We start from the raw sequence: 57671 nt of genomic DNA, 5'->3' as shown, positions 1-57671 counted from the left end.
CGGTGGTGTCCGGGCCGCGCTGGACGCCGTCGAGGCGGCGACCGCGGCCAACGGCCCCCGCGACCGCCGCGCGGTCGTCGCCCACGCCGAGCTGATCGACCCCGCCGACCTGCCCCGCTTCGCCGAACTGGGCGTGATCGCCAACCTTCAGCCGCTGTGGGCCCAGTGCGACCCCCTGATGACCGAGCTCATCCTGCCGAGGATCGGCCCGGAGCGCGGCCGGCGGCAGTACCAGATCGCCTCGCTGGTCGCGTCCGGCGCCCGCCTGTCGTTCGGCAGCGACTGGCCGGTCACCGCCCATGAACCACTGCGGGGCATCGCCACCGCGGTCACCCGCCAGACGCCCGAGGGGACTCCCGAGGGCGGCTGGCTCCCCGAGGAGCGGATCGACATCACGACCGCCCTCGCCGCCTACTCCGCCGGCTGCGCCCACCAGGCGTTCGAGGAGAAGGAATGGGGCCTGTTGCGCCCCGGCATGCGCGCCGACCTGGTGCATCTCGCCGCCGACCCAGCCGGGGTCCCGCCCGCCGACCTCGCGCGGCTGCCCGTGCTGGGCACCTGGCTCGCCGGCCGTCGCACCCACGACGGCGGCACTCCGGACCACGCGTTCGCCGCCCGGCGATAGACGTACGTCACAGGTCTCCGGGCGCGCCCCCACCGGACGCGCTCGGACATACTCGGACGCACATCGTCGTCACGGACCGGCCCCGCGTGCCCGGGACATCCCGCTCCCTTCCACCCCAGGCACCACGACGCATCACGCGGAGACCTCCATGACCGAGCCCCTCGTCCCCACCGCTCCCCAGCAGCCCCCGCAGGCCACCGGCCCCGACGCGAGCCCGCAGCTGCGGCGCGGCGCACTCGGCCTCACCGACATCGTCTTCTTCGTGGTGGCGGCCGCCGCCCCGCTCACCGTGATGGCCGGTATCGCCCCGCTCGCGATCCTCTTCGGCGGCATCGGCGCCCCGGCCGCCTACCTGGCCGTCGGCGTGCTGCTGTGCCTGTTCGCGGCCGGCTTCACCGCGATGACGCCGTACATCCGCAACGCGGGCGCCTTCTACTCCTACATAGCCCGGGGTCTGGGCCGTCCGGCCGGGCTCGGCGCGGCGCTGCTCGCGGTGTTCTCCTACAACGCCCTGCAGATCGGCACGTTCGGGGCGTTCGGCTTCTTCGCCGCGGGCACCGCGAACGACCTGCTCGGCATCGACCTGCCCTGGCCGGTGTACGCCCTCGCCGGAGTCGCCGTCGTCTGGTTCCTCGGCTTCCGCTCCATCCACCTCGGTGCCAAGGTGCTGGCCGCGCTGCTGATCGCCGAGACCGCGATCCTCGTACTGCTGGCCGGGGCGGTCCTCGTGCAGGGCGGCGCGAGCGGTCTGAGCCCGGACTCCTTCGCCCCGTCCCATGTCTTCACCTCGCAGATGAGCGCCCCGCTCGGTCTGGCCGTCGCCGCCTTCATCGGCTTCGAGGCCACCGCCATCTACCGCGAGGAGGCCCGCGACCCCGACCGCACCGTGCCCCGCGCCACCTACCTCGCCGTCGGCTTCCTCGGCCTCTTCTACACCTTCGTCGTCTGGATCATCGTGCAGGCGTTCGGTGACGACCAGGCCGTCGGGGCCGCGGCGCGGAACCCGGCCGAGATGTTCTTCACCGCCATGACCCGCTACGTCGGCGGCTGGGCCACCGACCTCCAGCGCGTCCTGATCGTCACCAGCCTGCTCGCCTCGCTGCTCGCCTTCCACAACGCCATCACCCGCTACGTCTACGCCCTCTCCACCGAACGCACCCTGCCCGCCGTTCTGGGCCGCGTCCATCCCCGGCACGGCTCGCCCTGGATCGCCGGTATCGCGCAGTCGCTGCTGGCCGCAGCGGTCGTCACCGTGTTCGCCGCGATCGGCGCCGACCCGTACAACCAGTTCCTGCTCTGGGTGAACACCCCCGGTGTCGTCGGCATCCTCGCCCTGGAGACGCTGGCCGCCTTCGCGGTGGTCGCCTTCTTCCGCCGCACCCCCGCCACGAACGGCGAGAGCCGCCTGCGTACGCTCGTCGCCCCCGCCGTCGCCGGACTCCTGCTCACCGTGACCACGGGGCTGGTCTGCACGCGCCTGGATCTGTTCACCGCCGCGAGCCCCGCCGTCAACTGGACGCTGGTCGCCCTCACTCCGGCCGTCTTCCTGGCCGGAGTGGTCCTCGCCGCCCGGATGCGCCGGACACGGCCCGACGTCTACGCCGGGCTCGCCACGACGGACGTCGAGGTCTGACCCGCAGGTCCGGTGCCGGGCCGCGCAGGAACTCTCCGCCCCACAGTGAACGCACAGCGCGGGTTCCTCCTCTTGCAGGGCGACACGCCCCAACTGAGAGGAATCCGCCTTGCCTTCACGTCCGCGGAAACGCACGCACCCCGCCGGGCCAGTGGTCCTCGCGCTCGCCGCGGCGGGGTCCGTACTGGCGGGGCCCGCCGCCCCCGCCTCCGCCGCGCCTCCGTCCGCCGGCGCCGATCTGCGCGCCGACGTGAACCGCGACGGCCGCGTCGACACCACCGGCAGCACCGACACGACCGGTGAGGACTCCTGGACCATCGGGCGCGGAGCGGTCCACCTGCCCAACATCGACGACGACAGCAAGCGGTGCCCGGTCACCGGCCCCGGCGGCGCCCCCCTGTCCGACGCCCGGCTGGCCGCGTGCAACGACGCCGCCGACACCAAGGTCAACGGCACCGCGGACGCCGCCGACCTCGCCCGGGTCCGCTCCGTGCCGCTGCCCGGCCTCCCGGCGGACGCCAAGGGCAGCCTTCAGGTCACCGCGGGAGCCAGATACACGCACGTCTTCCTCAAGCGTTCCGGCAAGTGGGTCCTGGTGACGCCCTGGACCCGGCTGACCGCCGCCGAACTGCGCTCCGGCGTGGAACTCGGCGTCGAGGCCACCGATGTCATCCGGAACACCGCCAAGTGGGACGGCCGGGCGGCGGTCCGCCTGACGGTGACGTCCGCCCAGGGGACCACCTCCGACTCGGTCACCCTGCGCGTCGCCCCGCTCCTGACACACCATCACCTCCAGAACACCCAGGAGGTGATGGTCACCAAGATCCTGGGCGAGGGCCCGTACAGCCGTCTTCAGCAGAAGTTCGTCCAGGAGCTGGGGAAGGAGGTCAAGAACGCCGGTATCACCAAGCCCCTGGTCACCTTCGAGGCGTACGGGGACCCCTGGACCCAGGACTTCGTCGAACCGGCCTACGTCAGCATGACCGGGCCGGGCGGCCACCGGCAGGTGATGCGGGTGATGCTGCGCTCCGCCCAGCCGGACCGGGACGCGGGCCGTGAGCTGTTCGAGAAGATACGCGGCCAGAACACCGGCGTCGTCCAGGTCACCGACAACGCGGAACCCGACGACTGGTCGCTCAACTCCATGGGGAACCTGGAGACCATCCCGCCGTACACGCACAACGGCCGCTCGTTCCCGGCCGGACGGGTCATCATGGGCGAGCGCAAGGACAGCGGGGCGCGCCCGTCGAAGGTGATGCGCACGCTGCTCACCTCGCAGGGCCTCCAGGATCCGCTGCTGCTGGACACCTCCTGGCTGGGCGTCGGCCACGTCGACGAGTTCGTGCAGTTCCTGCCCGCCGACACCCCGCGCGGCTGGCGGATCGGTGTCGCCGACCCGGAGGCCGGGCTGCGGCTGCTGCGCGACGCCCAACGCGACGGCCACGGCAGGACGAAGATGTTCTCCGTCCCGGGCTTCAACGGCGCTCCCGCGCCGAAGGAGACCATCGACCAGGCCCTCGCCTCCCGGCACCTGGTGGCCGACAACGAGATGGCGGCCAAGCGCATCGCGGCCAACCTGAACATCCTCAAGCGCGAGACGGGCGTCACCGACGACGAGATCGTCCGGGTGCCCGCCCTGTACACCCGTGAGGCGGAGGCACTGACGGACAGCGGACAGGACATCCCCGTACCGCGTCTGACCCGCATGGGCGCCGGCTCCCCCCTCGTGGACGTCCTCGAGGAGCACGGCCAGCAGAAGTGGCTCGCGCGGAACCCGGCCGCCGGGCGTGCGGCGGCTCCTGCGACGGTGACGACCAGCGCGTACGTCCCCGGAGCCGTCAACGGCATCCTCCTGGGCCGTGACCGCTACCTCGCCCCGCGCCAGTGGGGGCCCGTCATCGCCGGCAAGGACGTCTTCACGGAGGCGGTCACCGCCGCCTACACGCGGGTCGGCATGAAGGTGTCGTACATCGACGACTGGTACACGTACCACCTCGGCATGGGCGAGGTGCACTGCGGCACCAACACCCTGCGGGACGCGTCGTCGACGTGGTGGCAGCTGCCCGCCCGGTGAGCTGAGCGGGAGCGAGTGACTCCCCGAGCGGCCGGACCATCCGTCGTCCCACGGCTGGTCCGGCCGCATCACCAGCCCCGCTTCAGGCACGGCGCCGGGGGTGAACCGCCCCACACGCGTCATTCAGTATTTTGACATAGGTTTCTTGTCATAGGTAACTTGGCGGGGTGACCGGAACCAGTGAGGCTCGCAGAAGCCAAGGCGTCGACCAGGTGGCCGCAGGCCTCGTGGCGTGCCTCCCCGTACTGAACCGGCACCTCAAGCAGAGCATCGACCGGCACCTGCCCTACCCCAACCTGCCCGAGCGGCAGTTGGCCCTGCTTCAGTACGTCGCCGAGCACGACGGCGCCACCGTCCACGAGGCCGCCGAGGCGCTGCGGATGGTGCCGAACAACGTCAGCGCCCTGGTCACCCGCCTCACCGAAGCGGGCCTGCTCGAGCGGCGTCAGGACGACACCGACAAGCGCGTGGCGCACTTGCGTGTCACCGCCACGGCGCGTCAGCGCATCGGCGAGGTGGAGAACTTCGCGGCGGCGCAGCTCGCGTCCGCGCTGCGCACCCTCACCGAAGGCGACCGCGCCGCCCTCGGCTCGGCGCTCGGCGCCCTCGAAGCTCTCACCCGGCGCCTGCGCGACCACTCCGCCTGACCGGTCGCGCTCCCCGTACGCCTACTGCCCCCGCCGCCACTGCGCCGGGGCCGGCTGTGCTGCTCCCATACGCGGCTCCCCCCCCCACATGTCCACGCGCCCCAGACGCGCGCCTCACGTCCCAGAGGACAGCTCACACATGTCTGTCACCGCTGTCTCCACAGCGCCCCCTCCCGGCTCCGACCCCCGCGGCCGCGGCCGCCGCGCCAACCCCTGGCTGACGCTGATCGCCGTCGGTCTCGGCCTGTTCATGGTCGGCCTCGACGGCTCCGTCGTGTCGATCGCCAACGCCGAGATCGCCCGCGACCTGAACGCCTCCACCGCCGAACTGCAGTGGGTCACCAACTCCTACCTGCTCGCCCTCGCCGCCGCCCTGATCCTCGGCGGCAAGCTCGGCGACCGCCTCGGCCGCCGTACGGTCTACCTCGTCGGCGTCGTCGGATTCACCGTCGCGTCCGTCGCGATCGGCCTCGCCGGCTCGATCGAGGGCGTCATCGCCTTCCGGGCCGTACAGGGCCTCTTCGGCGCGATGCTGATGCCCAACACCCTCGCGTTGCTGCGCGCCGTGTTCCCGCCGAAGAAGTTCGGCATGGCGGTCGGCATCTGGGCGATGATCTCGTCCGTCTCCACCGCGCTCGGCCCGATCGTCGGCGGACTGCTCGTCGAGCATGTCAACTGGGAGTCCGTCTTCTACATCAACGCCCCCATCGGCGTCATCGCCCTCGTCTTCGGCCTCGTGGTGCTGCCGCAGTCCAGGAACGAGGCCGCCGCGAGTGAGAAGTTCGACGTGCCCGGCGTCATGCTGCTCGCGCTCGGGCTGCTCGCTGTCGTCTTCGGCGTCGTCAAGGGTGAGACGTGGGGCTGGACTTCGGCCGGAACGCTCGGCGCGATCGTCGGCGGTGTCGTCGTCCTGGTCCTCTTCGGCTGGTACGAGACCCGCGTCGCGCACCCCCTCCTCCCCATGCGGCTGTTCCGCAACCCGGCCCTGACCATCGGTACGCTCGTCACCGCGCTGAACTTCTTCGTCCTGCTCGGCGCGATCTTCTTCGTGATGCTGTACCTGCAGAACGTACGCGGCTTCACGCCCGTCGAGTCCGGTGTGCGCACCCTGCCGCTCAGCCTCGCCTCCATGCTGGCCTCGCCGCTCGGCGCGAAGCTCACCGAGAGGTTCGGCCCGCGCCTGACCATGCCGCTGGGGATGGTGTTGCAGGCCGGCGCCGCGTTCACGATGCTCGCGTGGAGCGCCGACTCGTCGTACGCCGTCCTGTGGCCGCCGTTCATCGCGCTCGGCCTCGGCGTCGGCATCGTGATGTCCGCGTCCTCCGACGCGATCGTCGGCAACGCCCCCGTCAAGGACGGCGGCATCGCGGGCGGTCTCCAGGCCACCTCGCTCCAGGTCGGTGGCGCGCTCGGCACATCGGTGCTCGTCTCCCTCATCAGCGGCCGCGTCGGCTCCACACTCACCGACTCACTGACCGACGCCGGCGTGCCCCACTCGGCAGCCGCCCGCCTGGAGGAGGCGAAGGACGCGGTCGCGATGGGTGTCGCCCCGGTCTCCGACGCGATGCCCGCACAGCTCAGGGCGGCCGTGGTGGAGGGCAGCCACACCGCCTTCATGAACGGCGTCCACACCGCCGTCCTGGTCACCGGCATCCTCGCCCTCGTGGGCGCGGCCCTCGCGGCGTTCGGCCTCCGAGGCCGGGAGGACGAGACCGACGAGACCGACGAGACCGCCGAGACCGACGAGGGGGTGCCTGGCCCGGCCGCCGCCCCGCCCGCCACACGCACTTCGCCCGTCCCGGCGGCGACCGCGGGTGCCGCTCCCCCGGTCCGGTCCTCCGGCGGCATCCCGGTCAGCGGGCACGTCATCGGCGCCGGGTCGACACCCGTGCCGCAGGCAGCCGTCACCCTGATCTCGCTGGGCGGGCGGCAGGTGGGCCGCGTGGTGGCCCACCCGGACGGTTCGTACACCGTGGACGCGCCGGGCGCGGGCAGCTACGTACTCATCGCCTCCGCCGAGGGCTACCAGCCGCAGGCCTCCACGGTGGTGGTCGGCGACGAACCGGTCTCGTACGACATCCCGCTCTCCGGCACCAGCGGCCTGGTCGGCACGGTCAGGTCGGCCGGCCGCGAGGAGCCGGTCGTCGGCGCCATGGTGGTCGCGGCCGACGTGCGCGGTGACGTGCTCGCCGCCGGACTGACCGACACGGACGGCACCTTCAGCTTCGCCGAGCTGGTTCCCGGCCCCCTGACCCTCGCGGTGACCGCGGCCGGCTACCGGCCGGTCGCGCTGCCCGTCGAGATCGCCGCGCGGGGCGTCACCAGGACCGAGGTGGAACTGTTCGCCGGCCTGCGGGTGCAGGGCGTGGTCCAAGCCGCGGGCCGGCCGTTGAACGACGCGCGGGTGACGCTCATCGACGCGGCCGGCAACGTGGTGGCCGGCGCGACCACCGGTGAGGACGGTGGCTATGCCTTCACCGACCTGGACAGCGGCGAGTACACGGTCATGGCGGCCGGCCATCCGCCGAAGGCCACCCACCTGACCGTGCACGGCTCGGGTGTGGAGAGCCACGACATCGAGCTTTCCCACCCGGGCGAGTGACGGTCCCCGGGCCGGAGGCGTCCACAGCGGACGGGTGCCCGGCCTGGCGGTGAGGAGACCCGGGCCCGGTGGTCGGTGACGGCAGGGCATCCGCTCCGAGCACCCGGCGAAGGGTCGAACGCGCGAGGACGCGACACGGCCCGCCCGTGGGGTGGCCCAAGACGCCGCCGGAGGCATCCGGCGGCGTCTGCCCGTGGCCGGGACTGCCCTGAGCCACGGGGGTGAGCCACAGCCCGCGCGCCTTCCTCGTCCGGCCCGCCCGACCGGCAGGACGCCTGCCCCTCAGCGGGACGCCTAGCGCGAGCGGACTGACACCTCACGCGGCGTCGAGCGCGTGATCGCCGACACGGAAGGGCTGATCACGGAGCTGCGGGTGCTCGGCCTGGAGAGCCACGGCGCCTGACCGGCCCGGCCCCACGCCCACCGTGACCCTGCCGGCGGCGGTCTCCGTGACCAGTCGCATGCGCGCGCTCGTGCGTGCCCTCCCGAAGGCGTCGCCCACCTGCCACTGACCGGTACCCCCGCACGCGTGGAGCCGGCCGTCGCCCACCGCGCCGACCGCTCCGAGCCGCAGTTGGCACGCACCGTGGGGATCTGCCGGGCGGTGTTCCGGGAGGGCGTCGAGTCCGGGCCGACGGCTCGGCAGCAGACGTTGTTCGTTCAACGGCCACTGCCGTGTCCTCGCAGGCCGAGTCCGTACAGCATGGCCGCTGACGACGTTCCCGGGCCCTGGGCGCACGCGCCCCGGCTCGGAGATCGGCGAAGCCGCCGTACGACAGGGAGGAAGCCATGGCCAGCCCGGAAAGGACTGCCCAGGTCGGGCCCGAGGCCTCGTACTGCCCCTGCCCGCCGTACGGCCCGACCGTCAGGCGTCCGCAGTCCCCGCCGGTTCGTCTGCGCCGGTCCTGAGGGAATGCGCGGAGACTCGGCGTGACTGCGACGCACACGCGGTTCGGCCGCGACCGCCGGTATGGGCACCGTCCTCGTCCTGTCGCCCTGGAGCGACATTCCTGGGCGAGCGGGTCGCGCGACGCGGGGTCCGGCACGCCGACCGGCACCCGGAGATCAGCCGCACCCAGAGGACGCGGCGACGCCCAGGACGGCCACCGTGCCGGTCGGGCGGCAGGCCTACGCGACGATCTTCGCGACCGCATCGCGCGCCTGCTGCGCGATGCGGTCGTCCGTGACGTCGTCCGCCCCGCCCACGCCGATCGCCCCGATGACCTCCCCGTCGGCCGTCACGATCGGCACACCGCCGGCGACCGGCAGAAGGTCGGCATCGACCAGGTGGGGAGGCGCCACCCTCATCTGGGGGGACGCCGCGAAGGCCGCGAACTTGGCGGTCGGAACACCGCTCACGGCCGAGGTGTAGGCCTTGCGTCGCGCGGTCTCCACACCGAGAAGGCCGACGCCGTCGTCGCTGAGGAGGACCTTGGTGACGCCACTGCGGTTGACCACGACGGCGCACACCTGGTGCCCCTCGGCCCTCCCCGCTTCCAGAGCGGCAAGCGCGGCGCCGTGCGCGATCTCGTAGCTGAGCGGCTCTCGCATGGAGCGGTTCCTTCCCTGGTCGACTCCACCGACCGTCTTCCGTGGAGTCCGCTCAGTATGTCGCCAACCGAAGTAAATGTGAAGGGGGGATCACATTCACATTCCTGGGCCCGGAGGTCGCTGCGCCGGCACGCCGAGCAGATACAGACAGGCGACGTCCACCAGCTCGTCCGTCAGCTGACGCCACGTCAGCGACCGGTCGGACTCGAACAGTTCGCCGTAGAGCACACGGTTCTGGCAGGTCCCGTAGATCAAGCGATAGACGACATCCAGGCGCAGCTCCGGCTCCGGCGCGTCGACCATCGGGAGGATCGGCTCCAGGAACCGCCGGAAGACGTGGTCGGCGTCGATGGCGGCCTCGGACCCGACCCGGGCCACCGCGGGATCGGTGGCACCCGCGGCCAGGAAGACGCGCATCAGGCGCTCGTGCGCTTGATAGGTCTCCGTGAGTCCGGCGACCGCCGAGGCGACCAGCGCGGTCGGCTCCGTGCGTTGCGGAGCGAAGCGGCGAAGGATGTCGGCGCGAAAACGGTCGATCATGTCGCGTTGCAGAGCCGCGACCAGACGGTCCTTGTCGCCGAACCGTCGGTAGACACTGCCCACGGAGACACCCGCCCGGGAAGCGACGGCCGCGACCGTGAGCGCTTCGGTGCCGCCCTCTTCGAGAAGGGCGGTGCCCGCCTCCAGGATCCGCCGCCGGGTCAGCCTGCTGCGCGCCTGCCGCGCCGGCGGCAGATCGAGCGACGGCTCGGTGCTCATCACCTCAGCGTATACGCCGCCGGCACGCGCCCCGGCAGCTCACGCACGCGGGCCGTCGGGCCGCGAACCGCGGTGCGTCCGGCCGGAGTCCCACTCGACCAGGCCTCGGGCCGGTCGACCACTTCACCGCCCAGAGCGCCTCTACGGCGCCCCTCCAGAGCGCCCGGACGTGACCCTTGACGCGTCCGGAGCCGTAATGCGAATGTGAATTAACAATCCTATTCGAGGGACGCACATGGCGGTGCCCTCGCAGGTGATCCCCCACAGTCCTGCACGCACCACCGGCTGTGTGCCCGAGCCGCACCGGAGACAGCACCATGACCACCACTTCAGACGTCGACACCGGCACGGCCTACGGCCGCCCGAAGCCCTCTTACAACGCCCGTCTGCGCGAGGTCGGGCCCGGTACGCCCATGGGCGAGGCCCTGCGTCGCTACTGGCACCCGGTCGCCAGCTCGGAGACGCTCGTCGCCGGCGCCCTGCCGCAGAAGACCCGCGTCCTGGGCGAGGACCTGGTCGTGTTCCGCGACGGGCAGGGCAGGCCCGGTGTCGTGATCGAGCGCTGCGCCCACCGCGGCGCCAGCCTGTACTACGGCCGCGTCGAGGACGACGGCATCCGCTGCTGCTACCACGGCTGGAAGTTCGACGTGCAGGGCCACTGCATCGAGCAGGCGTGCGAGCCGGGCCTCGGGCGCAGGCGCGACGCCGCCCGTCAGCCCTGGTACCCCGTCGCGGAGCGCTACGGCCTGGTCTTCGTCTACATGGGCCCGCCCGAGCTCAAACCCGAACTCCCCCGCTACGACGCGCTGGAGGACCCCGCGGAGGACGAGAAGTACTTCGCCAGCTGGCCGGTCCCCCACGCCGCGGTCCTCGGCATGCCGGCGGACTTCAGCTGGCTCAACATCTACGAGAACTCCGCCGACCCCACGCACGTCACCTGGCTGCACTCCACGCACAGCGGTTACCAGATGCTGGGCACCGGCACCTTCGGCTACCCGGAGAACTTCTTCGACCCGGCCACCATCGCCGAACGCCTGACGTACGAGCGCACCGACCACGGCGTGAAGTACACCCAGCGGTTCGAGGTCGAGGGCGAGGACGGCGAGGTCACCGAGTACGGCTTCGCGGTCGAGCAGCACCTTCCCAACGTCTTCGGCCTTCCCGACTACGTGAAGATGGCCCCCGACCAGCGCCCGGACCAGTTGCTGTGGGTCGTCCCCTCCGACGACACCAGCCACCGGCTCTTCTTCTCGATCCGCACGAACGACCCCGAGCGCATGGTCCGCTTCGTCATCGGCATCACGCAGAACGGCAAGCAGAACCACGAGCTGACCGACGAGGAGCGCCACCGGTTCCCCGGTGACACGGAGGCCCAGGGCTCGCAGGGAGCGATCACCCTGGACTCCGAGGAGACCCTGGCCACCGGAGACCGCGGCGTCGTCATGCTGCGTCGGATGCTCCTGGCGATGGCCGACGACGTCGAGTCCGGGCGGGACCCGATCAACATCATCCGTGACGCGTCCGAGGTCCACCGCACCCAGTCCGGCCTGTTCACCATCGGCAAACGCCCGACGGACGACAACGCCGACGCCCCGGCCGCCGCCGGCATCTGAGCGGGAACCATGAGCAACGAGTGGCTCGACACCATCGTGGTCGCCCGACGCGAGGCGACCGCCCGGATCGTGGTGCTCGACCTGGTCAGTCCCGACGGCACCGAACTCCCGGAGTTCGCCGCCGGCGCCCATGTCGACGTACTCGTGGACGACGCCGCCGGGCTGGTCCGCCAGTACTCCCTGTGCGGGCCCCCGCACGACCGCGCCCGCTACCGGCTGGCGGTACTGGCCGAGACGGCGTCGCGCGGCGGCTCGCTGGGCATGCACCGGCTCCGCGAGGGCGACCGGCTGCGGATCTCACGTCCGCGCAACAGGTTCGGAGTCTCGGACCGGGCGCGTCGCCATCTGCTGGTGGCCGGCGGTATCGGTGTCACTCCCCTGTTGGCCATGGCGCACGCGCTGCACGTCACGGGCGCGGAGTACGAGTTCCACTACTGCGCCCGAAGCCGCGCGGACGCGGCGTTCCTCGATGAGCTGGAACGCGACCCCCGCGTCCGGCTCCACTTCGACGACGGACAGGACGACCAGCGATTGAGCGTCGCCGACGACCTCGGCCCGCCCGACCCCGACACGGCGATCTACGTCTGCGGGCCCGGCGGCTTCATGGACTTCGTGATCTCCTCCGCGCGCGGAGCCGGATGGCCTGCCGAAGCGATCCACAAGGAGCGCTTCGCGCCCGTGCGGGACGCCGACGCGCACACGGCCGGCGGGTCCTTCACCGTGCGGCTCGCCAAGTCCGGGGGCGAGTACGAGATCAAGGAGGGCGAGAGCGTCCTCGACGTCCTGCTCGCGGGCGGCGTCGACGCCCCCTACTCCTGTCGGCTGGGAATCTGCGGCGAGTGCATCGTGCGCGTACTCGCCGGAGAGCCGGACCACCGCGACGACATCCTGACCGACCACGAGCGCGCCGACGGCATGTTCACCACGTGCTCATCACGAGCACACTCACCGATTCTGGAGCTGGACCTGTGACCACCACATCCACCGCAACCGCCGAGACCATCCAGGCGATCGAGCAGGCGGAGGCCGCCTGGCTCGTGGCTCTCACCCAGGGCGAGGAAGCGATGAACGCCCTCATGCTCGATGACAGCCGGGCCGTCCACGGCCCGGTCGGGAAGATCGACGCCGGGAAGGACTTCGTCCACTTCACCTGGACCCGCCGCCGCATGGTCTTCGCGAAGGCCGAGGAGCTCAGCATCACGGTGCGGGGCAACACCGCGATCACCACGTGCCTCCAGGAGATGCACATCGTCTTCGACGAGAACCTCCCGCCCTTCCCGGTCCAGGAGGCGGTGACGCGGGTCTGGGAGGAGACCCCGGAGGGCTGGCGCCTGGCGCACTCGCACCAGGCCAAGCGCATGCCCCCGGTCTGAGGCAGGCCCGGAGGGCCGACCGCCCTGAACCCTCATGCGGCTTGTTCGATGAACGGACATGAGGGTTCAGGGCGGGGCGTCGACCGCACAGAGTTCGGCACAGACGGTTCGTGCGGCAATCGCCGCTGTCGTGGAAGTGGGACAACACATGTCAGCTACAGAGATCGAGGCGCCCGCGTCCGGCGCGGTCCGGACCAGTGACCTCCTCATCGCGGGCGAGCACGTCGCGGCCAGGGACGGCCGCTACTTCGAGACGACCGAGGCCCTGACCGGTGAACCGATCGCTCGGGTCGCCGCGGCCTCCGCCGAGGACGTCAACCTCGCGGTGGACGCGGCCGCGGCCGCCCTTCCGGAGTGGTCGGGCCTTCCGCCCGCCGCGCGACGGGCGATTCTGGAGCGTGCGGCCGTCCTGCTCGGCGAGCGCACCGACGAGATCGTCGCCACGATGAGCCGCGAGATGGGCGCCACGCTCCCCTGGTGCGGCTTCAACGTGCACGTCGCGAAGGGCATGTTCGTCGAGGCGGCGGCCCAGGCCTACTCGGCCGTCGGCGAGGTCATCCCGTCGGACGTGCCCGGCCTCACCGCCCTCGGTGTGCGTCAGCCGGTCGGCGTCGTCGTCGGCATCGCCCCCTGGAACGCACCCCTGATCCTCGGCGTACGCGCCATCGTGTGGCCGCTGGTGTGGGGCAACACCGTGGTGCTGAAGTCCTCCGAGCAGACGCCTCTCACCCAGGCCGCCATCGTCCAGGTGCTGCACGACGCCGGGGTGCCCGCCGGAGCGGTCAACCTCATCAGCAACGCGCCCGAGGACGGTCCGGCCGTCGTCGAGGCTCTCGTCGCCCACCCCGCCGTGACGCGCGTGAACTTCACCGGTTCCAGCCGGGTCGGCCGCATCATCGGCGAACTCGGCGGCCGGCACCTGACCCGCGTGGTCCTCGAGCTCGGCGGCAAGGCGCCCTTCCTGGTGCTTCCCGACGCGGATCTGGAGGAGGCCGCCGCCGCGGCCAACTTCGGCGCCTTCATGAACCAGGGCGAGATCTGCATGTCGACCGAGCGCGTCATCGTCGACCGGACGGTTGCCGACGAGCTGTCCACCCGGCTGGCCGAGCGTGCCGCCAAGCTGGTCGTGGGCCCCCCGAGCGACCCCGCCTCACAGATCGGTCCGCTGGTCCACGCCGCGGCCCGCGACCACGTGGTCGAGTTGATCGAGGACGCCCGCGCCAAGGGCGCCCAGGTCCTGACCGGCGGCACGGCCGACGGCCTGTTCGTGCAGCCGACCGTGCTGCGCGGTGTCACGCCGGACATGCGCGTCTACCGCGAGGAGTCCTTCGGCCCGGTGGTCTCGATCATCGAGGTGGATTCCACGGACGAAGCCGTCGCGGTCGCCAACGACACCGAGTACGGGCTCTCCGCCGCGGTCTTCGGCAAGGACGCCGCCGCCGCGCTCGACGTGGCCCGCCGGATCAAGTCCGGCATCTGCCACATCAACGGCGCCACCGTGCACGACGAGCCCCAGATGCCCTTCGGCGGCGTCGGCGCCAGCGGCTGGGGCCGGTTCGGCTCCCGGGCCGCGCTGGAGGAGTTCACCGAGTTGCGCTGGATCACCATCCAGTCGGGATCCCGCCACTACCCCATCTGAGGACGCGAGTGAGGTCGTACGGCGCACGCGACACGGCGTGCGCCGGGCCCGAGGCCCCCGGCCGCAAGTGCCCCGGGGCGGCGGCTCGCACCCCGTAGTACGAGACCAGAGCGGAGATCGAACCATGTCGCAGACCGACACCGACCGCCACGAGATCCGGCAGCTCGTCGAGAACTGGGCGCTGTGGCGCGATGCCGGGGACTGGGGCCGCTTCGCCACGGTCTGGCATCCGCGTGACGGCTGGATGAGCGCCACCTGGTTCCAGGGAAGCGCCGACGACTTCATCAAGGCCAGTCGTGAGGGCTTCGAGAACGGGGTCAGCATCCTGCACTTCCTCGGTGGCCACACCGCGGACATCGTCGGCGACCGGGCCGTCGCCCAGACGAAGATGACCATCAACCAGCGCGCGAGCATCGACGGCGTCGAGGTCGACGTCGTGTGCACCGGCCGCTTCTACGACTTCCTCGCCCGCCACGAGGGACACTGGACCCTTGTACGCCGGCAGCCGATCTACGAGAAGGACCGGCTCGACGTCGTGGACCCCGCTGCCTCACTCAGGTTGGACCCCGAGCTGCTGAACCGGTTCCCGACCGGCTACCGACACCTGGCCTACCTGCAGACCAAAGCGGGTTTCACGGTGAAGCAGGGACTTCCCGGCCTCACCGGCACAGCGGTCGAGCAGCTCTACGGCGAAGGCAAGCAATGGCTGACGGAGGCCTGATGAAGTTCACCCACGAGACCCTTCCCCAGCGCGTGGTGTTCGCGGCCGGGGAGTCGCCCGCCGCCGTGGCGGCGGAGGTCGAGGCACTCGGCCGTTCCAAGGTCATGCTGATCGCGTCGGACCGCGAGAGGGAGCTGGCCGACCCCATCGCCAAGGAGCTCCCCGTTGTGCTGCGTCACGAGGAGGTCGTGATGCACGTGCCGGTCGAGGTCGCGCGACGAGCCCGCCGGGCGGCGGTCGACGCGGGCGCGGACATCCTGGTCAGCGTCGGCGGCGGCTCGACCACGGGGCTGGCCAAGGCGGTGGCGTTGACCACCGGGCTGCCGATCGTCGCGGTCCCCACCACGTACGCCGGCTCGGAGGCGACCAACGTGTGGGGCCTGACCGAGGGCGAGACCAAGACCACCGGTGTGGACGACAAGGTGCTGCCCGCGTCGGTCGTCTACGACGCCGGTCTGCTGACCACGCTGCCCGGCGGGATGACCGTGGCCAGCGGCCTGAACGCGATGGCGCACTGCGTGGACTCGATGTGGGGGCCACGTGCCGACCCGATCGACCGGGCGCTGGCGCAGGAGGGCATCCGCGCACTGGCGACCGGCCTGCCTGCGGTGGCCGAGGACTCGACCGGCGTCGAGGGCATCGAGCAGACGCTGTACGGCGCCTACCTCGCCGCTGTCTCGTTCGCCTCGGCCGGCTCCGGGATGCACCACAAGATCTGCCACGTCCTCGGCGGCATGTTCAACCTCCCGCACGCACAGACCCACGCGGTCGTGCTGCCCTACGTGCTGGCCTTCAACGCCCCGCACGCCCCCGAGGCGGAGGCGCGGATCGCCCAGGCCTTCGGCACGGTCTTCCGCACCCGGTCGGCGAGCGCCGGCCTGGCCGCCCTGCGCCAGGCGCTGGACGCGCCGAGGGCGCTGCGCGACTACGGCATGCCCGAGGACGGCATCGCCAAAGCGCTGGGGCCGATCATCAAGGCGATACCGGCCAACAACCCCACCCCCGTCACCTACGCGAACCTGACCGGGCTGCTGCAGGCGGCGTGGGCCGGCGACCCGATCAGCTGAAGGAGGCCGTCATGGCTACCTACGTCAACCCCGGCTCGGCCCAGGCCGGTGCCCAAGGCGCCATCCACCGCGAGGTGTCGCCCGAACAGCAGGCGGTCGAGCAGCGGCTCGTCGACACCGTCGTGGCCTCCTTCGACGCCTGCCAGGACCCGCGGCTGCGGGAACTCATGGTCTCCCTGGTCAAGCACCTGCACTCCTTCATCCGCGAGGTCCGGCTGACCGAGGAGGAATGGGGGACGGCGATCGACTTCCTCACCAAGGCCGGCCACATCACCGACGAGGTCCGGCAGGAGTTCATCCTGCTGTCCGACACCCTCGGCGCGAGCATGCAGACCATCAACGTCAACAACCAGGCCTACAAGGGCGCCACCGAGGCCACCGTCTTCGGGCCGTTCTTCGTCGAGGACTCCCCGGCGATCGAACTCGGCGACGACCTGGCCTTCGGTGCCCCCGGCGAGCCCTGCTGGGTCGAGGGCACCGTCACCGACACCGACGGCACCCCGCTCGCCGGCGCGCGGATCGAGGTCTGGGAGGCCGACGAGGACGGGCTGTACGACGTGCAGTACGAGGCCGGCAGGCGCGCCGGCCGGGCGCACCTCTTCTCCGCGGCCGACGGCGGCTACCGCTTCTGGGGCCTCACCCCGACGCCGTACCCCATCCCGAACGACGGGCCCGTCGGCAAGATGCTCGACGCGGTCGGCCGCTCACCGCTGCGCGCCAGTCATCTGCACTTCATGGTGTCCCACGAAGGGGCGCGCACGCTGGTGACCCATATCTTCCCCGAGGGCGACCCCATCGGCCGCAAGGACACCGTCTTCGGCGTGAAGGACTCCCTGATCAAGCGCTTCGAGCGGCAGCCCGTCGGCACGCCGACGCCCGACGGCCGCGTCATCGACAGCACCTGGAGCCGGGTGCGCTTCGACATCGTCCTCGCCCCCAAGGGCGTGTGACCTGCCTGCCGTGTCGACCGGGCAGACAGGCAGGTCGTCATCACCCGCCGGGACGGCCGCAGGCACGCCGGCTCGCGGCACGCCCACGCGCTATCGGCGCTTGCTCCGCCGGGGGTGAGCAGGCCGTCCACCACCAGTGCGGCCAGGGCCTCCGCCCTGGCCAGGCGCTCCGCCGGCGACAGGTGCTCGGCGCGGTGGATTCGGCTGATGCTCGATCACCCACCTGTGACGCGGAGGAAGAGGTCGGCCCGTGTCGCGGGCACCGGTGCGCCGGAGGTGATGCCCGCTTCGCCGAACGAGTCGACGGCCACCCAGTACTCCGCTCCCGCGTTGAGTACCCGAGGCAGCGGGGCCGCGACCGGAACAGGCGACCGGTCGCGGCCCCGCGCCGTTGTACCCGATGGCCTCGGGCGCGGCGTCCCACTCGACCCTGGCGGTGCGCTCGTCCACGCGGACGGCTCGGGCACGGACCGGGGGCGGCACCGGCACCCTTCCCGAAGACCCGTACGCCGCTGACGGCGAAGACGCCGTCGAACGGCAGGCGGCCACGGTCACCCGGACGTAGCGGGTCCGCTGCAGAACGTGCGTTCCGCCGGCGTCGGCTGGTCTTCGTTCAAGGAGTTCTGCGCCGTTCGGTGCTGATCAGTCCTGGGCGAGCGGGTCACAGGTGTTGCCGCGTCGCGCGTCGCCGACGTTGTTCGGCCGGGTCCGCGACCGGCGCGGCCAGCAGCAGCCGTTGGGTGTAGGGGTGTTCGGGGGTGGTGGTGACTTCGCCGGCCGGTCCGGTCTCGACGATGTCTCCCCGGTGGATGACGCTCACGCGGTGGCTGATGTGCCGGACGACCGCGAGGTCGTGGGAGATGAACAGGTAGGCGACGCCGGTGCGCCGCTGGATGTCGATGAGCAGATCGAGGACGCGGGCCTGGGTGGTGAGGTCGAGCGCGGAGACCGGTTCGTCGCAGACGATGAGCCGAGGGGCGGGCGCGAGGGCGCGGGCGATCGCGACGCGCTGGCGCTGGCCGCCGCTGAACTCCCGCGGCAGGCGTTGCGAGGCGTCCTTGGGCAGTCCCACCTGGTCGAGCAGCTCCGCCACCCGGTGCCGGGCCTCCCCCGCCGCGACGCCCTGCACGACCAGCGGTTCGCTGAGGATGTCGCCGATGGTGAGGGACGGGTTGAGGGAGGAGTACGGGTCCTGGAAGATCACCTGGATGTCCCGGGCCAGGGCGCGGCGCTCCTTGCGTCCCGCACGGGTGATGTCGTGGTCCTGGAAGCGGACGGTGCCGCCGCTGGGCGCGACCAGGCCGAGCACACAGCGGCCGATGGTCGTCTTGCCGGAGCCCGACTCGCCGACGACGCCCAGGGTCTCGCCCTGTCCCAGGGCGAGCGACACGCCGTGCAGGACCTCGTGGGGACGGGCTCGGAACCCCCGTCCGGGGTAGGTGACGCGCAGGTCGCTCACCTCCAGCAGCGTGGTCATCGGGTCTCCGTTTCGAGTACGTCCGCGGGGGTGGCCGGCGGGTCCGCGCGCAGGGTGGTCTCGTCGAGGATCGAGTCCAGGAGGCTGCGCGTGTACGGGTGCTTCGGCGCGGCGAACAGCTCTTCCGTCGCGCCGGTCTCGACGACCGTGCCCTCCCGCATGACGGCCACGCGGCCGCAACTGTCGGCGACCACGCCGAAGTTGTGGGTCACGAGCAGCACGGCCATGTTCAGGTCCTTCTGGAGGTCGCGCAGCAGGTCGAGGATCTCGGCCTGGACGGTGACGTCGAGGGCGGTGGTCGGTTCGTCGGCGATGAGCAGCAGGGGCTCGCCGGCGACCGCGCCGGCGATGAGGACGCGCTGTGCCATGCCGCCGGAGATCTGGTGCGGGTAGGAGCGGAAGGTGCGTTCGGGGTCGGGGATGCCGACCCTGGCGAGGAGCGCCAGGACCCGGTCGCGGGCCTCGCTCCTGGACAGGGACGTCGCCGCGCGCAGGCCCTCGACGAGCTGGGCGCCCACCGTGCAGGACGGGTCCAGGTTGGACATGGGTTCCTGGGGGACGTAGGCGATGGACGTCCCTCGTACCGCCCGCAGTTCGCGTTCGCTCAGGCCGAGCAGCTCGCGGCCGTCGAGCCGGATCGAGCCGCGCGTGACGACCGCCTCGGCGGGCAGCACGCCGAGTGCGGCGAACGCGGTCTGGGTCTTGCCGCTGCCGGACTCGCCGACCAGGCCGAGGGTCTCCCCCGCCGACACGCTCAGGGTGACGCCGCTGACCACCTCCTTCAGCTCACCGGTCGGGGTCGGGTAGGCGATCGCCAGGTCCTCGACGGTGAGCAGTGCGGTGACGGCGGCTTCCTCCACGGGCGGCGGCCGGTACCCGGTGGCGGTCACGATCCGGACCGGCTGGGGGCGCCCGCCCTCCAGGGCGTCCCGCAGCGCGTTTCCCAGGAGTACGAGAGAAGCGGTGATGACGCCGAGCACGAGGCTCGGCCACAGGAACTGAAGCGGCTCCTCGTACAGGTTGGTGAAGCCCTCGGAGATCATCGCGCCGAAGCTGGGCACGGTGTTCGAGCCCACGCCCAGGAAGGCCAGGCCCGACTGGACGGCGATGGCGGACCCGGCGAGGAACGCGGTGGCGATGATCACCGGGCCGCGCACCACGGTGAACACGTGCCGGCGCAGGATGCGCCGGTCGGGGAGGCCGGAGACCCGGGCGGCGTCGACGTAGAGCTCGTTCTTCACGCCGAGGACGAGATTGCGTACGAGGCGGTAGATGCCGGGTGAGAGCAGGACGCCGAAGACGACCATGGTGGCCCGGTAGTCGCCCTTGGTGACCGGCATCAGGATGATGAGCAGGAGCAGCCCGGGGAACGTCATGATCAGGCTGAAGAGCCATTCGGTGACGTCACGCACCCGCCGCCCGAAGTAACCGCCGACGAGCCCGGACGTGACCCCGATCGCGAGGGCGATGCTCGCGCCGATGAGCGCGGCGACCACGCTGGTGTTGATGGAGTACAGGAGCCTGGCGTAGATGTCGCGGCCGCTCTTGTCCCCGCCGAGCAGGTAGCCGTGGTCGCCGATGCCGGCGTTGACGGCGTCCAGGTTCGCCTGGTCGGCACTGTGGTCGGTGAGGACGGGCGCGAGGAGCCCGAGCAGGACGATGACGGTCAGCAGGCCCGCGCTGACGACGGCCTGCGGGTCGGTGATCAGGCGCCGCAGGGCCGGCCTGCGGCGCGCATCCGTGGTCGCTGTGGTCAACGGACCGTCCTCGCCTTCGGGTTGAGCCAGCCGCCCAGCAGGTCGACTACGAGGTTGACGGCCACGACGAGCAGCACGCCGAAGAGGCTGATGCCCATGATGATCGGCACGTCGCCCTGCAGTGAGGCGTTGAACGCGTACTGGCCGAAGCCGGGCAGCGCGAAGATCTGCTCGATGATCAGGGCCCCGCCGAGCATCTGGATGAACTCCAGGGACAGCACCGTGAGGGCCGGTCCGGCGGCGTTGCGCAGGGCGTGGCGCAGCACGATGGAGCGGGTGGGGATGCCCCGGGTGCGCAGGGTGCGGACGTAGTCCTTGCGCAGTTCGCCGATCATGGCCCCGCGGATCTGCGAGGTCAGGCTGGCGACCCCGCCCATCATCAGGGCGACCACGGGGATGGCTATGGAGCTCGCCCAGCGGCTGGGGCTCTCGCCGAAGTCCGTGTATCCGGTGGCCGGGAACACGTGCAGCTTGATGGCGAACACGTAGACCAGCGCGATCGCGACGAGCAGGCTCGGTACGAGGTAGCCGATCATCGCGGCGCCCTGCGCGAACCGGTCGACCATTCCGCCGCGGGAGGCGGCGGCCACCCCGAGGGCGACGCTGATGACCGAGGTGGCGATCAGCGCGACCACGACGATCGACAGGGTGACGCCGAGCCGGGCGGTGATGGCGGAGCGGACCGGCTCGCTGGTGAAGTAGGAGGCGCCGAGGTCGCCGCGGACGGCGTGCGCGAGCCAGTCGGCGTACTGGACCGCGACCGGACGGTCGAGGCCCATCTGTGCCTTCTGGGCCGCGATCTGCTGCGGGGTGGCGCCGTTGCCGAGGACGCTGCCGGCCACGTCGTCGAAGGACGTGCTGAGCAGCAGGAACGTGATCACGGTCACCAGGACCGCGAGCACGAGGCCCGCGGTCAGGCGACGCAGCACATAGAGCGTCATGAGTGGCGGCTCACCCTCCGGACCGCGACGAGCCGGCCACGCCGAACTGGCGGATGGTGGCCATCGTGGAGGAGCCGTCGCCGAGGTAGGTGATGCCCTTCTTGGTGGCCCAGTCGGTGCCGAGGTAGAAGACGGGTGCCAGCCAGGCGTTCTCGACGCCGAACTCGTTGATCTCCCGGTAGATTCCGGCGGCCTTGGCCGGGTCGAGTTCCTTGGACGCCTGGTCGAGGAGCCCGGTCAGCTTCGGGTCGGTGGAGCGGAAGACGTTGCGGAAGCCGGTCGGGGTGTAGAAGCTGCGGGTCATGATCGCGTCGGAGGCGAGACCCTCCACCAGGAGGAACATCGGGTACTTGCCCGACGCGACGGCGGAGGTGGTCTGCTGGGCGGGCACCGGCTCCCAGGTCACCTTGACGCCGATGTCGGCGAGCGCCTGGGTGAAGAGCGGCTCGAAGCTCTTGGTGAAGACGAGGCTCGGCATGGTGACCGAGAAGCCGTTCGGGTATCCGGCCTCGGCGAGCAGCTTCTTGGCCCCGGCGACGTCATAGGGGTACGCCTTGTTGAGCGCCTCGTCGTAGGCCCCGCCCTTGGGGTTGAACACCTGGTCGGTGGCCTTGCCGGAGCCGCGCAGCACCTGGGTGACCATCTTCTGCCGGTCGAAGGCCATGTTGATGGCCTTGCGCACGCGCAGGTCGCCGAGTGGCTTCAGCTTGCTGCCCGCGCGGTCGCCGAGGACGAGGAAGGCGCCGGCGGTCGCCTGCACGTGGGTGATGTCGAAGCCGGCCGCCCTGATCGCGGAGATCTGGGAGACGTCGACGGTGCCGGCGTTGGTCTCGCCCGCCTTGAGGGCGTTGGCCGACGCGGTCGGGTCGGTGATCACACGGATCTTGACCGTCTTGAACGGGTACGCCTTCTTGTTCCAGTAGTCGTCGCGCCGGTTGAGGACGTACACCGAGCCGTTGACCGTGGCCTTGGTGTCGAGGGTGTACGGGCCCGAGCCGACCGGGTTGAGGGTGGTGCGCTTGTCGGCCATCGTCTTCGGGTCGCCGATCACGCCGGGCGCCGTCGACAGCGCGCCGAGCAGTGAGGCCTCGGGCCGGGAGAGCTTGATGACGACCGTCGAGGAGTCGGGTGCCTCGACCGAGGAGACGGCGGCCAGCGACAGCTGGCTCTGGCCCGGCGTCGAGCGGATCCGCTCCAGGGTGGCCTTCACCGCGTTGGCGTCCACCGGATCGCCCGAGCTGAACTTCATGCCCTGGCGGAGCTTCAGAGTGAGCGTGCGACCGTCCTTGGAGTACGCCCAGCTCTGCGCCGCACCGGGGTGGAGTTCGCCCTTGTTGTCCTGGAGGAGCAGCGTGTCGAAGATCGAGTCCCAGACGTAGGTCTGCTGGCCCTCGATGAGCTGGGCGGGGTCGAACGAGTTGGGCGTACCGAGGATGGACAGCGCGAGGGTCGCGTCGGTGCCGGAGTTCGACGTGGCGGCCGGGGTGCTGTCGCACGCCGCCGTGGCCGTCGCCAGCAGCGCCACGGCCACGGCGGCCGCCAGGGCCTGCGAGCGCTGTCGCGGGCGTGGCCTGGGCCGGGAATGCGAGAAGCGGATGCGCATGGGCGGATTCCTTCGTCCTGGAACCTGAAGAGCCGAGGCCTTCGTCAGTGCGTCGGTGTATGGGCGCGGGCATGCACGGGTGCACGAGTGGGCCGATGCACGCGTGGGGAGTGCGGCGGAGCCCCGTGAGGCCGGCATGCGGGTGGTGGACAGGGACGGTGCGGCGGTCGCGGATCCGCCGGTGGGCCCCGCCACGCGAACAGTTACCACGTGGTCGATTTTCATTCGGAAGGTAAGCCCCGGCGGAAGGCGCGGGAAGACGGGGGACCCCGTTCGTAACCAGAGCGTTACCTGGCGCGAATTGGCCGCGCTCCACCCCTTGCGCTCGCGGCACCCGCCGTCCAGACTCCGAGCAGACCGTGAAATTCTAAGGTTTGGAAGGTTTTTGACGCCGTGAGGCGGGATTCGGGAAGAGGAAGCGCACTGTGACCCAGGCCAAGGCCCGCGGCCCGTACACCAAGACCCCGGCCAGACGGGCCGAGATCGTCCGGGCGGCTCGCGAGAGCTTCGCGGAACACGGATTCACGAAGGCCTCGCTGCGGGACATCGCCGAGCGGGCCGGCATCACCCACGCCGGGCTGCTGCACCACTTCCGCAACAAAGACGACCTGCTGGCCGCCGTACTCGCCGAACGCGACACCGAGGAGCGGCAGTACGCCGAGTCACAGGTGCCGGACATGGACCATCTCATGCCGTACCTCGGTGACCTGCTGCGCCACCACCAGAAGGCCCCCGAGCTGATGCGCCTGTGGATCGAGCTCGCAGCCGCCGCCTCACGCCCGGAGCACCCCGCGCACGGCTACTTCGCGCACCGTTACGCCTGGGGACGCGATCAGTTCGCCCAGGGCATGCGCGGGAAGGCCGACCGCGGAGAACTCCACGCGGCGCTCGCCCCCGAACACGCGGCCGCCCTGCTCCAGGCCGTGCTCAACGGGCTGCAGTTGCAGTGGCTGCTCGACCAGGAACTCGACATCGTCGGCCCGATCGAGGCCTTCATGCGCATGACGTTTCCACAGCCGGCGGAACCAGGCGACGAGGAATGACCTGGGCGCCCTCGCCGTGCGGCGGTACGGCGTGATCGAGGCTCTGGAGGCCGCCCCCCGGCTCCCTCTCCCGATGTCAGCTCGACGCATTCCCCTCCCCCATGCGGCGGGTGGCGCTGAACCTGCCGCAGGAGACGGGCTCCACGATCGTGCCGTCGGGAAAGACGACGCGTGCGGTGGTGGCCGGTGGGACGTCCACCGTGACGGTGAGCAGGTCGTCCGTGGTGCGCCACTCGACGGCGATCGTGCCCTGCGGGGACTCGTGGGTGCCCCGGGCCCACCGCACGGACGGGTGCGGGACGGGCGCGACCTCGAAGGACTCCCAGGCGATCGACCCCGGCCGCTGGCGCAGTCCCAGGGTGTGGGTGTGCAGGAAGCGGACCACCGCGCCCTTGCTGTAGTGGTTGAGGGAGTCGTGGGCGGTGCCGGCGTCGTCGACGCCCTCCCAGTCCTCCCAGATGGTGGTCGCGCCCCGGTCGAGCATGTACAGCCAGGACGGTGCGGTGCGCTGGAGAAGCAACTCGTAGGCGACGTCGGCGTGTCCGGTGTCGGCGAGGACCGCCAGCAGATCGCCGGTCGCGAGGAAGCCGGTGGTGAGATGGGTACCGGCCGCGCGGATCAGCTCGACCAGCCGCGTGGCGGCGGCCTCGCGCAGCTCGTCGGGGACGAGCCCGAGAGACAGCGCGCGCACATAACCGGCCTGGGTGTCACCGCTGGTACGTCCGTCGGGCGAGAGGAACTCGGTGCGCCAGGCGTCGCGGATCCGCTCGGCGGTCGCGGCGTAGCGGTCCGCTTCCTCGGCGCGGTCCAGCACCCGCGCGACCCGGGCCAGGGTCGCCGTCGAGCGGTACAGGAACGCCGTGCCGATCTCGCCCTTGTCGGCCATGAACCAGGCGACGGGGTCGCTCTGGACGGGGTCGATACGGGTGCCGTCGGCCGCCTTCGCCTTCGGTTCGGTCCATTCGCCCCAGTGGAAGGAGCCGTCCCATAGATACTGCTCGTGCGGCAGCGGCTCCGCCGAGCGTTCGACACGGGAGTGGTGGCGGGCCGTGCGGGCGGTGTTCAGGGCCCACTCCACCCAGCGGACCATCGCCTCCCGGTTCTCGGCCAGGACCTCCCGGTCGCCGTACGACTCGTACAGCTCCCACGGGACGGCGACAATGGCGTCTCCCCAGCCGGCCGAGCCGGTCATCATGGCGAACTGGTCGTCGAGGTGGTGTTTGATACGGCGTCCGTCGGGCGAGAAGTTGGCGATCCGGCCGTCGGGCAGCTGGTCGTCGCGGACGGAGCGCAGCCATTTGCGGCTGAAGCCCAGGACGTCGTACAGGCGCGTCGCGGTGGGGGCGAAGACCTGGTAGTCGCCGGTCCAGGCGAGGCGTTCACGGGTCGGGCAGTCGGTGGGCACGTCGACGGCGTTGCCGCGGAAGCTCCACTCGGCGATGTCGTGAAGGCGGTCGAGGTCTTCGTGACCGCACGCGAAGGTGCCGGTGCGGCGCAGGTCGGAGTGGACGACCCGCATGACGAGGCTCGCCGGGTCGAGCGGGGCGCCGTCGCGGCGGATACGGGCGTAGCGGAAGCCGTGCACGGTGTGGCGCGGCTCGAACGTCTCGCCACGGCCCGCGGACACGGCCTCGTCGCGCTGCACGAAGGGAATCGGCGCCTGTCCCGGCCGGGTCGCGTCCAGGTGAGTGGTCGACAGATCGCCGTCGACGCCGACGTGTTCGCCGTAGTCGATGACGGTACGGGTCCCGGCCGGGCCGAGGTCGCTCAGGGTGATCCAGCCGGAGGCGTTCTGGCCGAAGTCGGCGATCCAGAGCCCGTCCTCGATCCGCTGGACCGACTGTGCGGGACGCGACTCGACGACCCGCACCGGCGGTGCCGGCGACCAGGTGATCGCGGGCGCCTCGACCTGGTCCACGAGGACGGGCTGTTCGGTGCCCGGCCCGACGCGGAAGTCGGTGGTCTGCCCGTCCATGAGGTCGGCCCGGGTGATGGCCGACTCCGCGCTCGTCCATGTCCCGTCGGTACGGACGACCTGCCGTGTGCCGTCCTCGTGCACGAGGTGCAACTCGGCCCGCGCGCCGGTGACCGTGCCCCAGCCGGCCGGTTGGCGGAAGGCGCCCACCTGGCCCCGGTACCAGCCGTCGGACAGCAGGATCTCGATCCGGTTGTCGCCCGTGACGACGGCGGCCGTCACGTCGTAGGCCTGGGCGTGGAGCGTACGGTCGTAGGAGGTGGACCCGGGCGAGAGCTGGGCGGTGCCGGCCCGCTCGCCGTTGACGTACGCCTCGTACACCCCGAGCGCCGTCGCGTACAGCCGTGCCGAGCGCACCCCGGCCGGTACCCGGAACCGGGTCGACAGCGCGTACGCGGGCCGCCTGCCGTATCCGCCGGCGCCGGACTCGGCGGGGCTGATCCAGCGCGCCCGCCAGTCGGCGGCGAGCAGACCGCTCTCGAACACGTGCCACCGCGACCACGGTGAGTCGTCGTCGCCGTCGGTGCCGAGCGCCCTGACCCGCCAGGCCACCCGGCGACCGCTGTCCAGCGCCGCCCACGGCCAGGCGAGGAACCGGTGCCCGCCCACGGCGGTGGTCACGGTGGGCCGCTCCTCGCCGTCGACGGTGCACCGCACCTCGTACGCCACCGGCCGCGCCGCGTCCGACGGAGGCTTCCAGGACAGCCTGGGCGCGGACCCCGACACGGGGAAGTCGTCGCCGCCGCTGTCGATGCCCAGGTCGTACGGTGCGTTGCGCATGCTGTGCCTTCTCGGAACTCGGTGGAACGGGATGCTTCTCGGGGCGACGCCGGGAGGCGGCCCTACCGGACCGACTTGATCTTGAACTTGACGATGAGGCCACCGGCCAGGGCCAGGACCGCGCCGAGCAGATAGAGCTGTGTGTAGTTCTTCTCGCCGCCGGCGCCGACCCCGAGGGTGATGACGAGCGGGGCGATGAGCGGGGCGACGGCGCTGGGGATCTTCTGCGCGAAGCCGACGACGGCGAGATAGCGGCCGGCCTCGGCCCGGTTGGGCAGCACGGCGAACACGATCGCCTGGTCGACGGCGCTGAACACCGCGATGGCGAACTGCATCAGCACCGCGCCGACGACCAGCTGGGGCAGCGAGTGGGCGAACGCCTCGGTGACGGCCCCGGCGACGAACACCGCCGAGCCGATCAGGGTGAACAGCTTGCGCCGGCCGAGTTTGTCGGAGAGGAAGCCGCCGCCGATGGCGCCGCCCGCCGCGGCCACCACGCCGATGGTCCCGATGACCGCCACGATCCCGGCGACCTCCTTGACCGGCAGATCGAGCCGCTGCGCGTAGAAGAAGGTGCCGAAGGTGGTGTTGAAGTACAGACCCATGAAGAAGACGAAGCGGCCGAGCCAGTTCCAGCCGAAGTCCGGGTACTTGCGCGGGTTGAAGCCATAGCTGGCGAGCATGCCCTTCAGCGTCACACCGCTGGTGCGCACCAGCGCGCGGGAGTCGCCCTCGGGCTTGAGCACGGGGAAGAGCAGCACCAGGGCGGCACCGATGACGCCCGGGACCAGGAACACCAGGAGGGTGCTGGAGGCCACCGCGTACGCGAGGCCGATGCCGATCACCGGGGCGATCTGGGTCATGACGCTGGTCAGGGCGGAGACCCGGCCGCGCTGCTCCTCGGGCACCCGGTCCGCCTGGACGTTCTGGATCGCCTGCCCGGCCGTCGACCAGCCGACCATGCCGACCACCCAGGCGAGGCCCAGCAGGAGGGCCGACGGCGCGAGAGCGACCCCGACGAGCGCGGCGGTGCCGAGGAGGGCACCGCCGATCATGAAGGGGGTGCGGCGGCCGAGCCGGGACCGCGTGCGGTCGCTCCAGAGGCCGATCAGGGGGCTGAGGACCAGGTAGACGGCCTGGGCGGATCCGGTGACGTACCCGAGCCGCTCCTCGTGCCCGGGGGCGAGGTCGTCGATCCGCACCGCGAGGGAGTAGGAGAGCGGGACCATCAGGGCCAGGGAGCCGCCGAAGCTGGCGATCATCAGCCACAGGAGGTAGCCCCTGCCGACCGTCTGGAGCGGCGGTGCCTCGATCTCGGGCGGGGCGGCCGTCTCGGCGGGCCCCTCGACGGGACCCTGGGCGGTCTCCCACGGTGCGGCCGTCTGCGGGGAGGCCGTAGATGAGGGAACCACCACGCTGACGTCCCGGTCGTCGTGAGGCATGAGGACTCCTTGTCACATGGTTGCTGAGCGCGGCGGCAACCGCCGGGTGGCCGGGACGGCTGTGGGCGGGAGACGACGGTCGCGGCGGTTCCGCACGATCGGAACGATCGGCGTCCGGCGCGGAGAGAGAGGGAGGGGCTGGGCGGGCCCTCGGAACGGGCTCGCCCGCGAGGACCGGTGGTACGAGCGGTCCTGGCTGCCGGGATGCCGGACGTACGGCCGGGGCGGCACCTCCGGCATGTCCCGCGGTGGCGTGGCGGTGGGCCGCTCCCCTCACGGTGAGGGCCGATGGTGCCCGTCCTCACGGTCCTTCGGACCGGCGGGTGCGTCAGTCGGCCGCGGCCTCGCCGGGCTTGCGGCCGTCCAGGCCGTGCCAGCGCCGGCGCAGGGCGAACGCGGCGGACTTGGGCTTCCGGTCGCGGGTGAACACGCCCTTCTTGTTGCCGTCGACGCGGTGGATGCCGTTCGAGGTCTGGAAGTCGGCGAAGTTCCACACGTGTTCGCCGACGAACTCGGGGATGCGGTCGAAGACGCGGTGGTACATGGCGAGGAAGTCGCTCTGGTACTCCTCGCTCCACGGGGCGTCCCAGACGGAGTGCAGACCGGGCTGCGTGTCGGCGCCGTACTCGGACATCATGACGGGCTTGCCGAAGCGCTGGACCCACCCGCGCAGATCCTGCTCCAGATACCCTTCGGCGGTCGCGAGGTCGCCCGTGAAGAGGTACCAGCCGTAGTAGCGGTTGATGCTGAGTACGTCGAACAGGTCGCCGATCCGGTCGTTCTGCGGCGTCGCGAACATGACGGCGGAGTAGGTGAGGGGCCGGGTCGGGTCGAGCTTGCGGGCCAGTTCGACCAGCGGCTCGAAGTACTCGCGGGCACCGTCCTCGTTGGAGGCCGGCTCGTTGGCGAGGGACCACATCACCACGCTCGGATGGTTCTTGTCCCGTTCGATCAGCTCCCGCAGGTGCTGGGCGTGGACGTCGCGGGTGGTCCCGCCGAAGTTCTCCGGCGCGAAGGTCGGGGTCGGCGGCACACCGGTCAGCCCGCCCTGGACGCCGAGGTTGAGACCGACGGCGGCGGTCTCGTCGATGACGACGATGCCGTGCCGGTCGGCGAAGTCCAGGACCTCCTCGGCGTAGGGGTAGTGGGAGGTGCGGAAGGAGTTGGCGCCGGTCCACCGCATGAGCTGGAAGTCGTGGACGAGGTAGGCGTCGTCATGGCCCTTTCCGCGCACCGGGGTGTCCTCGTGCTTGCCGAAACCGGTGAAGTAGAACGGCTCCCCGTTGATCAGGAACTCGGTGCCGCGCACCTCGACGGTCCGGACACCGAAGGGCTGGGTGTAGCTGTCGACGGTCTCCCCGTCCAGGGCCAGTTCCACGACGAGGTCGTAGAGGTAGGCCGCGCCCGGCTGCCAGAGCGTGACGTCCTCGATGCGCAGCACGCCTTCCGGGCCCCCTCCCTCCGCGACGGTCCGGCCGGCCTCGTCCACCGCGCGCACCCGCACGGCGACCGACTCGGCGTGCGTGCCGGCGGTCTGAACGAGGTAGCCGACGGTGCCGGCCGCGCCGTCCCGTCCGGTGACGACGGTGACGTCCTCGACGTAGGTCGTCGGCGTGCTGTACAGGCGGACCGGGCGGGCGATGCCCGCGTAGTTGTAGAAGTCGTGCAGGTACGACTGCCGTTCGCGGCCGTCGGGGCCGGTCGTGACGGTGCCGGGCGGGATCGTCGTGTTCGTCAGCCGGTTGTCGACGCCGACCGTCAGCCGGAACGCGGCACCGGGCTCGACGACGCCGGTCAGGTCCGCCTCGAACGGTGTGTAGCCGCCGGTGTGTTCGGCCACGAGCCGTTCGTCCACGTAGACCTGCGCGGCATGGGTGACGGAGCCGAAGCGCAGGACCACGCGCTCGCCGGTCCAGCCGCGCGGGACGCGCACGTCGCGCTGGTACCAGACGACGCCGACGTGGTCACGGATCTCCGGGTCCACGAACAGGTCGTTGTAGCTGGCGGGCACGGGGACTTCGAGCGGCGGGGCGAGCCGTGCCGCCCACGGGGTGGCGCCGGTGCGGGTACCGAGGGCGAACCGCCACAGGCCGTCGAGGCCGACGGCGTCGCGGGTGGGGGTGGTGCGGGGCGAGAGCATGGAGTTCCTACCGGGTGCTCGGTGCGGTCGGGTTGGTCGGGGCGGGGCGCGGTTACGCCGTCTCACCGGCGTCGGCGAGGAGCGTGCTGCCCGTCATGAAGGCCGAGAGGTCGCTGGCGCAGAACAGCACCACGCGGGCGATGTCGTCAGGCACGCCGAGCCGGCCGAGGGGGCCCGGCCGCATCACGGAGAGGATCGCCTCGGAGTCCAGGGGCACCCCGGCGGCGGCCGCCGCCGCCATGTTCCCCTCGGTCGGTACGAACGTCGGCGCGACACCCAGCACACGGATGCCGAACGGGGCGAACTCCAGGGCGAGTTGCCGGGTGAGGCCGCGCGCCGCGTGCTTGGAGCCGACGTAGGCGGCGAGGCCGGGAGCCGTCCCGCGGAACCCGGCCGTGGAGACGACGTTGACGATGACGCCCCCGTGTCCGGCCTCGCTCATCCGGCGCGCGGCCTCCCGGGCGCCGAGGAAGACCCCGCGGGTGTTCACGGCGAACACCTCGTCGAAGGCCTTGTCGGACATCTCCAGGGCGGGCACGCTGGGGAAGATCCCGGCGTTGTTCACCCAGATGTCGATCCCGCCGAGCTCCCGGACCGCGAGGTCGGCGGCGGCCACGACGCTGTCGGGGTCGGTGACGTCCAGGTGGGCGGCCAGGGCGCGGCCCTGCCCCCGGCAGTCGAGATCCTCGGCGACGGCGGTGGCGAGCTCGTCCTCGATGTCCGCGACGAGCACGTCCGCTCCCGCTTCGGCCAGCCGCTCGGCGACGGCCCGGCCCAGCCCCCGGCCCGCGCCGGTCACGACGGCGCGGCGCCCGGACAGCGAGACGAGTTCGGCCAGGGACTTCGACGAGACGTCGGGTACGGAAACCTGCACGGTGAGTCCTTCGTGTGACGGGGCGGTCAGATCCGGCCGCGACGGGCGGTCTCGCCCAGCCACGCCAGAGAGGGCTTGGGGCGACGCTCGAACGTCTCGCGGTCGACCTCGACCAGGCCGAACGTCGGTGCCCAGTGGCCCCACTCGTAGTTGTCGAGCAGGCTCCAGTGCAGATAGCCGCGCACGTCCACCCCGTCGGCGATCGCCTTGCCCAGGTGCTCCAAGGCCTCGCCGGTGTAGGCGATACGGCGGGTGTCGTCGCCGGTGGCGATGCCGTTCTCGGTGACCAGGATCGGCAGGCCGCCGGTGACCTCGGCGGTGTGGCGCACCGCGATGCCCAGGGCGTCGGGCCGGTAGGCGGTCCCCACGAGCGTGTTGTCCGGGTGCGGCGGATAGGGCTCGATGCCGTCCTGGCCGACCCACTGGCTGGAGTACGACTGCACGCCCACGAAGTCGTCGCCGCGCGCTCCGTCCAGGTAGAGGTCCTCCCAGGTGCGCTCCAGTTCCCGCTTCTTCTCCTCCGCGTCGGGACGGGCCACGAAGGCGCGGTTGGCGACCGTCCAGCCGACCTTGGCGCCGGTGCGCTCGCGCAACGCCGCCCGCGCGGCGTGGTGCGCCTCGACGAGCCGGGCGCCGATGGCCGGGTCGGGGGCCGGCAGCGGCGGACGCGGGCCCTCGTGGTCGAGGGTGGGGCTCTGCCACTCCCCGTCGGCCTGCGGGTTCTGGAAGGCCCGCGCCATGCCGACCATGATGGCCAGCATGTTCGGCTCGTTCATGGTGACGACCCACTCGACGCCGTCGAGGATCGGCGCGACCGTCTCCACGTAGGTCCGGAACCGGTCGATGGCGCGTTCGCCCAGCCAGCCGCCCTCCTGGGCGAACCACAGGGGGCTGGTGAAGTGGTGCAGGGTCACAACCGGGGTCAGACCGAGCTCGAAGGCCGTTTCGATCATGCGTCGGTAGTGGGCGAGTTCGGCGCGCGAGACCATGCCGGGCACGGGCTCGACGCGGGCCCATTCGATGCCGAAGCGGTAGGCGTTGAGTCCGGCGTCCGCGAGCAGCCGCATGTCCTCGCGGTAGCGGTGGTAGCTGTCGCAGGCGTCGCCGCTGCGCTCCATGCCGGGGATGCGTCCCTCGTTCGCCCAGAAGTCGCTGTTGAGGTTGTTGCCCTCGATCTGGTGCGGGGCCGTGGAGGCGCCCCAGAGAAATCCGGGAGCGAGTTCGGTCATCGTCGACTGCCTTCCTGAGTGCCGAGGGTGACGGTCCCGGCAGCGCTCGGGCGCCGGGGCGTGTCTGCGGGCCCGGGCAGTGACTGCGACCGAGCATCAACACTTACCAAGTGGTTGGTTTTCGCTGGAACGTAAACCGGGATCACGAGGGAAGGAAGACCGTGAGGAGGTTTCGTAACCTGAGCGTTACATTTGTGGGCAGGCGCGGTACGACGCCGACGGCACCCCCGCCGGGGTCGCGGACCGCCGGGTGGCCGACGGCCGGGCGCCACCGCGCCGACGTCCGCGCGGGAGATGCTCACCGCGCTCGAGTACGGATGTCGCAGGACATCCCAGGGCGGCTCGGCGCCGCTGGGCCGCCCCTTCAGTGGGCCGCGGTGCCCGGCGGCACCGCAGACGAGAGGGCGGGCAGGACGGCGCGGGGCCGCGACCGGTCGCTTCCAGTCGCGGCCCCGCTGCCTCGGGTACTGAGGTCGGTCACGAGCCGCAGCAGCCGCCCGCCGGAGCCTCCCCCGCCGCCCCCGCCGCCGCGACCGCGGCGGGGGCGGCGAGCTGAACGAGTTGCGGCGCGGGCGCGCAGCAACCGCCGCCGCCGGCCTCCTGGGTGTCGGGGGCGTCGAAGAGGCCGGCGCCGCCGCAGACTCCGGTCTCGGGGAGAGTGAGTTCCACACGGTCGGCGGACTCGAGGTCGCCGGCGATGGCGGCGGCGACGGAGCGGACCTGCTCGTAGCCGGTCATCGCGAGGAAGGTCGGGGCGCGGCCGTAGGACTTCATCCCGACCAGGTAGACGCCGGGTTCGGGGTGGGAGAGCTCGCGGTGGCCGTGCGGGTAGACGGTGCCGCAGGAGTGCTGGTTGGGGTCGATCAGCGGGGCCAGCTCGACGGGCGCCTGGAGGCGCCCGTCGAGGCCGAGACGGAGTTCGTCGAGGAAGGACAGGTCGGGGCGGAAGCCGGTGAGGACGACCACCTCGTCGACCGGGTCCAGGCGGCGGCCGTCCTCGCCGACCAGGACCAGGCGGCCGTCGGTGTCGCGCTCGATCGCCTCGGTGCGGAAGCCGGTGACGGCGTCCGCGTGGCCTTCGTCGACGGCGGCCTTCGCCGCCAGGCCCAGGGCGCCGCGCGCCGGGAGCTGGTCGGCCTCGCCGCCGCCGAAGGTGGAGCCCGAGATGCCCCGCCGCAGGATCCACACGCCCTTGGTTCCCGCGCCGTCGTCGGACTTGGCGAGGTCGGCCAGGTAGGCGAGGGCGGTGAAGGCGGAGGCACCGGAGCCGATCACGGCGGTGCGCTTGCCCGTGTACCGGGCGCGGACGGCGGGGTCCTTCAGGTCCGGGACGCGGTAGGTGATCCGGTCTGCGGCGGCCTTCTCGCCGAGGGCCGGGAGGCCGCTGCCGCCGGCCGGGCCGGGCGTGGCCCAGGTTCCGGAGGCGTCGATGACGGCGCGGGCGAAGACGCGCTCCTCACGGCCGTCGGCGTAGGCGACGTGGGCAACGAAGGGCTGCCGCTCGCGGTCGGCGTCGACGATGCGGTCCCGGCCGGCGCGGGAGACGCCGGTGACGCGGGCCCCGGTGCGGACGCGGTCACCGAGGACGTCGGCGAGCGGCTGCAGATAGCGCTCGGCCCAGTCGCCGCCGGACGGGTAGGTGGCCGGGTCGGGGCGGGTCCAGCCGGTAGGGGCCAGCAGCTTCTCGGCGGCCGGGTCGACGACCTCGCCCCAGGTGGAGAACAGACGTACGTGCGACCACTCGCGCACCGCGGCGCCGGCGGTGGGCCCGGCCTCCAGGACCAGGGGCTCGATGCCCTGGTCGAGCAGGTGAGTGGCGGCGGCCAGGCCGACGGGTCCGGCCCCGATCACGACGACGGGCAGCTCGGTGGTGGCGGGCGCGTTCACGGCGACTCCTTGCGTGTTTCGACATCTGTCGATGGCTTGCGGGGCCCAGCGTGGCACCTGTATCGATGAGCGTCAACATAGACATTCATCGAAACCATGGGGATTGCCTGATGGAGCACATCGATGTCGCCGTCATCGGCGGCGGCCAGGCCGGACTCGCCACCGCCCACGCACTGCTGCGCTGCGGGCTGCGGCCGGTGGTGCTGGAGGCGTCCGACCGCGCGGCCGGGTCGTGGCCGCGCTACTACGACAGCCTCACGCTCTTCTCACCCGCCCGGTACAGCTCCCTGCCCGGGATGCCGTTCCCCGGCGCCGACCGCGACCGCCACCCGCACCGCGACGAGGTCGTCGCCTACCTCACCGCCTACGCCGGCCGCCTGGACGCCGACATCCGCACCCGCCGGCGTGTCACCTCCGTACGCCGGGCCGGATCCGCATTCGAGGTGGCCCTCGACGGTGGCGGCCGCCTTGCGGCACGCGCCGTCGTGGCGGCCTCGGGGACGTTCGGGCGCCCGTACCGGCCGGCGCTGCCGGGCCTGGAGGAGTTCACCGGTCAGGTGCTGCACGCCGCCGGCTACCGCAGCCCGGCCCCCTTCACCGGCAGTCGAGTGGTCGTGGTCGGGGCCGGCAACTCCGCGGTGCAGATCGCCGCCGAGCTCGCCACCACCGCCCACGTCACGCTCGCCACCCGCGCACCGGTGAGGTTCGCAGCACAGCGCGTCCTCGGCCGCGACCTGCACTTCTGGACAGCCCGCACCGGCCTGGACGTCGCACCCCTCGGCCGGCTCCTGCCGCGCCCGCCGGCGCAGCCGGTCCTCGACGACGGCCGCTACCGCGCGGCCCTGGCCGCCGGACGGCCCGACCGGCGGCCTCTGTTCACCGGCACGGACGGAGCCGAGCTCATCTGGGCGGACGGGGAGCGGGAGGAGGTCGACGCGATCGTGCTCGCCACCGGCTATCGCCCCGACCTGCCCTACCTCGGTCCCCTGGACGGTGCTCTCGACGCGGAGGGGAAGCCCCGGCACCGCGAGGGCCTCGCCACCGGTGTGCCGGGGCTGGCGTTCGTCGGGCTGGAATGGCAGCGGAGTCTGTCGTCGAACTCGCTGCGCGGGGTGGGCCGGGACGCGGACTGGATCGCCTGGCGCATGGCCGCCCACCTCGCGCGCCGGTGACGAGTGACGGGCCTCGCCGCACTGGTTCGACGTGTGTCAACATAGACGTATGTCGAATGCGAAAGCGCTGCCGCTGCTCGAGCCCGCCGACGGTCAGGGTGTGGCGCCGTGCTGTCCGCCGCTGACCGAGCGCCCGATGACGGCCGCGGAGGCAGAGACGGCCGCGCGGATGTTCAAGGCCCTCGGTGACCCGGTCCGCCTGCGGCTGTTCTCCGCCGTGGCCTCGCACGAGGGCGGCGAAGCGTGCGTGTGCGACATCTCCGACGTCGGCGTCTCCCAGCCCACCGTCTCCCACCACCTGAAGAAGCTGAAGGAGGCCGGGCTGCTCACCTCCGAGCGGCGCGGCACCTGGGTGTACTACCGGGTCGAGCCGTCCGTGCTCGCCGCGATGGGCAAGCTGCTGACGCTGCCGGCCGCGGCCTGAACGAGGGAACGGACAGAGGAGGGGAAACGGTGAGCGGGGCGAGTGCGGTGGTGGTGCCGCTGGCGGCTGAGCACGCCAGTCAGGTGCTGGCGATCTACCAGGCGGGCATCGACGAGGGCAACGCCACCTTCGAGACCAGCCCGCCTTCGTGGGAGGCGTTCGAGGCCACGAAGATGCCCGGGCACCGCTTCGCCGCCCTCGACGAGAGCGGGACGGTGCTCGGCTGGGTGGCGGCGAGCAGAGTCTCGGACCGGTGCGCTTACGCGGGCGTGGTCGAACACTCCGTCTATGTCCACCCCGACGCCCGAGGCCGCGGCGTCGCCTCAGCCCTGCTCAAGGCGCTGATCGACTCCACCGAGGCGGCCGGGATCTGGACCATCCAGTCCGGAATCTTCCCCGAGAACACCGCGAGCCTCGCCGTGCATGCGCGCGCCGGCTTCCGTGTGATCGGTACCCGGGAGCGGATCGGGCGTCTTCACGGCGTCTGGCGCGACGTCATCCTGGTCGAGCGCCGTAGTCCCGCTGTCATCTGAGAGCTGTCAGCGCTCCTCGATCACCACGACCGTGTCGAGCCCCACGTACGGCCAGGATCGGGAGCCGATAACCGGATCAACCCCGGCACGTTGTATCCGACGCTGCACCGGTTGGAGGCCGACGGCCTGCTGATCTCGGAGCAGCGAGTGGTCGACGGCCGCACGCGGCGCGTCTACAAGGCGACCGAGGCCGGGAAGCAGGCCCTGGCGGAGCCGGCCCGCGAGGTCCTGGGCGACGACGCGCCCTGATCAGTCCTGTGGCACCGCCGCCTTGGCAAGGGCGGCGGAGCTGGCGTGGGTGAGGCGGGCATCGAGGGAGTAGGCACCGGCGCCGACGAGGAGCAGGAACAGGCTGCCGCACAGCTGCGCGAGGTCGGTGCGCGATTCGTGGGCGAGATCCCACCAGCCGGATGAGCCGGTGAACAGCGGGGCGTCGCCCCACAGGATCGGCAGCTTCGTGATCAGCAGAGCGCCGAGCATGTTCACGGTCATCGGCACGACGGCGAGCCGGGTGAGGAGACCGGCGAGGATCAGCAGGCCGCACACGATCTCGAAGAGGCCGTCCAGGGGTGCGAGGAAGCCGGGGGCGGGGATGCCGGCCTTGTCGAAGCGGCCGGTGCCGAGCTGGTCGGGGCGCAGGAACTTCAAGACGCCCTCGGACAGGAAGACGGCGCCGACGTAGAGGCGGACGAGGACGACGGCGCCCGGCGCGCTCGTGCCCATCAGACGCTGCTGGAACTGGGTCACGGCACTCGCACCTCGTCTCGGTCGGATGCGGATATCGTCCGGCGGTTCCGGGAGCGGGGACAACAGGCAGCCCGGCCGTTCCCCCGGGTGGGGGAACGGCCGGGGCGGCAGGTCGACATCGATCGCGCTCTGTGCGTTCCGTGTTCGCCCTCAGGAGGATCTGCCTGCCTTCGGCTCGGGCCGGGTGACCGGAGCGATGGGGGTGCGATCGCACTACTGCGCACCCGGCACAAGTCGGGCGCAAGGGTCTGCCGTTGCAGGACTACTTCCTGGTGACGCAGATGTCGAAGGCGCAGATCGCGGAGCACGTGCCCGTCATCACGGTGACGACGGCGAGGGCCCACTTCGGGCTGGACCTGCACTCCGCTTAGGGCGCGCTCAGGGCCGATGCCGGTGAGCCCTGTCCCGCAGGTGGGACAGGGCTCGTCAGCTGGGGACACCTGCGGCGCGACGGTCCAGCCAGGCGCGGCCCCGGTGCTACTGGAAGCGGTTCATGCGTCGATCTCGATGCCGCCGAACGGAGCCCCGCCGTTCAGGACCCGCTCCTCCGGAGGAATCGGCGCGAGGCTCACACGCACGTCGATGCACGTCGGCCGGCCGGCCGCGAGGGCCGCCTCGATCGCCGGGGCGAGCTGGTCCAGTTCCGTGACGTCGACGCCGTCGGCGCCGAGGGCTCGTGCCACGCCGCTGTAGGAGCCGTTCTCCAGGCGGTTGTTGGTGACGCGGTCCTGTCCGAAGAAGAACTGCTGGGTGTGCAGGGTGGCGCCCCAGGCCTGGTTGTTGAGGACGATCACGACGACCGGGAGTCCCGCCCGGACGAGGGAGTCGAACTCGGCGAGGCTGTAGCCGACGGCTCCATCGCCGGTGACGAGGATCGTCGCCTTGTCGGGGGTCGCGTACTGCGCTCCCAGCGCCACGCCGAAGTTGCTCCCCATCGAGCTGAGGTAGCCGTGGCCGAGGTAGTGGGCCAGGGGCGCGAGCGCGATCGTCTCGGAGAGCCACAGCTCGGTCAGAGCGCCGTCGACGACCACGGTGGCCTGGTCGGGGACGCTCTCGGCGATCGTGCGGACCGCGAGGTACGGGTGGATCGCGCCGTCGTGCTCCTCGGTCTCGGCGGCGAGGGCGGACCGCCGGGTGGCCGAGACGTCCCGCAGGGTCGCCAGCCAGTCGTCGCGCCCCGCCGGGACGGGGCCGTCGCCCAGACGCTCGTTCAGCAGGCCGATCGTGGCGATCGGGTCTGCCTGGACACCGAGTTCGACATCCTGCAGACGGCCGAGTTCACGGCCGTCGGGGTCGATCTGGAAGATCCGCGCGCTCTTCGGGAGCAGTCGGCCCGTGCCGAACTGGGTGGCCATTCCGAAGCGCAGCCCCAGCATCAGGACCAGGTCGGGCCGCTCGTCCTCGGGGACGGTGGCCAGGGTCTGGAGGAGACCGACGTGCTGCTCGGACCCGACGATCGCACCGAGTCCCTCCCAGTCGGAGAAGAGGGGCACTCCGGTACGGGCGGCGAACTCGTGCAACCGGGCGCGCGCTTCGGCGGTGACGAAGGACTTGCCGACCAGCGCGATCGGCCGACGGGCGGCGCCGAGTGCCTCGATGATCCGGTCGACGCCGCCGGCCGGGGCGATGCCGGTGCCGTCGATCTCGACGCGGTAGTCCTCGACCTCGTCGGCATCGATCTGCTGACGCAGGACGTCCCAGGGGATGTCGAGAAGGACCGGGCCCTTGGGCTCCGACTGGGCGATGCGGACGGCCTGGGCGACCAGACGGGGAATCAGCTCGGTACGGGTCACGCGGTGCGCGAACTTGGTCACCGGTGTGGCCATGGCCACCTGGTCGAACCCGGCCTGCTGGTCGTTGACCTGGTCCGTTTCCAGAGGTCCTGAGCCCGCGATGTAGAGGACGGGGGTCCGGTCCAGATGGGCGTTGGCGATCGAGGTCAGGACGTTGGTGAAGCCGCCACCCGCTGTCACGACGGCGACACCCAGGTCCCCGGTGACCCGTGCGTAGCCCTCGGCGGCGTGGCCGGCGTTCACCTCGTGGCGCACGTCGACGATCCGCAGCTTGGCGTCCAGGGCCTCCTGGAGGATGCCGTCGATGTGTGCTCCGGGCAGGCCGAAGGCCACGTTGACGCCGGCTCGCTGCAGGGTTCGCACGACGAGCCCACTACCGGTTGTGGTTGCCATTCGATGATCCGCTCTTCTGGTGGTACTCAGGGGTTGCGACAAGATGCGCTGGGGACCGGGCCGCGTCTCGGGCCGCCCGTTCCGCAGTCTCGGGTGAGGTCTGCGGAGCGACAATGACTGTGTTCGTTGGACGGTCAACGCCTTGTCCGACCTGCGAGGTCAAGACCGCGTCGACCGGACCGGCCGCGGATGGCGGACCGCATGTCAGGCCTACGGCGTCCTCGGCACGGCCTTGACCACACGCCCGGCGGCGACCTCGGGGTCGTACGCGTAGATCCAGCCGTTCGCCCTGAGGGGGTCGGCCTGCGAGTACGCCAGGTCGCGCGCCTGCTGCTCGGGGCCGTCCGGAAGGTGGTTGATGTGAGACCTTCCGTGCGACACCTCCTGGAGGCGTGTCGTGCGGGGGCGACGAAGCCCTTCGTAGCGTCCCAGCGCCGCGACCGGGTTCTCCGGGTCCTCCGCGAGACACAGGGCGAGGACGGCGCCGTCCTCGATCGCCTGGGCGGCGCCCTGGGCGAAGAACGGGAACATCGGGTGGGCCGCGTCACCCAGCAGGGTCGCGTTTGCGCGGTTCCAGTTGTCGAGGGGCTCGCGGTCGAGCAACGCCCAACGTCCCGGCGTGTCGGCCGCGGTGATCAGCTCCACCAGACGCGGATCCCAGCCGTCGAACTCGTCGAGCAGTTCCCCGAGCGTCGCGGTGGCCGTCCATGACTCGACGCTGCTCGCCCCGGCGGGCGCGAAGGCGACGAGGTTGACGTACTCCTCTCCGGAGACCGGGTAGTGCACGAGGTGGTGGTCGGGGCCGATCCAGAGGGTCTGGGCGCGCCGCCTGGCGAAGTCGGGTGCCTTCTCGGCGGGTACGAGGGCCCGGAAGGCGCAGATGCCCGACTCCCTGGCCTCGGTCGGTCCGACGATGGCGCCGCGCACGCGTGAGTGGACTCCGTCGGCGCCGATGAGGATGTCCGGGCGAACGGTCTCACCGTCCTCGAACCGCAGAACCGCCTGGTCGCCTTCGAACTCGACCGAGACGCAGCGCTTGCCGAGGTGGATCGAGTGCTCAGGGACAGCCGACCTCAAGGCGTCCAGCAGGTCGGCGCGGTGGGCGGCATAGGTGTGCTCGCCGTACAGGCGTACGCACCCCTCCTGAAGGTTCTCCGCGGAGAGGACGGCGCCGTTCTCCCAGCGCCGGAACTCCCAGCCGATCTCCATCCGGACCGCGCGCTCGATGAACCGGTCCAGCACGCCGAGCCGTCGGAGCAGGCGGGCGGCGTTGGGCGCGATCACCAGGCCGGCACCGACTTCGGTCAGGGCGGCCGCCTGCTCGTAGACGTCACTGTCGAAGCCCTTCTCGCGAAGGAAGGCCGCGGCGGCGAGGCCCCCGATGCCGCCGCCCAGGATCGCGATCTTCGGGCCGGCTTGCGTACTCTTCATCGTCTTTCACTCCCCATGGACCGTGAGCCGAGGTAGGTGACCGGCTCTGTGCAAGACTTCGGCACATCGCGCGTTGTTAGAACAGCGTGGTTCATCCAACGAACATGCAAGGTAGGGTGGCCGAAGCCACTGACGATGGAGGAGAGACCCATGCCTCGCGCGCAAGAGCCAGGACGATCGGTCAGCTCTCGTCTGTGGGATCTGCTGTACTCCTTCGACACCGACCACACCGAGCTGAGCCTGGCCGACCTGGTCCGGCGTACCGGCATGCCGCACGCCACCGCCAGACGCCTCACGCTCGACCTTCTGGAGGCCGGAGCACTCGAACGCACCAGCGACAACCGGTTCGCGATCGGTCTGCCGCTGTGGCGCCTGGGAACCCTCGCACCGCGCGCCGAGACGCTGCGCAGCGCCGCGCAGCCCTTCGTGGAGGACCTGTACACCGCCCTTCGCCAGCATGTGCAACTGGCCGTCCTCCAGGGCGACCAGGCCGTGATCATCGAACGGCTGTCGGCGGTCAACGCCGTCGGTCTGACCTCGCAGGTCGGTGGCCTTCTGCCCTTGCACTGCTCAGGTGTCGGCAAGGTGCTGCTGAGCCACAGCAGCCCGGCCTTCATCGACGAGGTACTGGCGGGAAGGCTGCAGCGTTTCACCCCCAGGACGATCGTGGACCCCGTCGAACTCCGTCGCGAACTGGCGTCCTGTCGCTCGACCGGAACGGTGGTCGTCAAGGAAGAGCTGAGCGAAGGGGCCGAGTCGGTCGCGACGCGCATCGTCGACGGCCGCGGCAACGTCGTCGCGGCCATGTCCGTCGTGGTGGCCGCCGGCTCGATCAAACTGCAGGCGGCCGTTCCCACGCTGGTCGCGAGCGGACTGGGACTGTCCAGGAGCCTCGGCTGGCGGCCGGGCATTCCCATTCGCGCCGCGTGACCCCTCGCGGTGCGAGGAGACCGGCGCGTCATACCGGCGGTTGCCGCCGCGAGAGCTGCATGTGGCCGAGGCGCCATCCCTCGTCGGTCGAGAACCACACCCGGGTGGCCACGGCCTGCACCAGGAACGGCGGCAGATCGGGAACGCGCCGGATGCGCATCTTCTGATAACACGTGACGATCGCCCGCCCCCCTCGCTCCAGACACGTCACTTCGCTGGTCTCCGCCTCGAGGGTGGCTCCCATGGACGCGTTGTGGCCGAGGAAGCGCTCGCGGTCATGGACGTTCCCGACCGGGGCGTGCACGACCACACAGTCGGGGAGCATCAGTCGGCGCTGCTCCTCGTCGCCGAGCGTGATCGCGACGAGCCACGCCGCCTCCGCTCGAGCGACCGTATCCGGCATGCGGATGTCGTTCGCACTGCTCGGCCCCGGGTGCGCGGTGGTCATTGTTCGACTCCTGTCCAAGTGCGTCTGTTGAACGTTGTGCCTTGTACGCCGTGGCCCGCCGCGACCGATGCTCCCGAGGAGAGGTCGCGGCGGGCGCTCCGGTTGTCCTGTTGTGTGCGTCCCGACGCGGACGCGTTCGTCAGGCGGTCAGCCGTCGAGGGTGTGCGGGTCGTCCTCGAGGTGAGCCTTGTCCACGCCGCCGCGCGCGCCGACGAGAGTGAGTGCCGCCGCCACGAGAGCGGCCACGCCACCGAGCACGTACGCGAGGGAGTAACTGCTGCTGAGGGCGTCGAAAGCGACGTCCTTGAGCGGGTTGAAGGGCACGACCCGACCATCCGGCGTCGTGATGCTGGCCGGCACCGAGTTGGCGCCGAGCGGACCCGACTGCACGGCGTGCACCGCCGCCTCCAGCTGCGGTTTCTGCTCGGCGGGAGCATGGGCCGCAGAGGCCTGGAAGGCCTCGTAGGCCTTCCTCAGAGCAGGATCGCCGGACAGCTTGCGGGCGATCTCGTCGGCGGCCCGGCTCAGCGCGATGGCGCCGGCGATCGCGGGACCGAGGGCGAACCCGAGGTCCCGGAACGTGCTGGTGACACCGCTGGCCATACCGGCGAGGTGGTTGGGCAACGTGTTGACCGCGACCGCGCTGATGGCGGCGAAGGCGAGCGCCGAGCCGACGCCGGCGAGAATCAGCGGCCCGAAGATGGCGCTCAGGGCCCGGTTGCTCGTCGAGATCCCGGCGAACCACAGCCCGCTGGCGCCGATGAGGGTCAGGGCCGCGCACAGGACCCACCGGGGGTTGTAGCGCTCCAGCAGCTTGGAGGTGAGGGGCAGCAGGACGAAGCCGATGCCTCCGAAGAAGAGGTAGGCGACGGAGCTCTGTAGGGGGCTGAACCCCTGGATGATGGTGAGGCGGATGCTGGTGCCGTACATGATCACGAGGAACGCGAACATACCGATCAGCGTGACCACCGAGTTCATGGCGAACGCCCGGTTCCTGAACACGCTCAGGAGAAGCAGCGGCTCGGACGCACGGCGCTCGACGACGACGAACAGCGCGAGGAAGACGGCCGCGACGATGAACGCGACGACGATCTGCGGGTGCCCCCAGCCACTCTCGGCACCCTGGATCACGGCGTACATCAGGGCGAACAGGCCGAGCGCGGCGGTGATCTGACCCGGCCAGTCGATGGAACGGCCCTCGGGCGATGAGGAGTTCTGGGCGAGGGCCAGCGACAGGACCACGCTCGCCGCGGCGATGACAAGGACGCCGACGAAGGCCCAGCGCCAGTTCGCGTTCCCGGCCCAGCCGAGTTCGATCTTGGCGGCGATGCCTGCCAGCAGCGGGCCGAGGAAGCCGCCGACCGAGAGCGCGGTGGCCCAGATCGCCACGCCCCGCGCGCGGGCGGCGGTGGTGTGCGTGCCGGCCGCCACCATGGCGAGGCTCGTCGGGAAGATGGCCGCGGCCCCGATGCCGCTGAGGACCTGGGCGAGGATCAGCAACGTCACCCGGGTGTCGGACGAGGATCCCGCCCCCGGCGTCAGGACCGCGAGAGTCGCGCCCACGACGATGAGCGCGGCGCCCCCGACGAGCAGGCGCTTACGGCCGAACAGGTCACCGAACACGCCGAAACCGAGTCCCATCGCGGCGACGGGCAGCATGAAGGCCTCGGTGATCCACGTCAGTTGCGCCGAGGACGGCGCGAGATCCTGCTGGACCAGCCCGTTGATGAGCGAGGGGACGGAAAGGGCTATCTGCGCGAGGCACACGGCGACGACCACCGCCGTCAGAGTGCCTGCTCTCAGGATGTATCTGCCACCCTCTCCCTGTGCCGTAGTGGGTGTATCGGTCTGAACCATGGATGACTCCTCGCGCGCAGAGCGCTGCTGTCGGAACCGGCGTCGGCCGCCGGACCCTGCTGTGGGTGTTCTTGTCGCGGTCATCCCGGCAACACCGCTGCCGAACCGCCCTGAGGCCTTGCGGAGCGCCTCCGCGCGGCTCATCGACCAAACCTGATATCGACCGAATGTGATCCGGGACGCTCGGCCCTGGTCACCGACCGGCCGAGCAGCGACAAGGTAGAAATGACCCCCGTCGCGCTCAATGGACATGTTCATTGGACGGACAAGCCACCCTTTGTCCGCGGCCTCGACGCGCACACTCCGTGGATGACGCCGTTGCCGGGCCTGGCGAGGCTCCGGGAGCGCCCCGAAGCTCACCGCTTCTGCGCAGAGGTCCCACATGACGCTGTGCGGCGCTCCGGTTCCGTTCAAGCGCTGACCAAGGAGAAATGGGCCATGGCTGGAAGGCTGACGGGCAGGACCGCCGTCGTGACCGGGGGCAGTGCCGGTATCGGGCAGGAGATCGCTCGTAGGCTCGCGTCGGAGGGCGCGGACATCGCGGTCGCGGACATCGATCCGGCCGACGAGACTCGGGAACTCGTCGCGGAGACCGGGCGGCGGTTCTTCAGTGACGAGGTCGACATCTCGAACGAGGACGCGATCAACGGGTTCGCCGCTCGGGTCCGAAGTGAGTTCGGCACCGCCGACATCCTGGTGAACAACGCCGCCGTCGCCCTGCTGGCCGACATCGACCATGTGACCTACGACGACTGGCGCCGCACCTTCGCCGTCAACGTGGACGGCCCCTTCCTGGCCTCCAGGGCGTTCCTGCCGGACCTCAAGGAGTCCGGTTCGGGGCGGATCATCAACATCACGTCCTCGAGCTACTGGACTCCGCCGCCGCCCTTCGTCTCCTATGTCTCCGCCAAGGGCGCGCTGAACGGACTCACCTCGGTGCTGGCCGCCAACCTCGCCGCGCACGACATCACCGTCAACGGCGTCGCGGCGAGTCTGGTCCGGACGGCCGCGGCCGTGGAGAAGACGAGTGAGTCCTTCTTCGAGCAGACCGTGCGGATCCAGAACATCAAGCGTGTGCAGATGCCGGCCGACGTCTCGGGTGCCGTGGCGTTCCTCGCGTCCGACGACGCCGCGTTCATCACGGGGCAGATCATCGTCGCGGACGGTGGAAGCACGCGCCGCTGAGCGGTCCTCGCACCACGATGTCCGTCCAGTGAGAGCGCCGGTAAGGTCGACCCTGTGACAGCGGAGGAAACGACGTCGGGGAAGCCGGGAGCACCATCGGGCCGGCAGCAGCGCCGCAGGAGCCCGAAGGATCCCGACCGCCAGCGGGACCCGGTGGGGACCCGGCGGGCCATCCTGTCCGCCGCCGCGACGGAGTTCGGCACCCATGGTTTCGACGGGGCCCGGGTCGTACGGATCGCCGAGGCGGCCGGCGTCAGCCATCAGCTGATCACCTACTACTTCGGAGGCAAACGCGGGCTGTACGAGGCGCTGAGCGAGCAGTGGCTCGAGGAGTCCATGCGCGTCAGCCAGGCCCACACGTTCGCGGAGGCCGTGCGCCGCTATGTCCACTGGGCGCACGAGGACCCGGGGTGGGTGCACATGGTCACCCGCGAGGACCCCGGCACGCGCCCGCCCGCCGAGGACGAGCGGGCCGCCGAGTTGTTCAAGCACGTCGAGGAACTCCGCGCGCGACAGGCGCGCGGTGAGTTCCGCGGTGACCTCGACGTGGGGGCCGTGGCCCTCGTCTTCTTCGCCGCCTCGATCGCTCCGGTGGCCATCCCGTGGATCGCTCGTGAACTCGTCCAGCAGGACCCCGCCGCACCGGAGTTCATCGACCACTACGCGAACCAGGTGGGTCAGATCATCTCCGCACTCGCCGAAGCGACACAGGACGAGGGCCCGCCGGTGAACGGCGAGCCCCAGGGCTGAAGGCGACCGGCTTGCGGGAGCCGGGATGCTCAGCCCGGCGGCAGCCGCCGGGCCATCTGCAGATGCGCCAGCTGCCAGCCGCCCGCCGAGGACCGCACCCAGACCCTGGTGGCAGCGGCCTGGACGACGAACGGGGGCAGGTCGGGGACGTAGGCGACCCGCATCTCCTGCAGGCAGCTGACCACGGCCGTCGTGCCGAACCTCTGGACGGTCACGTCGAAGGTGTCCACCTGGCTGGTGCGGCCCATGCGCTTGGCGTACGCCAGCCAGTCGTCCGTCCTGTGGATGTGCCCGACCGCCGAGTGCACGATCACGCAGTCGGGATGCAGCAGGGCACGGATCGCCGGCTCCGGGTCCGGGAGCGTCTGCGCGGCGAGCCAGGCGGCCTCGGCGTCCTCAAGGGTGGCCGGGACGGAGCGGGCGCTCTCCGCCGTCGCCGGTGTCGGAGAGTCGGTCACAGTTCGAGCTCCAGGATCGGGGACCTCGACCGGGACGAGCACGGAGTGAACAGGCCCTCCGCGCGCTCCCCGTCGGTCAGGATCTCGTCTCGGTGATCGGGCTCACCGGCCCGAACCCGCACGATGCACTCGCCGCAGATGCCCTGTCCGCAGGAGTAGGGCGCCTCGACCCCGTTCGCCAGCAGTACGTCCAGGACGCTCTGGTCCTCGGGGACGGTGTACTCCGCTCCCGTTGAGGACAGGCGCACGGTGAATGCGCTCTCCCCTGCCCCGTCGGGCTCGGCGGCGGCCGGGGGCGCGGCGCTGAAGCGCTCCTTGTGCAGGGCGGACGCGGGCCATCCCAGCTCGGCCGCCCGTCCCAGCGTGTAGTCCATGAACCCGCCGGGACCGCAGACATAGACCGCGGTGTCGGCGACGGGATCCCCCAAGTCGCGCTCCAGATCCAGGAGTTGGTCCGGTGCCTGGTCGTCGAAGTGGAGAGTGACCCGCGGATGGTTCTCCAGCTCGGCGAGGAAGGCCGCCTCGCTCCGGCTGCGGGCGCAGTAGTGCAGGTGGTAGTCGCCCCCGGTGGCGTCGAGGTTCTGGGCCATCGACAGCAGCGGGGTGATGCCGATGCCGCCCGCGAGGAGCACGTGCCGGCGCGCGGACGCCAGGGCGAAGCGGTTGCGGGGTGCGGCGATGCGCAGCGTGTCGCCCTCGGTGAGGGCGTGCATGGCGCGTGATCCGCCGCGCGAGGCGGCCTCTTCGAGGACCGCGATCCGGTACTGCTTGTGGATGCCGGGCGGCCCGCACAGGGAGTACTGCCTGACCAGTGCCGCCTCGCCGACCTGTACGTCGATGTGGGCGCCGGGCTCGTACTCCCACAGCTCGTCGCCGTCGGCGCGGGCGAGTTCGAAGACCGCGATTCTGGGCGTGGCGTCGTAGCGGGCGACGACGACCACGTCCGTCCAGGAGGTGGTGCTCACGTTTCGGTCACGCCCCCGCCGCCGTGGGCGCGGCCGCCCGGTCCGTCTGCGTGGAGGCCTTCGGCCTGGTGACGAGGCCGGCCTCCACGTGGCGGACCGGCTCGCCGGGGGTGGCGACGCCGAGCGGGGTGCGGCCGGCCTCGACGTCGTCGATCATCGTGCGCAGCATGCGCCGGAGCATGACGACGCCCTTGTCGGAGGGGGCCAGGGTCTCCTCGGAGTGCTGGGTGATGGGACCCTGCGACCACTGGGCCTCGTAGTCGCCGGGGAAGCGCTGCTTCTCCTCCTCGCTCAGCAGCCAGCCGTCCTTGCCGTTCTGCTTGATGCCGAACATGAAGGACGTGGCCCGCTCGGGGTCGGCGGAGCGGACGGAGAAGACCAGCCGGTGGTGGGTGTCGTCGGCGGGGACCACCCAGATCAGCATGTCGCAGCGGACGTCGGGGGTCGATCGGATGAAGTCGGGCAGGGCGATGATGTTGGGCAGCATGCACTCCACGGACCACTCCAGGTCCACGGTCGCGCCGTCGGCGCCCAGGTCGTCCTGGTAGCGCCAGATGTACTTCACGCCGTTGCCGGTGCGGTGGTAGGTGGTGCGCTCCGCGGCCGTGGAGGGGTCGTAGTAGTGCTCGGGGAAGCCGGTCGTGCCGGTGCCCTGGAACTGGAACCCGCTGTGGTTGGAGTGGAGCCACGCCGCGTGCACGGGGTCGACGGCGTTCTCGAAGAGCTGGAGCCAGTTGTAGTCCTGCTCCAGGCCGATCACCTCGGCGCCCGGGACCATCCAGCTGGTGTGGTAGCTCTCCCCCTCATCCAGTGGTTCGAGGCTGTCGTAGCGCGGCAGCGGGGGCTTGAGCTCGGGCGGGCCCATGTAGACGAAGACCAGGCCGTAGGCCTCCTCCACCGGGTACCAGGGCTGGCGGGCGAGGTTGCGGCGGCGGCCGCCGTCGAGTTCGCAGGCCTGTTCCAGGCAGTGGCCCTGCACGTCGAACTTCCAGCCGTGGTAGCAGCAGCGGATGCCGTCCTCCTCGATGCGGCCGTAGAAGAGGCTGCTGCCGCGGTGTGCGCACCGCTCGAAGACGACACCGGGGCGGCCCTGGCCGTCCCGGAAGACGATCAGGTTCTCGCCCAGCATGCGGACGCGGTGGGGAACGTCGCTGGTCAGGGCGGTGGAGCTGGCGATCGGCTGCCAGTGACGGCGCAGCGCCTCACCCATCGGCGTGCCAGGGCCGACCTCGGTCAGGCGGGCGTCGTGGGAGGAGGGCTTGCGGCCGTAGCCGGTTCCCGTGTCGGTCACGGTCGTGTCGGTCATGGTGATCCATCTCCTCGGCGTGGAGGCAGCGGGGACGCGTGTAGAGGGCCGCTGAGGGCTTGGACAACCCGCGGTGGAGGCCGTTTCGTACGGTCGCGAGGCGTCGTCGTCGGTGCGTGCGGCGGCTCTTCCGGCACGCTCGGACAGGCGCGGCGAGCGGTTGGCGCCCAGGGGGCGTTCATGCCGTTGTACGGGTCTGATGAAAAGCTGTCAATGGCTCCGACCTTGTTTGATGAATTACTTGCAGAGTCCTGTCGGATCGCGGGACGCCTTGTTACGGTGGCCCGGCACCGAGGTGACGAGCCGCTCGCGGCCTGAGCCGCACCTCGCCACCACACCTGAGAACGTGCCGAGCCGGCGACCGCCCACCCCGCGATTTTCCGCGGCTCCTCCAGCGTGCGTTCGTCCAGAGCCGAAGGAGACGAGATGTCCCGACCCTCCACAGGAGCCTCCGCATGAGCGCCGAGTACGACTACGTCGTCGTCGGCGCGGGTACGGCCGGCTGCGTCCTCGCCGCGCGCCTGTCCGCGGACCCCGGGACACGGGTACTGCTGATCGAGGCCGGCCCGTCCGCGGATCGCGGCCTGCTGGTGCGGTTGCCCCTCGGGGTCGGGCTGCTGTCGGGACGCGAGGACATCGGCTGGGGTTACGAGTCGGAGCCCGAGCCGGGTCTGAACGGCCGGCGGATCCCCGTCCCGCGCGGCCGGCTGGTCGGCGGCACCGGGTCGATCAACGGCTCGACCCATGTCCGCGCACACCGCCTCGACTACGACGACTGGGTCAAGTCCGGTGCGACAGGCTGGGGTTGGGACGACCTGCTGCCGTATTTCCGCCGCTCCGAGAGCAGTTGGCGCGGCGACACCGAGCACCACGGCGGGTACGGACCCGTCACCGTGTCGACCACGGTCCGGCGGGGTCCTTTCGGCCGGCGTCTGGACAGCGGCGCCCGATCGCTGGGCATCGGGTTCCCCGACGACACCCAGAGCGGGGACCCCACCGGAGCCGGGCAGAACGAGACCGCCATCCGTCGCGGCCGTCGCCACAGCACCGCCGCCGCCTACCTGCGACCCGTCCTGCGGCAGCGGCCGAACCTGACCCTGCTCACCGGGGTGCTCGTGGACAAGGTCGTCCTGGAGGCAGGGCGCGCGAGCGGTGTCCGCGTCGTCAAGGGCGGACGCAGCCGGGTGATCCGCGCCGCACGTGAGGTCGTACTGTGCGCCGGCACCTACAACTCACCCCAGCTGCTGATGCGTTCGGGCATCGGACCGGCAGACCAGCTGCGCGAACTGGGGGTCGCTGTTGCACTGGACCTCCCCGGGGTCGGCGCCAACCTCCAGGACCACCCGGCAGCGCCCGTGCTGTTCGACGTCAAGGACCCGGTGACCTTCCACGAGCACCTGCGTGCCGACCGAGTGGTCCTGGGCGCCTTCCGCTGGCTGCTGGCCGGGAGCGGTCCGCTGGCCGGAATGCCCGAGTTCCTGTCCGCGTACGTCCGCACCCGCCCCGGCCTCGACCGTCCCGACGGATTCCTCGGCATCCTGGGCGGCGGTTTCGACGCCCGGCCCTGGTTCCCCGGCATACGGCCACTGAAGAACCGTCACTGCGTGGCCCTCAACGCCGTCGCGACCCCCCGCAGCCGCGGCGAGGTACGGCTGGGCTCCGCCGACCCGGCCGCCCCGCCGCGGATCACGTTCAACCTGCTCACCGAGCCGGAGGACGTCGCCGCGCTGCGGGAGACCGTGCGCACCACGCTGGCCGTCCTGCGCAGCCCCGAGGTCGCCCCGATGATCCGGGCGGAACTCGCACCGGGCCCCGACGTACGCACCGACGAGGACTTCGAGCGCTATCTGCGTGAGACCGGCTACTCCGCCAACCACGCCTGCGGCACCTGCGCCATCGGCACCTCCGAGACCGCCGTCGTCGACCCCGAGCTGCGGGTGCGCGGCATCGACGGACTGCGCGTCGTCGACGCGTCGGTGCTGCCGAGCGTGCCCGGCGCGAACATCAACGCCACCGTCATCGCCGTAGCCGAGAAGGCGTCGGACCTGATCCGCGGCATCCCGGCGGCCACCGGAGCCCCGCTTCATGAGAGGACCGCGGGATGAGGGAAGCCCTGAGCTATGCCATCGCGCACCGGGCGGCCGAGGCCGTGCTGGAGGCGGCCCGGAGCGAGGGCGCGCGCGTCTGTGTGGCCGTCGTCAATCGCAGCGGCGTCATCAAGGTGCTGCTCAGCGACGACGGAGTCGGCCGCATCGGGATCGAGACCGCGCGCCGCAAGGCCTATACCGCCGCCGTCACCGGTGTGCCGACCTCGAAGTTCGCCGCTCTCGCCGCGTCCCCCGCGTTGGCGCTCGCGCCCGTGCACCTCGTCGACGCCGACCTCCTGCCGGTGCCGGGCGGGGTGCCCATCACCGTGGACGACGGCGAGGTCATCGGTGTCGTCGGCGTCGGCGGCGCGGACGGCGAGACCGACGAGCGACTCGCCTCCCGCGCCCTGGAGGGCCTGAAGGACCTGCTCGACCGAGCGGCCGTGCCACCCATGACATCCGTGCCGCCCGCAACGCCCGCAGCGCCCGTGATGTCCGGGACACTGAAGGAGAACGACCGTGATCGATGACTTCCTCGTCGTCGAGGGCGTGGCCCACAACTACAACTTCCGGCCCGAGAACTGCGTCGACCCGCACATCGGGGCGGCCATCGGCGAACACCTCTACGGCCTGCACAAACGGGTCAGCGGTCCCGCATACACCCTTGAGCGCTCCACCTACATGCGGGGTGCGGGCGCGGACATCATCGGCCGGGCCCTGCTCGCGGAGAGCCAGACCGACGTGATCGCCTACCACGAGACACCCATCTACGGCCACTTCCGGGACGGGGGCTCGGCGCTGGGCGTCGGGCTGGAGATGCGCGAGAAGTGGCCCGAGCGCGTGCTGATCTACGGCGCGGTGTCCCCGCTGCGCCCCGGTGCCCTGGACCGGGTGGACGAGCTGGTGGAGAAGCACCGGGTCAACGCGCTCAAGCTCTATCCGATCGACGTCGTCGAGGGCCGGGTGACCGCGCTGGACATGGGTGACCCGGAGGTCTGCTTCCCGCTGTTGGAGCGGGCCCGGCAGCACGGTCTGAAGGTCGTGGCCATCCACAAGGCGCTCCCGGTCGGGCCCGGGCCGACCTCCGCCCTCGGGATGGGCGACGTCGAAGCCGCCGCGCTGGCCTTCCCCGACCTCACCTTCGAGGTCGTCCACGGCGGCATGGCCTTCGTCGAGGAGACGGCCCTCCAGCTGGAGTCCTTCCGCAACGTATGGGTCAACCTGGAGGCCACGTCGTTCATGGCCGTCTACGCGCCCCGCCGCTTCGCACAGGCGTTGGGGGCCTTTCTGCAGGCCGGTGCCGCCGAGCGGATCATCTGGGCGACCGGCTGCGACGCGGTCCACCCCCGGCCGGCGATCGAGGCGTTCTGGAACTTCGAGATGCCCCGTGACCTGATCGAGGAGTACGGGCTGCCCGACCTCACCAAGGAGATCAAGGCCGACATCCTCGGCCGCAACTTCCTGCGGATGCACGGCATCGACGAGAAGGACCTCCGCGAGCGCGTCCGCGGCGACGAGTTCGACACCACCGAACTCCAGGAGCCCTGGGGCGGACGGGTCGCCCCGGCCGACGACGCCCTGGCAGGTGCCCGATGACGGTCACGGAAACCCAGGTCCGCGCGGTACTCAACGAGATCCTCGATCCGTGCAGCATCACCGCGGGAGTCCCCGCCGGGCTCGACGACATGGGACTCGTCAGTGATGTTCACGTGCGGGACGACGGCACCGGCGGTCAGTGCGTCGCGGTCACCGTCGGCGTGACCGAGCCGAGTTGTGTGCTCATCGGCTCCTTCGCGGCCGAGGCCCAGGTCAGGCTCACGGCTCTGACCGGTGTGTCCGCGGTGGACGTGCGGCTGACGGACGACTTCGACTGGACCCCGGACAGGCTCGCACCGCACTACCGGCAACGGCTCGACGAACACCGTGAACGCAAGCGTCGTGCCCTCCCCCTCCTCGCCGTGACCAGGACAGGACCAGCCGGTGACCGGTGAGACCCCGCAGCAGTCGCACGCCTTCGATCTGACTGACCTGACGGCCGTGTCGGCGAACAACGCCGCCGTCATGGGCCGCTTCATGGAAGGGCTCAGCCGGGCACCGCTCCCGCCCGAGCGGGTCGACCCGACTCCCGTCCGGGTGGTGCGCGACATCGCGTACGGCTCGGCACCGGGTGCGGACCTGCGGATGGATCTGTACCTGCCGGCGTCCACGACGGCCCCCACCCCCGTGATCGTGTGGCTGGCGGGTGGTGGCTGGCGCCATCAACGCCGGGGGTACGGGCCCCGCTTGCCCCGGCTCTTCGCCGAACGCGGATACGCCATGGCGGACATCGAGTACCGCTCCTCCGAGGCCGCCGTCTGGCCCGCGCAACTGCACGACGTCCAGGCCGCGTTGCACCACCTGCGCGACCTCTCGGACACCCACGGCCTGGATCCGGCGTCGGTCGGCCTGTGGGGCAGCTCGTCCGGCGCCCACCTCGCGCTGCTCGCGGCCTTCGCCACCGACGCCGACGGCTCCCCCGCGGCGCCCGGCGTACGCGCGGTGGTGGCGGGCTACCCCCCGACCGACCTGCTCCATCTCAACGACGACGCGCTGCCTGGTGGGATGCTGGGCGTGGACGCCTCCGATCCGGCGTGGGGTCTGCTGGGCGGCCCTCCGTCGGACCGGGCCGCCGCCGCGGTCGAGGCCAGCCCGGCCCGGCAGGTCCACCCGCGGGTGCCGCCCGTGCTCCTGCTGCACGGCGACGCCGACCTCCTCATCGGCCCGGCACAGAGCCGCCGCCTCCATGACGCCCTGGTCGCCGCGGGCGCCGAGTCCCACCTGCTGCTGGTGCACGGCGCCGACCACGGCCTCCTCAACACCGGCGGCTGGGAACTGAACCCCATGACGGCCACCGTGCTCTCCTCCCGCACGCCGGACGCCGAGGACACCGAAGACTCCGTGCGGCTGACCCCCGCGCTGATCGAGCGCTTCTTCGACCGCCATCTGCGAACGGACCCCTGGAACGCCTGAGGCACCACCGCGCTACGCCGACATCGGCCGCGCTCCGTCCCGTCGCTCGCCCGCCACCGCCGGACTCTTTGGGCGGCCGCCCAGCGGCGGGGGGTTCAGGCGGTCGGGCCGCAGTGCAGGGCGGCGGGGTTGATCGTTCCGCGCTGCACCTTCGCGTCATGGGGTTCGGCGAAACCGGCGTCGGTGATGTAGAGCCGTTTCCGCGTACCGCGACGGAGGTGGGTGAGGCGAGGCCGTCCGAGGCGGTCAGGACGGTTTCCTTGGTCCCGTCGGGGTGGACGACTCCATACGCCGGCCCGGGAGGCGGCATCAGAGACCACGTTGTCGTAGGTGGTGCCGTCGCGGCCGAGCGTGATGCCGCTGAACGCGTCGCCCTGTTGCCCGGCCACGAGCAGGATGGGGCTGTGCCCGCCCAGGCGGGACGCACGGTCAGTCCTGGGCGGCGGGAAGGGGCAGGAGTCGCTTGTAGGCGGGGACGGCGACGGCGGCGACGACGACGTGCATGACCATCAGGGCGATGACGGCACCCCAACCGGTGCCGGGCCGGCTGCCGGAGACGCCGACCATGATGTCCGGGATCAGGCTGACGATCACGACGGCGGGCACGAGGGTGTGCAGCACCCGGGCCGGGTTCTGCGAGCGTGCGCGGATGATCGCCCAGGCGGCAGCGGCGGCCAGGACACCGATAACAGTGAAGAAGGCATAGGCGGGCAGTTGGAGGGGCTGGAAGTCGTCCGAGGCGCCGGCGGCGTGGGCTGCCGCGGCGACGATGGCGTTGAGGGCGACGGCGACGACAGCGGTGCCGATCAGGCCGCCGGCGACGACGAGGCCGCTGGGGCGGGCCGGGTGGGTGGCGAGCTGTCCACTCATGGTGTTTCTCCGGATCGGGTGAGGGCGGGGAAGGGAGCGCGTCGGTTCGGGCCGCGGCTCTGGTCAGCCTTCGAAGCTGCTCGGAACCCCGGGCAGTCGCTTCAAGCTTTAACTCAAAAGTAGCGACAATCACTTCAACCATCAAGTGACTGGGGAGTCGGATTCACTTCAAGCGTGAAGCGTCGGTACAGTGGAGGGCATGACGAGAACCCCGGCTGACGCTGACGAGGCGCCCCGCTGGCTTGACGAGGAGGAGCGCCACGCCTGGCTCGGCCTGATCGGCATCATGCGGCGTCTGGAACTGGCGCTCGACGCGCAACTGCGCGACGAAGGGCTGACCCACTTCGAGTACGGGGTGATGGCGGCGCTGTCGGAGTCGCCGCAGCGCGAACTGCGCATGAGCACGCTCGCCGCGTACGCCGAGGGCTCCCTCTCCCGTCTCTCCCAGGTCGTGGCCCGCCTCGAACGCAAGAGGTACGTCCACCGCCGCCCCGATCCGGCCGACGGCCGCTACACCCTGGCCACCCTGACCGACGAGGGGTACGCGAAGATCGTCAGCGCCGCTCCCGGCCACGTCGCGGAAGTGCGCCGACTGGTGTTCGACCCCTTGACCAAGGCGCAGGTCAGACAGCTCGGCCACATCGGCCGGCGCATCCTGCACACCATCGCCCCCGACCACGGCGACGGCGTCCACCGCGCGGACCCCTCACGCTGACCGGGCGTTCGTCCAACTGCCCGGCGATGCCGTCGGTGGAGGAGCACCGTACGCGCCCTTGCGGCCGGGAACGGTGCTCCTGAGCGGTTCCGTGTGAGGTGCGACGTCCCGCCGAGACGCCCGCCGTGCGAGACCTGCGCGCGATCGTTCGCCGCACCGGCGCCCCGCCTGTCGCACAGGGGTCGCCCTACGCGGTTCCCGTGGAGTCGCCGATCACCACGACCTCGAGACCTGGTGGTGGGAACTGCTCACGACGCGGCCTGCTACGACGAGTGGCACGAGAGAGAGCAGGCCAGGCGCGAGTCCGCGGAGCGTGCCGCAGCCGAGCGGGCCGTCCATGAGCGGCTGCCCGGCGTCCCGGCGCCCCTCAACGGCAAGGAAATCATCACCCTGCTCGGCATACCTCAAGGTCGGACAATCGGGGCGGCCATCCGCCACCTCCAGGAACTCCACATCGACCACGGCCCCCTGTCACGCGAGGAAGCCGAAGCCGCACTGCGCGCCTGGGCGGCAGAGCAAGCCCTTCCCCTCGCCACGGCAGGGCAGGGGACGGCAGCGCCCCTGCCCGTTCGCAGCCCGGCTTCCGCCGACCGCTACCGCACGCGGTAACCACCGTCCGGCAGTGGTGGACAAGGTCAGCGTGCGGAGTTCCCACGCCGGGCCTTCTCCGGGTACAACTGCGCGAACAGCGGCTCGCATTCGAAGAGGTACTGCACGCAGGCCTCCCCCACGAAGCACCGGGCGGCGTGCCCGCGCATCCGGGGCCCGTAGGTCGCGTCGTCGATCAGGTCCGTGTAGGTCTGCCGTTTGCCCAGGTCCAGCAGGCCCGCCGTGTCGGCCAGGTAGACGTCGAAGCCCGGGTACATGAGTCCCAGGTACGGCATGTCGTCCAGGTCGAGGGCGAACACCGGGTACTCGCCCTCCTCGTCCGGCTCGGTCACGGCCAGGACGCGTCGCGAGTCCGAGCCGCCGGGGAGGAGGAAGCACTCAGGGAAGTGCCCGGTCAGCCACGAGAACTCCGTGCCCCAGAAGTCCGCCGCATGAACCCAGAGCTCCCAGTCACGTGCGATGCGAGCGGGGCGGTGACGCCCGAGTCCCTGCGCAAGCAGTACGAGTCCGGTGCCACGGTCGACGAACTCGTCGCCGCCAGTGGGCTGTCGTACGGCACGGTCCTCAATCGGCTGCACGAAGCCGGAACCGTCATGCGCACGTCGTGGCAGACCACAGGATGCGCCAGAACCCGCAAGCCCGCCAACGCCTCGCCGCTCGCCTGCGGACCCTGTACGAGGAGCACGGGGCCACCCTGGCCGAACTCGCCGCAACGGCGGCCAAGCTGGTGTTCCGCGCACTGCTCCGACGGGGCCTGCCGAGCAGGCCCACCGCCCCACCCCTTGCCGACGGTCAGGCCACTGGTCTCCGGCGTCCCGCTCGACCGACCATGCGGGCCGGCATGCAGTACTTGTACCCGACACTGTTCTGCACGCCACCCCACATGTGCCCCTCGATGCCACGAAGAAGTGTCAGCCTGCAAAGTCCGCAGAGGTCAGCCGAGTCGGGGCCGGACGATCTTGCCTGGGCGACCTGGTCGCCGCCGCGCCTGCGGTCACCTGTGTGCCGGTGGCCGCAAGGGACCCGCTCTGGTTGACGGGAGCCGTCCACGACATCGGCTCAGGCGAGAAGATGTTCACCGGCTGGGTCGTCGGGCCACGCTCTTACCTGGTCCACGCGCCCCTGCGGACCAGCGTCGCGAGGACCGTCGTGCACGAGGGCAAGCCGGTGGCCACCCCGGACGCGGGCCGGTTCTGGCGTGTTGCCGCCGAGCGCCGGGTCACGACCGAAGCCGTGCACCGGGTCCCAGTTGGGCGGTGACCTGCCCAGGAGCCAGGGCGGAGTGCCCCTCGGAGCACTCGACGACGACGCGGACCGGAGCGTCGCAGTCGGTGTGGCGAAGGTCCAGCACAGGACTCTCGGAGTCGAGGGCGTACGCCTCACCCCACTGCCTCAGCGCCATCAGGACGGGCCACAGATCCCAGCCCTTGCGGGTCAGGCGATACTCGTTTCGGGAGCGGCTGCCCGGCTCCCGGTAGGGGACAGTCTTCAGGATGCCGGCCGCGATCAGCTTGCTCAGGCGATTGCTGAGGACGGCCTCCGACAGGCCGATGTGGCGGTGGAAGTCGTCGAAGCGGCGGACTCCGT

The 57671-nt window shown here is 71.3% G+C and carries 51 protein-coding genes and 2 pseudogenes (2 of these 53 only partly in view); 29 read left to right on the top strand and 24 right to left on the bottom strand.

Annotation, left to right across the window (positions count from 1 at the left end):
* The 6 genes and pseudogenes from ALMP_RS43645 to ALMP_RS43620 form a co-directional block, all read left to right on the top strand.
* Nucleotides 1-625 carry the final stretch of an amidohydrolase gene (locus ALMP_RS43645; RefSeq protein WP_264937630.1) on the top strand. It extends 1031 nt beyond the left edge of the window, so the window shows 625 of its 1656 coding nt (coding positions 1032-1656); its start codon lies beyond the left edge, outside the window; its stop codon occupies nt 623-625.
* Between the two features lie 148 nt (nt 626-773).
* Entirely contained in the window at nt 774-2258 is a 1485-nt protein-coding gene (locus tag ALMP_RS43640) for an APC family permease (protein WP_264937629.1), read from the top strand.
* A 109-nt stretch (nt 2259-2367) separates the two neighbouring features.
* Nucleotides 2368-4332 (top strand): protein-arginine deiminase domain-containing protein, encoded by a 1965-nt coding sequence (locus tag ALMP_RS43635; protein WP_264937628.1) that lies wholly within the window; start codon nt 2368-2370, stop codon nt 4330-4332.
* Between the two features lie 167 nt (nt 4333-4499).
* Nucleotides 4500-4979 (top strand): MarR family winged helix-turn-helix transcriptional regulator, encoded by a 480-nt coding sequence (locus tag ALMP_RS43630; RefSeq protein ID WP_264937627.1) that lies wholly within the window; start codon nt 4500-4502, stop codon nt 4977-4979.
* Nucleotides 4980-5118: 139 nt separating this feature from the next.
* Nucleotides 5119-6675, top strand: a pseudogene (locus ALMP_RS43625) (MFS transporter); the annotation flags it as partial.
* Nucleotides 6676-6729: 54 nt separating this feature from the next.
* A complete protein-coding gene (locus ALMP_RS43620; protein ID WP_264937721.1) occupies nt 6730-7581 on the top strand; it encodes a collagen binding domain-containing protein in 852 nt (283 codons plus the stop codon).
* A gap of 316 nt (nt 7582-7897) precedes the next feature.
* Here ALMP_RS43620 and ALMP_RS43615 read toward each other — a convergent pair whose 3' ends face one another.
* The 3 genes from ALMP_RS43615 to ALMP_RS43605 form a co-directional block, all read right to left on the bottom strand.
* Complete coding sequence (locus ALMP_RS43615) at nt 7898-8044, bottom strand: hypothetical protein (protein ID WP_264937626.1); 147 nt, start codon at nt 8042-8044, stop codon at nt 7898-7900.
* A gap of 665 nt (nt 8045-8709) precedes the next feature.
* Nucleotides 8710-9132 (bottom strand): heme-binding protein, encoded by a 423-nt coding sequence (locus ALMP_RS43610; protein ID WP_264937625.1) that lies wholly within the window; start codon nt 9130-9132, stop codon nt 8710-8712.
* Between the two features lie 96 nt (nt 9133-9228).
* On the bottom strand, nt 9229-9891 hold the full coding sequence (locus ALMP_RS43605; protein WP_264937624.1) for a TetR/AcrR family transcriptional regulator: 663 nt from the start codon (nt 9889-9891) through the stop codon (nt 9229-9231).
* 317 nt (nt 9892-10208) lie between these two features.
* On the opposite strand from ALMP_RS43605, the gene ALMP_RS43600 reads away from it, so the two are divergent.
* From ALMP_RS43600 to ALMP_RS43570, 7 genes are all read left to right on the top strand, one after another.
* Nucleotides 10209-11504, top strand: coding sequence for a Rieske 2Fe-2S domain-containing protein (locus tag ALMP_RS43600; protein WP_264937622.1), 1296 nt, complete (start codon nt 10209-10211; stop codon nt 11502-11504).
* A 9-nt stretch (nt 11505-11513) separates the two neighbouring features.
* Nucleotides 11514-12476 carry a PDR/VanB family oxidoreductase gene (locus ALMP_RS43595; protein ID WP_264937621.1) on the top strand — a complete coding sequence of 321 codons (963 nt, stop codon included), beginning with the start codon at nt 11514-11516 and terminating at the stop codon, nt 12474-12476.
* The gene (locus ALMP_RS43590) at nt 12473-12877 is read left to right on the top strand and encodes a nuclear transport factor 2 family protein (RefSeq protein ID WP_264937619.1); all 405 of its coding nucleotides are present in this window, start codon (nt 12473-12475) and stop codon (nt 12875-12877) included. Before ALMP_RS43595 ends, ALMP_RS43590 begins: the two co-directional genes overlap by 4 nt.
* A gap of 148 nt (nt 12878-13025) precedes the next feature.
* Nucleotides 13026-14516 (top strand): aldehyde dehydrogenase, encoded by a 1491-nt coding sequence (locus tag ALMP_RS43585; protein ID WP_264937618.1) that lies wholly within the window; start codon nt 13026-13028, stop codon nt 14514-14516.
* A gap of 124 nt (nt 14517-14640) precedes the next feature.
* Nucleotides 14641-15237, top strand: coding sequence for a nuclear transport factor 2 family protein (locus ALMP_RS43580; protein WP_264937616.1), 597 nt, complete (start codon nt 14641-14643; stop codon nt 15235-15237).
* Nucleotides 15237-16304 (top strand): maleylacetate reductase, encoded by a 1068-nt coding sequence (locus tag ALMP_RS43575; RefSeq protein WP_264937615.1) that lies wholly within the window; start codon nt 15237-15239, stop codon nt 16302-16304. The genes ALMP_RS43580 and ALMP_RS43575 overlap by 1 nt, the downstream gene beginning before the upstream one ends.
* 11 nt (nt 16305-16315) lie before the next feature.
* Nucleotides 16316-17254, top strand: coding sequence for a dioxygenase (locus ALMP_RS43570; RefSeq protein WP_264937614.1), 939 nt, complete (start codon nt 16316-16318; stop codon nt 17252-17254).
* A 661-nt stretch (nt 17255-17915) separates the two neighbouring features.
* Here the strand turns inward: ALMP_RS43570 and ALMP_RS43565 are convergent.
* The 4 genes from ALMP_RS43565 to ALMP_RS43550 are packed head-to-tail and all read right to left on the bottom strand — an operon-like array spanning nt 17916 to nt 23032.
* The gene (locus ALMP_RS43565) at nt 17916-18731 is read right to left on the bottom strand and encodes an ATP-binding cassette domain-containing protein (RefSeq protein ID WP_264937613.1); all 816 of its coding nucleotides are present in this window, start codon (nt 18729-18731) and stop codon (nt 17916-17918) included.
* A complete protein-coding gene (locus tag ALMP_RS43560) occupies nt 18728-20488 on the bottom strand; it encodes a dipeptide/oligopeptide/nickel ABC transporter permease/ATP-binding protein (protein ID WP_264937612.1) in 1761 nt (586 codons plus the stop codon). Before ALMP_RS43560 ends, ALMP_RS43565 begins: the two co-directional genes overlap by 4 nt.
* Nucleotides 20485-21429 carry an ABC transporter permease gene (locus ALMP_RS43555; protein WP_264937611.1) on the bottom strand — a complete coding sequence of 315 codons (945 nt, stop codon included), beginning with the start codon at nt 21427-21429 and terminating at the stop codon, nt 20485-20487. The genes ALMP_RS43560 and ALMP_RS43555 overlap by 4 nt, the downstream gene beginning before the upstream one ends.
* A 10-nt stretch (nt 21430-21439) precedes the next feature.
* A complete protein-coding gene (locus tag ALMP_RS43550; protein WP_264937610.1) occupies nt 21440-23032 on the bottom strand; it encodes an ABC transporter substrate-binding protein in 1593 nt (530 codons plus the stop codon).
* Nucleotides 23033-23457: 425 nt separating this feature from the next.
* Between ALMP_RS43550 and ALMP_RS43545 the strand changes: the two genes are divergently transcribed.
* Nucleotides 23458-24075 carry a TetR/AcrR family transcriptional regulator gene (locus ALMP_RS43545; RefSeq protein WP_264937609.1) on the top strand — a complete coding sequence of 206 codons (618 nt, stop codon included), beginning with the start codon at nt 23458-23460 and terminating at the stop codon, nt 24073-24075.
* A gap of 76 nt (nt 24076-24151) precedes the next feature.
* Here the strand turns inward: ALMP_RS43545 and ALMP_RS43540 are convergent, their stop codons facing one another.
* The 6 genes from ALMP_RS43540 to ALMP_RS43515 form a co-directional block, all read right to left on the bottom strand.
* Nucleotides 24152-26830: a glycoside hydrolase family 78 protein gene (locus tag ALMP_RS43540; RefSeq protein ID WP_264937608.1), complete on the bottom strand. Its 2679-nt coding sequence runs from the start codon at nt 26828-26830 to the stop codon at nt 24152-24154.
* A 62-nt stretch (nt 26831-26892) separates the two neighbouring features.
* Nucleotides 26893-28272, bottom strand: coding sequence for an MFS transporter (locus ALMP_RS43535; RefSeq protein WP_264937607.1), 1380 nt, complete (start codon nt 28270-28272; stop codon nt 26893-26895).
* Nucleotides 28273-28600: 328 nt separating this feature from the next.
* On the bottom strand, nt 28601-30412 hold the full coding sequence (gene uidA / locus ALMP_RS43530) for a beta-glucuronidase (RefSeq protein ID WP_264937606.1): 1812 nt from the start codon (nt 30410-30412) through the stop codon (nt 28601-28603).
* A 52-nt stretch (nt 30413-30464) separates the two neighbouring features.
* Nucleotides 30465-31286 (bottom strand): SDR family NAD(P)-dependent oxidoreductase, encoded by an 822-nt coding sequence (locus ALMP_RS43525; RefSeq protein WP_264937605.1) that lies wholly within the window; start codon nt 31284-31286, stop codon nt 30465-30467.
* A gap of 26 nt (nt 31287-31312) precedes the next feature.
* The gene (locus ALMP_RS43520) at nt 31313-32515 is read right to left on the bottom strand and encodes a family 1 glycosylhydrolase (protein WP_264937603.1); all 1203 of its coding nucleotides are present in this window, start codon (nt 32513-32515) and stop codon (nt 31313-31315) included.
* Between the two features lie 477 nt (nt 32516-32992).
* A complete protein-coding gene (locus ALMP_RS43515) occupies nt 32993-34402 on the bottom strand; it encodes an NAD(P)-binding domain-containing protein (RefSeq protein ID WP_264937602.1) in 1410 nt (469 codons plus the stop codon).
* 110 nt (nt 34403-34512) lie between these two features.
* Between ALMP_RS43515 and ALMP_RS43510 the strand changes: the two genes are divergently transcribed.
* From ALMP_RS43510 to ALMP_RS43495, 4 genes are read left to right on the top strand one after another with little or no spacing between them, the layout of a single operon-like run.
* Nucleotides 34513-35574, top strand: a complete 1062-nt coding sequence (locus tag ALMP_RS43510) for an NAD(P)/FAD-dependent oxidoreductase (RefSeq protein ID WP_264937601.1) — start codon at nt 34513-34515, stop codon at nt 35572-35574.
* Nucleotides 35575-35623: 49 nt separating this feature from the next.
* A complete protein-coding gene (locus ALMP_RS43505; protein WP_264937600.1) occupies nt 35624-35998 on the top strand; it encodes a metalloregulator ArsR/SmtB family transcription factor in 375 nt (124 codons plus the stop codon).
* A 29-nt stretch (nt 35999-36027) separates the two neighbouring features.
* A complete protein-coding gene (locus ALMP_RS43500; RefSeq protein ID WP_264937599.1) occupies nt 36028-36531 on the top strand; it encodes a GNAT family N-acetyltransferase in 504 nt (167 codons plus the stop codon).
* A 3-nt stretch (nt 36532-36534) separates the two neighbouring features.
* The gene (locus ALMP_RS43495) at nt 36535-36780 is read left to right on the top strand and encodes a PadR family transcriptional regulator (protein ID WP_309299628.1); all 246 of its coding nucleotides are present in this window, start codon (nt 36535-36537) and stop codon (nt 36778-36780) included.
* Here ALMP_RS43495 and ALMP_RS43490 read toward each other — a convergent pair whose 3' ends face one another.
* The 3 genes from ALMP_RS43490 to ALMP_RS43480 form a co-directional block, all read right to left on the bottom strand.
* Nucleotides 36781-37278 carry a DoxX family protein gene (locus tag ALMP_RS43490; protein WP_264937598.1) on the bottom strand — a complete coding sequence of 166 codons (498 nt, stop codon included), beginning with the start codon at nt 37276-37278 and terminating at the stop codon, nt 36781-36783.
* A gap of 491 nt (nt 37279-37769) precedes the next feature.
* Nucleotides 37770-39464: a thiamine pyrophosphate-binding protein gene (locus ALMP_RS43485; RefSeq protein WP_264937597.1), complete on the bottom strand. Its 1695-nt coding sequence runs from the start codon at nt 39462-39464 to the stop codon at nt 37770-37772.
* A gap of 210 nt (nt 39465-39674) precedes the next feature.
* Nucleotides 39675-40895, bottom strand: coding sequence for an FAD-dependent monooxygenase (locus tag ALMP_RS43480; RefSeq protein WP_264937596.1), 1221 nt, complete (start codon nt 40893-40895; stop codon nt 39675-39677).
* A 150-nt stretch (nt 40896-41045) separates the two neighbouring features.
* Here ALMP_RS43480 and ALMP_RS43475 point away from each other — a divergent pair, with 150 nt between their 5' ends.
* Nucleotides 41046-41825 (top strand): IclR family transcriptional regulator, encoded by a 780-nt coding sequence (locus ALMP_RS43475; RefSeq protein WP_264937595.1) that lies wholly within the window; start codon nt 41046-41048, stop codon nt 41823-41825.
* A 28-nt stretch (nt 41826-41853) separates the two neighbouring features.
* Here ALMP_RS43475 and ALMP_RS43470 read toward each other — a convergent pair whose 3' ends face one another.
* Both ALMP_RS43470 and ALMP_RS43465 read right to left on the bottom strand, forming a co-directional pair.
* A complete protein-coding gene (locus ALMP_RS43470; RefSeq protein WP_264937594.1) occupies nt 41854-42273 on the bottom strand; it encodes a nuclear transport factor 2 family protein in 420 nt (139 codons plus the stop codon).
* A gap of 147 nt (nt 42274-42420) precedes the next feature.
* Nucleotides 42421-44130, bottom strand: a complete 1710-nt coding sequence (locus ALMP_RS43465) for an MFS transporter (RefSeq protein WP_264937593.1) — start codon at nt 44128-44130, stop codon at nt 42421-42423.
* Nucleotides 44131-44568: 438 nt separating this feature from the next.
* Between ALMP_RS43465 and ALMP_RS43460 the strand changes: the two genes are divergently transcribed.
* Together ALMP_RS43460 and ALMP_RS43455 are read left to right on the top strand one after the other, a co-directional pair.
* Nucleotides 44569-45315, top strand: a complete 747-nt coding sequence (locus ALMP_RS43460; RefSeq protein ID WP_264937592.1) for an SDR family NAD(P)-dependent oxidoreductase — start codon at nt 44569-44571, stop codon at nt 45313-45315.
* Between the two features lie 54 nt (nt 45316-45369).
* Nucleotides 45370-46065 carry a TetR/AcrR family transcriptional regulator gene (locus tag ALMP_RS43455; protein ID WP_264937591.1) on the top strand — a complete coding sequence of 232 codons (696 nt, stop codon included), beginning with the start codon at nt 45370-45372 and terminating at the stop codon, nt 46063-46065.
* Nucleotides 46066-46094: 29 nt separating this feature from the next.
* Here ALMP_RS43455 and ALMP_RS43450 read toward each other — a convergent pair whose 3' ends face one another.
* The 3 genes from ALMP_RS43450 to ALMP_RS43440 are packed head-to-tail and all read right to left on the bottom strand — an operon-like array spanning nt 46095 to nt 48794.
* Nucleotides 46095-46523, bottom strand: coding sequence for a nuclear transport factor 2 family protein (locus ALMP_RS43450; protein WP_264937590.1), 429 nt, complete (start codon nt 46521-46523; stop codon nt 46095-46097).
* Entirely contained in the window at nt 46520-47488 is a 969-nt protein-coding gene (locus ALMP_RS43445; protein WP_264937588.1) for a PDR/VanB family oxidoreductase, read from the bottom strand. The genes ALMP_RS43450 and ALMP_RS43445 overlap by 4 nt, the downstream gene beginning before the upstream one ends.
* Before the next feature lie 7 nt (nt 47489-47495).
* Nucleotides 47496-48794, bottom strand: coding sequence for an aromatic ring-hydroxylating dioxygenase subunit alpha (locus tag ALMP_RS43440; protein WP_264937587.1), 1299 nt, complete (start codon nt 48792-48794; stop codon nt 47496-47498).
* A 455-nt stretch (nt 48795-49249) separates the two neighbouring features.
* Here ALMP_RS43440 and ALMP_RS43435 point away from each other — a divergent pair, with 455 nt between their 5' ends.
* From ALMP_RS43435 to ALMP_RS43415, 5 genes are read left to right on the top strand one after another with little or no spacing between them, the layout of a single operon-like run.
* Nucleotides 49250-50899 carry a GMC family oxidoreductase gene (locus ALMP_RS43435; RefSeq protein WP_264937586.1) on the top strand — a complete coding sequence of 550 codons (1650 nt, stop codon included), beginning with the start codon at nt 49250-49252 and terminating at the stop codon, nt 50897-50899.
* Nucleotides 50896-51411: a heme-binding protein gene (locus tag ALMP_RS43430; RefSeq protein WP_264937585.1), complete on the top strand. Its 516-nt coding sequence runs from the start codon at nt 50896-50898 to the stop codon at nt 51409-51411. The genes ALMP_RS43435 and ALMP_RS43430 overlap by 4 nt, the downstream gene beginning before the upstream one ends.
* On the top strand, nt 51401-52477 hold the full coding sequence (locus tag ALMP_RS43425; RefSeq protein WP_264937584.1) for an amidohydrolase family protein: 1077 nt from the start codon (nt 51401-51403) through the stop codon (nt 52475-52477). Before ALMP_RS43430 ends, ALMP_RS43425 begins: the two co-directional genes overlap by 11 nt.
* Nucleotides 52474-52872 carry a metal-sulfur cluster assembly factor gene (locus ALMP_RS43420; protein ID WP_264937583.1) on the top strand — a complete coding sequence of 133 codons (399 nt, stop codon included), beginning with the start codon at nt 52474-52476 and terminating at the stop codon, nt 52870-52872. Before ALMP_RS43425 ends, ALMP_RS43420 begins: the two co-directional genes overlap by 4 nt.
* Nucleotides 52862-53890, top strand: coding sequence for an alpha/beta hydrolase (locus ALMP_RS43415; protein WP_264937582.1), 1029 nt, complete (start codon nt 52862-52864; stop codon nt 53888-53890). Before ALMP_RS43420 ends, ALMP_RS43415 begins: the two co-directional genes overlap by 11 nt.
* Before the next feature lie 95 nt (nt 53891-53985).
* On the opposite strand, the gene ALMP_RS43410 is transcribed toward ALMP_RS43415, so the two are convergent.
* Both ALMP_RS43410 and ALMP_RS43405 read right to left on the bottom strand, forming a co-directional pair.
* Complete coding sequence (locus ALMP_RS43410; protein ID WP_264937581.1) at nt 53986-54279, bottom strand: hypothetical protein; 294 nt, start codon at nt 54277-54279, stop codon at nt 53986-53988.
* Nucleotides 54280-54319: 40 nt separating this feature from the next.
* Nucleotides 54320-54760, bottom strand: coding sequence for a DUF6069 family protein (locus ALMP_RS43405; RefSeq protein WP_264937580.1), 441 nt, complete (start codon nt 54758-54760; stop codon nt 54320-54322).
* 199 nt (nt 54761-54959) lie between these two features.
* On the opposite strand from ALMP_RS43405, the gene ALMP_RS43400 reads away from it, so the two are divergent.
* The 3 genes and pseudogenes from ALMP_RS43400 to ALMP_RS44595 all read left to right on the top strand — a co-directional run.
* Nucleotides 54960-55475 (top strand): MarR family winged helix-turn-helix transcriptional regulator, encoded by a 516-nt coding sequence (locus ALMP_RS43400; protein ID WP_264937579.1) that lies wholly within the window; start codon nt 54960-54962, stop codon nt 55473-55475.
* Nucleotides 55476-55712: 237 nt separating this feature from the next.
* Nucleotides 55713-56084, top strand: a complete 372-nt coding sequence (locus tag ALMP_RS43395) for a hypothetical protein (protein WP_264937578.1) — start codon at nt 55713-55715, stop codon at nt 56082-56084.
* A 431-nt stretch (nt 56085-56515) separates the two neighbouring features.
* Nucleotides 56516-56629, top strand: a pseudogene (locus ALMP_RS44595) (helix-turn-helix domain containing protein); the annotation flags it as partial.
* A 674-nt stretch (nt 56630-57303) separates the two neighbouring features.
* Here the strand turns inward: ALMP_RS44595 and ALMP_RS43380 are convergent.
* On the bottom strand, nt 57304-57671 hold the 3' portion of the coding sequence (locus ALMP_RS43380; RefSeq protein ID WP_264937576.1) for a helix-turn-helix domain-containing protein. 100 nt of this gene lie beyond the right edge of the window; 368 of the gene's 468 nt are visible here — the last part of the coding sequence; its start codon lies beyond the right edge, outside the window — the gene reads right to left on this strand; its stop codon occupies nt 57304-57306.

Origin of the sequence: Streptomyces sp. A012304 (assembly GCF_026008495.1) — a bacterium.
Taxonomy (GTDB): domain Bacteria; phylum Actinomycetota; class Actinomycetes; order Streptomycetales; family Streptomycetaceae; genus Streptomyces.
This window is presented reverse-complemented; position numbering and strand designations above follow the sequence as displayed.

Coding starts and splice junctions, on each gene's coding strand:
- ALMP_RS43580 (WP_264937616.1), top strand. CDS start 14,641: ATGTCGCAGACCGACACCGACCGCCACGAGATCCGGCAGCTCGTCGAG.
- ALMP_RS43600 (WP_264937622.1), top strand. CDS start 10,209: ATGACCACCACTTCAGACGTCGACACCGGCACGGCCTACGGCCGCCCG.
- ALMP_RS43505 (WP_264937600.1), top strand. CDS start 35,624: ATGTCGAATGCGAAAGCGCTGCCGCTGCTCGAGCCCGCCGACGGTCAG.
- ALMP_RS43640 (WP_264937629.1), top strand. CDS start 774: ATGACCGAGCCCCTCGTCCCCACCGCTCCCCAGCAGCCCCCGCAGGCC.
- uidA (WP_264937606.1), bottom strand. CDS start 30,412: ATGCTCTCGCCCCGCACCACCCCCACCCGCGACGCCGTCGGCCTCGAC.
- ALMP_RS43400 (WP_264937579.1), top strand. CDS start 54,960: ATGACGAGAACCCCGGCTGACGCTGACGAGGCGCCCCGCTGGCTTGAC.
- ALMP_RS43595 (WP_264937621.1), top strand. CDS start 11,514: ATGAGCAACGAGTGGCTCGACACCATCGTGGTCGCCCGACGCGAGGCG.
- ALMP_RS43610 (WP_264937625.1), bottom strand. CDS start 9,132: ATGCGAGAGCCGCTCAGCTACGAGATCGCGCACGGCGCCGCGCTTGCC.
- ALMP_RS43575 (WP_264937615.1), top strand. CDS start 15,237: ATGAAGTTCACCCACGAGACCCTTCCCCAGCGCGTGGTGTTCGCGGCC.
- ALMP_RS43605 (WP_264937624.1), bottom strand. CDS start 9,891: ATGAGCACCGAGCCGTCGCTCGATCTGCCGCCGGCGCGGCAGGCGCGC.
- ALMP_RS43460 (WP_264937592.1), top strand. CDS start 44,569: ATGGCTGGAAGGCTGACGGGCAGGACCGCCGTCGTGACCGGGGGCAGT.
- ALMP_RS43615 (WP_264937626.1), bottom strand. CDS start 8,044: ATGCGACTGGTCACGGAGACCGCCGCCGGCAGGGTCACGGTGGGCGTG.
- ALMP_RS43565 (WP_264937613.1), bottom strand. CDS start 18,731: ATGACCACGCTGCTGGAGGTGAGCGACCTGCGCGTCACCTACCCCGGA.
- ALMP_RS43510 (WP_264937601.1), top strand. CDS start 34,513: ATGGAGCACATCGATGTCGCCGTCATCGGCGGCGGCCAGGCCGGACTC.
- ALMP_RS43555 (WP_264937611.1), bottom strand. CDS start 21,429: ATGACGCTCTATGTGCTGCGTCGCCTGACCGCGGGCCTCGTGCTCGCG.
- ALMP_RS43535 (WP_264937607.1), bottom strand. CDS start 28,272: ATGCCTCACGACGACCGGGACGTCAGCGTGGTGGTTCCCTCATCTACG.
- ALMP_RS43585 (WP_264937618.1), top strand. CDS start 13,026: ATGTCAGCTACAGAGATCGAGGCGCCCGCGTCCGGCGCGGTCCGGACC.
- ALMP_RS43540 (WP_264937608.1), bottom strand. CDS start 26,830: ATGCGCAACGCACCGTACGACCTGGGCATCGACAGCGGCGGCGACGAC.
- ALMP_RS43430 (WP_264937585.1), top strand. CDS start 50,896: ATGAGGGAAGCCCTGAGCTATGCCATCGCGCACCGGGCGGCCGAGGCC.
- ALMP_RS43475 (WP_264937595.1), top strand. CDS start 41,046: ATGCCTCGCGCGCAAGAGCCAGGACGATCGGTCAGCTCTCGTCTGTGG.
- ALMP_RS43570 (WP_264937614.1), top strand. CDS start 16,316: ATGGCTACCTACGTCAACCCCGGCTCGGCCCAGGCCGGTGCCCAAGGC.
- ALMP_RS43480 (WP_264937596.1), bottom strand. CDS start 40,895: ATGAAGAGTACGCAAGCCGGCCCGAAGATCGCGATCCTGGGCGGCGGC.
- ALMP_RS43470 (WP_264937594.1), bottom strand. CDS start 42,273: ATGACCACCGCGCACCCGGGGCCGAGCAGTGCGAACGACATCCGCATG.
- ALMP_RS43435 (WP_264937586.1), top strand. CDS start 49,250: ATGAGCGCCGAGTACGACTACGTCGTCGTCGGCGCGGGTACGGCCGGC.
- ALMP_RS43440 (WP_264937587.1), bottom strand. CDS start 48,794: ATGACCGACACGACCGTGACCGACACGGGAACCGGCTACGGCCGCAAG.
- ALMP_RS43550 (WP_264937610.1), bottom strand. CDS start 23,032: ATGCGCATCCGCTTCTCGCATTCCCGGCCCAGGCCACGCCCGCGACAG.
- ALMP_RS43405 (WP_264937580.1), bottom strand. CDS start 54,760: ATGAGTGGACAGCTCGCCACCCACCCGGCCCGCCCCAGCGGCCTCGTC.
- ALMP_RS43520 (WP_264937603.1), bottom strand. CDS start 32,515: ATGACCGAACTCGCTCCCGGATTTCTCTGGGGCGCCTCCACGGCCCCG.
- ALMP_RS43485 (WP_264937597.1), bottom strand. CDS start 39,464: ATGGCAACCACAACCGGTAGTGGGCTCGTCGTGCGAACCCTGCAGCGA.
- ALMP_RS43420 (WP_264937583.1), top strand. CDS start 52,474: ATGACGGTCACGGAAACCCAGGTCCGCGCGGTACTCAACGAGATCCTC.
- ALMP_RS43465 (WP_264937593.1), bottom strand. CDS start 44,130: ATGGTTCAGACCGATACACCCACTACGGCACAGGGAGAGGGTGGCAGA.